Source organism: Ruminococcus sp. YE71 (genome assembly GCF_900119155.1).
GTDB lineage: Bacteria > Bacillota > Clostridia > Oscillospirales > Ruminococcaceae > YE71.
In genome coordinates this window covers 1-57311 of record NZ_FPIR01000004.1, presented here as the reverse complement: position 1 = coordinate 57311, position 57311 = coordinate 1, and the positions used below count along the sequence as shown (strand labels likewise).

General features: G+C 54.0%; 54 protein-coding genes (1 of these 54 running past the window's edge). 16 read left to right on the top strand and 38 right to left on the bottom strand.

Going from position 1 to position 57311, the window contains the following annotated elements; genetic code table 11:
• The 3 genes from BT142_RS04810 to BT142_RS04800 all read left to right on the top strand — a co-directional run.
• Window positions 1–296, top strand: the 3' portion of a protein-coding gene (locus BT142_RS04810) for a chemotaxis protein CheW (RefSeq protein WP_072417079.1). It extends 136 nt beyond the left edge of the window; 296 of the gene's 432 nt are visible here — the last part of the coding sequence; its start codon lies off the left edge, out of view; the stop codon is at window positions 294–296.
• Between the two features lie 104 nt (window positions 297–400).
• Entirely contained in the window at window positions 401–1411 is a 1011-nt protein-coding gene (locus BT142_RS04805; protein WP_347497633.1) for a FecCD family ABC transporter permease, read from the top strand.
• A complete protein-coding gene (locus tag BT142_RS04800) occupies window positions 1411–2496 on the top strand; it encodes an ABC transporter ATP-binding protein (RefSeq protein WP_072417077.1) in 1086 nt (361 codons plus the stop codon). Before BT142_RS04805 ends, BT142_RS04800 begins: the two co-directional genes overlap by 1 nt.
• A 59-nt stretch (window positions 2497–2555) precedes the next feature.
• On the opposite strand, the gene BT142_RS04795 is transcribed toward BT142_RS04800, so the two are convergent.
• Together BT142_RS04795 and BT142_RS04790 are read right to left on the bottom strand one after the other, a co-directional pair.
• Window positions 2556–3704, bottom strand: coding sequence for a DUF6688 domain-containing protein (locus BT142_RS04795; RefSeq protein WP_072417076.1), 1149 nt, complete (start codon window positions 3702–3704; stop codon window positions 2556–2558).
• Between the two features lie 9 nt (window positions 3705–3713).
• On the bottom strand, window positions 3714–4142 hold the full coding sequence (locus tag BT142_RS04790; protein ID WP_072417075.1) for a BTB/POZ domain-containing protein: 429 nt from the start codon (window positions 4140–4142) through the stop codon (window positions 3714–3716).
• A gap of 291 nt (window positions 4143–4433) precedes the next feature.
• On the opposite strand from BT142_RS04790, the gene BT142_RS04785 reads away from it, so the two are divergent.
• Window positions 4434–4697, top strand: coding sequence for an HPr family phosphocarrier protein (locus BT142_RS04785; protein WP_072417074.1), 264 nt, complete (start codon window positions 4434–4436; stop codon window positions 4695–4697).
• A gap of 291 nt (window positions 4698–4988) precedes the next feature.
• Here BT142_RS04785 and BT142_RS19980 read toward each other — a convergent pair whose 3' ends face one another.
• The 5 genes from BT142_RS19980 to nuoE all read right to left on the bottom strand — a co-directional run bounded on the left by BT142_RS19980 (window position 4989) and on the right by nuoE (window position 12673).
• Window positions 4989–6092, bottom strand: coding sequence for a DUF5131 family protein (locus tag BT142_RS19980; protein ID WP_072417073.1), 1104 nt, complete (start codon window positions 6090–6092; stop codon window positions 4989–4991).
• Window positions 6093–6096: 4 nt separating this feature from the next.
• A complete protein-coding gene (gene pepF / locus BT142_RS04775; protein WP_072417072.1) occupies window positions 6097–7896 on the bottom strand; it encodes an oligoendopeptidase F in 1800 nt (599 codons plus the stop codon).
• 607 nt (window positions 7897–8503) lie between these two features.
• Window positions 8504–10255 carry an NADH-dependent [FeFe] hydrogenase, group A6 gene (locus BT142_RS04770; protein WP_072417071.1) on the bottom strand — a complete coding sequence of 584 codons (1752 nt, stop codon included), beginning with the start codon at window positions 10253–10255 and terminating at the stop codon, window positions 8504–8506.
• 13 nt (window positions 10256–10268) lie between these two features.
• Window positions 10269–12161 (bottom strand): NADH-quinone oxidoreductase subunit NuoF, encoded by a 1893-nt coding sequence (locus tag BT142_RS04765; protein ID WP_084659330.1) that lies wholly within the window; start codon window positions 12159–12161, stop codon window positions 10269–10271.
• Entirely contained in the window at window positions 12161–12673 is a 513-nt protein-coding gene (gene nuoE, locus BT142_RS04760) for an NADH-quinone oxidoreductase subunit NuoE (RefSeq protein ID WP_072417069.1), read from the bottom strand. Before nuoE ends, BT142_RS04765 begins: the two co-directional genes overlap by 1 nt.
• Window positions 12674–13064: 391 nt before the next feature.
• Between nuoE and BT142_RS04755 the strand changes: the two genes are divergently transcribed.
• A complete protein-coding gene (locus BT142_RS04755; RefSeq protein WP_242940022.1) occupies window positions 13065–13754 on the top strand; it encodes a M23 family metallopeptidase in 690 nt (229 codons plus the stop codon).
• A 216-nt stretch (window positions 13755–13970) separates the two neighbouring features.
• On the opposite strand, the gene guaB is transcribed toward BT142_RS04755, so the two are convergent.
• The 9 genes from guaB to BT142_RS04710 all read right to left on the bottom strand — a co-directional run bounded on the left by guaB (window position 13971) and on the right by BT142_RS04710 (window position 27739).
• Window positions 13971–15446 (bottom strand): IMP dehydrogenase, encoded by a 1476-nt coding sequence (guaB, locus tag BT142_RS04750; RefSeq protein WP_175444886.1) that lies wholly within the window; start codon window positions 15444–15446, stop codon window positions 13971–13973.
• A gap of 164 nt (window positions 15447–15610) precedes the next feature.
• On the bottom strand, window positions 15611–16945 hold the full coding sequence (locus BT142_RS04745; RefSeq protein WP_072417067.1) for a C-type lectin domain-containing protein: 1335 nt from the start codon (window positions 16943–16945) through the stop codon (window positions 15611–15613).
• A gap of 1 nt (window position 16946) precedes the next feature.
• The gene (locus BT142_RS04740) at window positions 16947–19697 is read right to left on the bottom strand and encodes a GAP1-N2 domain-containing protein (protein WP_072417066.1); all 2751 of its coding nucleotides are present in this window, start codon (window positions 19695–19697) and stop codon (window positions 16947–16949) included.
• Between the two features lie 305 nt (window positions 19698–20002).
• A complete protein-coding gene (locus BT142_RS04735) occupies window positions 20003–20833 on the bottom strand; it encodes a hypothetical protein (RefSeq protein WP_072417065.1) in 831 nt (276 codons plus the stop codon).
• Window positions 20830–21726, bottom strand: a complete 897-nt coding sequence (locus BT142_RS04730; protein ID WP_072417064.1) for an ABC transporter ATP-binding protein — start codon at window positions 21724–21726, stop codon at window positions 20830–20832. The genes BT142_RS04735 and BT142_RS04730 overlap by 4 nt, the downstream gene beginning before the upstream one ends.
• Window positions 21723–22895, bottom strand: a complete 1173-nt coding sequence (locus BT142_RS04725) for a TRAFAC clade GTPase domain-containing protein (protein WP_072417063.1) — start codon at window positions 22893–22895, stop codon at window positions 21723–21725. Before BT142_RS04725 ends, BT142_RS04730 begins: the two co-directional genes overlap by 4 nt.
• 542 nt (window positions 22896–23437) lie before the next feature.
• Window positions 23438–25006 carry an Hsp70 family protein gene (locus BT142_RS04720; protein ID WP_072417062.1) on the bottom strand — a complete coding sequence of 523 codons (1569 nt, stop codon included), beginning with the start codon at window positions 25004–25006 and terminating at the stop codon, window positions 23438–23440.
• Window positions 25007–25021: 15 nt separating this feature from the next.
• A complete protein-coding gene (gene grpE / locus BT142_RS04715; protein WP_072417061.1) occupies window positions 25022–25900 on the bottom strand; it encodes a nucleotide exchange factor GrpE in 879 nt (292 codons plus the stop codon).
• A 24-nt stretch (window positions 25901–25924) separates the two neighbouring features.
• Window positions 25925–27739: a TRAFAC clade GTPase domain-containing protein gene (locus tag BT142_RS04710; protein WP_072417060.1), complete on the bottom strand. Its 1815-nt coding sequence runs from the start codon at window positions 27737–27739 to the stop codon at window positions 25925–25927.
• A 250-nt stretch (window positions 27740–27989) separates the two neighbouring features.
• Between BT142_RS04710 and argS the strand changes: the two genes are divergently transcribed.
• From argS to BT142_RS04685, 5 genes are all read left to right on the top strand, one after another.
• The gene (gene argS / locus BT142_RS04705) at window positions 27990–29744 is read left to right on the top strand and encodes an arginine--tRNA ligase (RefSeq protein ID WP_072417059.1); all 1755 of its coding nucleotides are present in this window, start codon (window positions 27990–27992) and stop codon (window positions 29742–29744) included.
• 18 nt (window positions 29745–29762) lie between these two features.
• Window positions 29763–30203 (top strand): DUF3592 domain-containing protein, encoded by a 441-nt coding sequence (locus BT142_RS04700; protein WP_072417058.1) that lies wholly within the window; start codon window positions 29763–29765, stop codon window positions 30201–30203.
• 50 nt (window positions 30204–30253) lie between these two features.
• Entirely contained in the window at window positions 30254–31465 is a 1212-nt protein-coding gene (locus tag BT142_RS04695) for a hypothetical protein (protein ID WP_072417057.1), read from the top strand.
• 96 nt (window positions 31466–31561) lie between these two features.
• On the top strand, window positions 31562–31858 hold the full coding sequence (locus tag BT142_RS04690; RefSeq protein ID WP_072417056.1) for an Asp23/Gls24 family envelope stress response protein: 297 nt from the start codon (window positions 31562–31564) through the stop codon (window positions 31856–31858).
• 22 nt (window positions 31859–31880) lie between these two features.
• A complete protein-coding gene (locus BT142_RS04685) occupies window positions 31881–33530 on the top strand; it encodes a DAK2 domain-containing protein (RefSeq protein ID WP_072417055.1) in 1650 nt (549 codons plus the stop codon).
• Window positions 33531–33585: 55 nt separating this feature from the next.
• On the opposite strand, the gene BT142_RS04680 is transcribed toward BT142_RS04685, so the two are convergent.
• The 4 genes from BT142_RS04680 to BT142_RS04665 all read right to left on the bottom strand — a co-directional run bounded on the left by BT142_RS04680 (window position 33586) and on the right by BT142_RS04665 (window position 40119).
• Window positions 33586–34989 (bottom strand): M15 family metallopeptidase, encoded by a 1404-nt coding sequence (locus BT142_RS04680; RefSeq protein ID WP_072417054.1) that lies wholly within the window; start codon window positions 34987–34989, stop codon window positions 33586–33588.
• Between the two features lie 142 nt (window positions 34990–35131).
• Window positions 35132–36478: a hypothetical protein gene (locus BT142_RS04675; RefSeq protein WP_072417053.1), complete on the bottom strand. Its 1347-nt coding sequence runs from the start codon at window positions 36476–36478 to the stop codon at window positions 35132–35134.
• A gap of 169 nt (window positions 36479–36647) precedes the next feature.
• Window positions 36648–38330, bottom strand: coding sequence for an ABC transporter ATP-binding protein (locus BT142_RS04670; protein WP_084659345.1), 1683 nt, complete (start codon window positions 38328–38330; stop codon window positions 36648–36650).
• Window positions 38331–38379: 49 nt separating this feature from the next.
• Window positions 38380–40119 (bottom strand): ABC transporter ATP-binding protein, encoded by a 1740-nt coding sequence (locus BT142_RS04665; protein ID WP_072417051.1) that lies wholly within the window; start codon window positions 40117–40119, stop codon window positions 38380–38382.
• A gap of 91 nt (window positions 40120–40210) precedes the next feature.
• On the opposite strand from BT142_RS04665, the gene BT142_RS04660 reads away from it, so the two are divergent.
• Entirely contained in the window at window positions 40211–40747 is a 537-nt protein-coding gene (locus tag BT142_RS04660; protein ID WP_072417050.1) for a phosphatase PAP2 family protein, read from the top strand.
• Window positions 40748–40767: 20 nt separating this feature from the next.
• Here the strand turns inward: BT142_RS04660 and BT142_RS04655 are convergent, their stop codons facing one another.
• From BT142_RS04655 to BT142_RS04620, 8 genes are all read right to left on the bottom strand, one after another.
• Entirely contained in the window at window positions 40768–41127 is a 360-nt protein-coding gene (locus BT142_RS04655; protein WP_242871919.1) for a hypothetical protein, read from the bottom strand.
• Between the two features lie 15 nt (window positions 41128–41142).
• Window positions 41143–41811, bottom strand: a complete 669-nt coding sequence (locus BT142_RS04650) for a CPBP family intramembrane glutamic endopeptidase (RefSeq protein WP_084659329.1) — start codon at window positions 41809–41811, stop codon at window positions 41143–41145.
• A 59-nt stretch (window positions 41812–41870) separates the two neighbouring features.
• Window positions 41871–42128 (bottom strand): DUF4321 domain-containing protein, encoded by a 258-nt coding sequence (locus BT142_RS04645; RefSeq protein ID WP_072417049.1) that lies wholly within the window; start codon window positions 42126–42128, stop codon window positions 41871–41873.
• 15 nt (window positions 42129–42143) lie between these two features.
• Window positions 42144–42671 carry a S1 RNA-binding domain-containing protein gene (locus BT142_RS04640; protein WP_072417048.1) on the bottom strand — a complete coding sequence of 176 codons (528 nt, stop codon included), beginning with the start codon at window positions 42669–42671 and terminating at the stop codon, window positions 42144–42146.
• A 65-nt stretch (window positions 42672–42736) separates the two neighbouring features.
• Entirely contained in the window at window positions 42737–43072 is a 336-nt protein-coding gene (locus BT142_RS04635; RefSeq protein ID WP_072417047.1) for an FtsB family cell division protein, read from the bottom strand.
• 124 nt (window positions 43073–43196) lie between these two features.
• Window positions 43197–43613 (bottom strand): spore cortex biosynthesis protein YabQ, encoded by a 417-nt coding sequence (gene yabQ / locus BT142_RS04630; protein ID WP_072417046.1) that lies wholly within the window; start codon window positions 43611–43613, stop codon window positions 43197–43199.
• 13 nt (window positions 43614–43626) lie between these two features.
• Entirely contained in the window at window positions 43627–43923 is a 297-nt protein-coding gene (locus BT142_RS04625) for a YabP/YqfC family sporulation protein (protein WP_072417045.1), read from the bottom strand.
• 50 nt (window positions 43924–43973) lie between these two features.
• Window positions 43974–44411 (bottom strand): SpoVA/SpoVAEb family sporulation membrane protein, encoded by a 438-nt coding sequence (locus BT142_RS04620; RefSeq protein WP_072417044.1) that lies wholly within the window; start codon window positions 44409–44411, stop codon window positions 43974–43976.
• A gap of 318 nt (window positions 44412–44729) precedes the next feature.
• Between BT142_RS04620 and rpmG the strand changes: the two genes are divergently transcribed.
• From rpmG to rplA, 5 genes are all read left to right on the top strand, one after another.
• Window positions 44730–44879 carry a 50S ribosomal protein L33 gene (gene rpmG / locus BT142_RS04615; protein WP_072417043.1) on the top strand — a complete coding sequence of 50 codons (150 nt, stop codon included), beginning with the start codon at window positions 44730–44732 and terminating at the stop codon, window positions 44877–44879.
• A gap of 19 nt (window positions 44880–44898) precedes the next feature.
• Window positions 44899–45198, top strand: a complete 300-nt coding sequence (secE, locus tag BT142_RS04610; RefSeq protein ID WP_072417042.1) for a preprotein translocase subunit SecE — start codon at window positions 44899–44901, stop codon at window positions 45196–45198.
• A gap of 54 nt (window positions 45199–45252) precedes the next feature.
• On the top strand, window positions 45253–45780 hold the full coding sequence (gene nusG, locus BT142_RS04605; RefSeq protein WP_072417041.1) for a transcription termination/antitermination protein NusG: 528 nt from the start codon (window positions 45253–45255) through the stop codon (window positions 45778–45780).
• Between the two features lie 87 nt (window positions 45781–45867).
• Entirely contained in the window at window positions 45868–46293 is a 426-nt protein-coding gene (gene rplK / locus BT142_RS04600) for a 50S ribosomal protein L11 (RefSeq protein WP_072417040.1), read from the top strand.
• 75 nt (window positions 46294–46368) lie between these two features.
• Window positions 46369–47064 carry a 50S ribosomal protein L1 gene (rplA, locus tag BT142_RS04595; RefSeq protein ID WP_072417039.1) on the top strand — a complete coding sequence of 232 codons (696 nt, stop codon included), beginning with the start codon at window positions 46369–46371 and terminating at the stop codon, window positions 47062–47064.
• Between the two features lie 73 nt (window positions 47065–47137).
• Here the strand turns inward: rplA and BT142_RS04590 are convergent, their stop codons facing one another.
• From BT142_RS04590 to BT142_RS04545, 10 genes are all read right to left on the bottom strand, one after another.
• A complete protein-coding gene (locus tag BT142_RS04590) occupies window positions 47138–47989 on the bottom strand; it encodes a GIY-YIG nuclease family protein (RefSeq protein ID WP_072417038.1) in 852 nt (283 codons plus the stop codon).
• A 148-nt stretch (window positions 47990–48137) separates the two neighbouring features.
• Window positions 48138–50591, bottom strand: a complete 2454-nt coding sequence (locus BT142_RS04585; RefSeq protein ID WP_072417037.1) for a glycoside hydrolase family 94 protein — start codon at window positions 50589–50591, stop codon at window positions 48138–48140.
• A gap of 62 nt (window positions 50592–50653) precedes the next feature.
• The gene (locus tag BT142_RS04580) at window positions 50654–51349 is read right to left on the bottom strand and encodes an LptM family lipoprotein (protein ID WP_072417036.1); all 696 of its coding nucleotides are present in this window, start codon (window positions 51347–51349) and stop codon (window positions 50654–50656) included.
• A gap of 13 nt (window positions 51350–51362) precedes the next feature.
• Window positions 51363–52223 carry a hypothetical protein gene (locus tag BT142_RS04575; protein ID WP_072417035.1) on the bottom strand — a complete coding sequence of 287 codons (861 nt, stop codon included), beginning with the start codon at window positions 52221–52223 and terminating at the stop codon, window positions 51363–51365.
• A 31-nt stretch (window positions 52224–52254) separates the two neighbouring features.
• The gene (locus tag BT142_RS04570) at window positions 52255–53163 is read right to left on the bottom strand and encodes a hypothetical protein (RefSeq protein WP_072417034.1); all 909 of its coding nucleotides are present in this window, start codon (window positions 53161–53163) and stop codon (window positions 52255–52257) included.
• Between the two features lie 10 nt (window positions 53164–53173).
• Complete coding sequence (locus BT142_RS04565; RefSeq protein ID WP_072417033.1) at window positions 53174–53821, bottom strand: hypothetical protein; 648 nt, start codon at window positions 53819–53821, stop codon at window positions 53174–53176.
• A gap of 27 nt (window positions 53822–53848) precedes the next feature.
• Window positions 53849–54853: an aldose 1-epimerase gene (locus BT142_RS04560; protein ID WP_072417032.1), complete on the bottom strand. Its 1005-nt coding sequence runs from the start codon at window positions 54851–54853 to the stop codon at window positions 53849–53851.
• Window positions 54854–54995: 142 nt separating this feature from the next.
• Window positions 54996–55412, bottom strand: a complete 417-nt coding sequence (locus BT142_RS04555; protein ID WP_072417031.1) for a hypothetical protein — start codon at window positions 55410–55412, stop codon at window positions 54996–54998.
• A gap of 88 nt (window positions 55413–55500) precedes the next feature.
• The gene (locus BT142_RS04550; RefSeq protein ID WP_072417030.1) at window positions 55501–55800 is read right to left on the bottom strand and encodes a hypothetical protein; all 300 of its coding nucleotides are present in this window, start codon (window positions 55798–55800) and stop codon (window positions 55501–55503) included.
• Between the two features lie 12 nt (window positions 55801–55812).
• Complete coding sequence (locus BT142_RS04545) at window positions 55813–57132, bottom strand: hypothetical protein (RefSeq protein ID WP_139182174.1); 1320 nt, start codon at window positions 57130–57132, stop codon at window positions 55813–55815.
• Between the last annotated feature and the right edge of the window lie 179 nt (window positions 57133–57311).

Below are 57311 nucleotides of genomic sequence, written 5' to 3'. Positions count from 1 at the left end.
TGCCCGACTGCATCATCGGTGTGATAAACCGCATGGGCGATGTCATCCCCGTCATCGACCTTCGGCTTCGGCTGGGTTTTCCCGCCCCCGAGGAGTACGGCGGCAGGAGCTGTCTTATGGTGATAAACAGCCGCAACACGGTGGCGGCGGTCAGGGTGGATGAAGCGGTGACCTCGGTGAGCCTTGAGAACAACTTCATCCCCCTCGACGACGACAGCGTCATCGAAGGCATAACCCACGGCGAAAACGGCGAGCGCATCTCGGTCATCGACGCCGACAAACTGCTGTCGATCTGAGGAGAAAAGGTATCTGTGGGCAAGCTGAGATCCGTCTGCGAAGCGGACAACGTATCTCTTATCTCTAATTTCTTATCTAAAATCAAAGGTGTGTGGTGAGTGAAGTGAAGTTCAGATATGTGGCGGGGTTTGTGATGCTGACGGCGGCGGCGGTGGCTCTTTTTCTGCTGTCGCTGACGGTGGGAAGTTCGAGCGTGACCGCAGGCGAAGCTCTGCGTCAGCTGTTCTCGCCCTCGTCGGGGCTTGCGAACACCATCGTGTATCAGGTGAGACTGCCCCGTGCGGCAGCGGCGATGCTGCTGGGCGGTGCGCTGTCGGTGTCGGGATTCTTGCTGCAAAGCTTCTTCGGGAACCCCATCGCAGGACCGTTCGTGCTGGGCGTTTCCTCGGGCGCGAAGCTGACGGTCGCACTGACCATGATAGCCGCCCTGCAAAACGGCTTCCTGCTGAACTCGGGGATGCTCGTGACGGCTGCGTTCGTGGGTTCGCTGCTCTCGATGGGAGCGGTGCTGCTGCTTTCGGGACGGGTGAAGAGCATGGCTCAGCTCATCATCGCAGGCGTTATGATCGGCTACATATGCTCTGCCGTGACCGAGCTTGCCGTGACCTTCGCAAGCGACGCCGACATCGTGAACCTGCACAACTGGTCGCAGGGCAGCTTCTCGGGCACGGACATGGGGGACGTCAAGGTGATGTCAGCCGTTGTGGCATTCGGCACGGCGGCGGCTTTCATGCTGTCTAAGCCGATGGACGCCTACCGCCTCGGCGAGGGCTACGCCGCGAGTCTCGGCGTGAACATACGGCTTTTCCGCGCCGCGCTGATACTGCTGTCCAGCGTGCTCTCGGCGTGCGTGACGGCGTTTGCGGGGCCTGTGTCCTTCGTGGGCGTTGCAGTCCCGCACCTGACAAAGAGCATCTTCGGGACGGCGAAGCCCATCATCATCATCCCTGCGGCATTCATCGGCGGCGGAGCCTTCTGTCTCGCCTGCGACCTCATCGCACGAAGCCTTTTCGCCCCCACCGAGCTGAGCGTCAGCACGGTGACGGCGGTGTTCGGCGCACCTGTGGTCATATTCATCATGCTGCGCCGCGAACGCGAGAGGAGGGCAGGCTGATGGAGCTGCTTTCCGCAAAAGGGCTCTCGGCAGGCTACGGAAAGACCGTCATTGTCGAGGGTCTGAGCTTTGAGCTCCGCGAGGGCGAGGTGCTGACCGTCATCGGGCGCAACGGTTCGGGAAAATCCACGCTGCTGAAGACCGTCACGGGTCAGCTGAGCATCATCTCGGGTGAGGTGTACATCGGCGAGCGCGGTCTCGGCAGCATGACGGCGGCGGAGACTGCGCGGATAATGTCGCTGATGCTGACCGACCGCATCACCGCTGAGCGCATGACCTGCCGCGCCATCGTCGAGTCGGGGCGCTACCCCTACACTGGCAGGCTCGGACTGCTGTCGAAGTCGGACAGCGAGGTGGTCGAGGACGCGATGCGGCTCACCGACGTGACCGATCTCGCCGACCGCGATTTCCGTTTCATAAGCGACGGTCAGCGGCAGCGCGTGATGCTCGCCCGCGCCATCGCCCAGCAGCCGAAGATAATGCTGCTCGACGAGCCGACTTCATACCTCGACATCGGCGCGAAGCTACGCCTGCTGACCCTGCTGAGACAGCTTGTGCGCGAACGCGGCATAGCCGTCATGATGACCCTGCACGAGCTGGAACTTGCCCAGCGCTTCTCCGACAGGGTGCTCTGCCTTGCGGACAAGCCGCTGCTCGGCACCCCCGAAGAGATATTCTCGGGCGGCAGGATAGCCGAGCTTTACGGTGTTCCCGAGGGCAGTTTCTGTGAGCTTTACGGCAGCGCAGAACCGCAGCGCATCGGCGGCGAACCGCAGGTGTTCGTCATCGGCGGCGGCGGAACGGGTGTGTCGGTCTACCGCAGGCTGTGGCGTGAGGGCGTGCCCTTCGCGGCAGGTGTGCTGCACGAAAACGACGCCGAACTGCCCGTGGCAAAGGCGCTCGCGGCAGAGGTCGTGACTGAACGAGCCTTCGAGCCTATCAGCGACAGCGCCTACGCGAAAGCTTCGGCACTGCTCGCCAAATGCCCCCGCGCCGTCTGTACCCTCACCACTTTCGGCACCACCAACGCCGCCAACGCCCGCCTTCTCGAACAGGCATCAGCCTTGGGAAAACTCGAAAACTGACCGCAGGCACTTTTGTCGTTTGGGTGACGAAAGTGCCTGCGGGTTTTCAAAAAGTAAAATTATCTCCCCGTATACTGCCGAGCGATGCGGCGTTCGGGCTGGGGGTCGAAGAGGTAGAGGACTGCGAGGAAGACCCATTCGAGGGGTTTCATCAGCAGGTAGGTGATGTCGGCTCGGAGAGGGGTGGTGATGAAGCGGCAGATGGGGTAGCCGTGTCGGTCGTAAAAGCCGCGGACCGCCTTGTGGAAACGGGGCGTGCGCTCTGCGATCAGATCCTCGAAGGCGTTCGCGATGCACAGCTGACGGTTGACGATTATGCGTTCGCCGCGGCGCACCCCGTACCTGGTCGGTTTCACGAGCTTGTGGTGCCCGCCTGCCGCGACGGTGCAGAGGTAGTGTCCCTCGTAGTATTCGGGCGGCGGCGGAGTCTGCTGTGAGAACGTCCAGTCGGCGGTGTCGGTGAAGGTCTTGACGAAGGCGTCCGCGCCCTGACCTGCGAGTATCTGTATGATGAAGACGACCGCCGCGATCGGTACAAGGCTTGTGAATATCACGCCAAACCGTCCGCCGTTCGACGTGAACAGTTTGCACAAAAAAGCGTTTAATCCTGTCGGTTCGCCGTTCTCGCGCATCAGCTTCACCTGCGATGCAAACTCGTCTGCGAGGGTGCGCAGGGTGATGAGCAGCCAGTTCACGGGAAGGACGTACAGCACCAGGATATTGGCCTCTTTTTCGAGGTTTTTGCTCAGCTGTATGCAGTAGAGCAGGCTCACCACGTTCGCCGATGCCGCAAGCCCGATGAGCAGAACGCTCACCAGCGGCGGCTTACGCGTGTCGTAACGGACGTTCATGAACCACACCGCCAGCACCGAAAGCAGCAGGAGCGTGTACATCCACCAGTCAAGACCGCTCGCGGTCAGGCTGTGAAAGTTCTCGTCGGAAGCGCCGCCTGTGATGATCGGTTCGTTCCATTGTTTCATCGAAACGCCGACGAACATACTGATCCACAACCCCTGACAAAGCTCTCCTAATATCGGCGTTGCGAGATAGCACAAAAACCTCGTCCTCTGTTTTTTCGGGGTCAGCGTGCCGAACGGCTTCACAAAAAAATAAAAGTTGTAGCCCGTCAGCACGATGGGCAGCGCGACGAACGCCGCGATTATCATAAAAGCAATGACCTCTCCGATACCTGCTGTTGCCACTTTCATGTTCTCCTCCTAACCCACGTCATGCACTCGGCTGCAAACCTGCCGCCTGCCGTTTCCGAGCCTGAAATAATATGACTTTTCCTTGCCGACCTCTCCGACACGGAGCCCTCCTGCAAGGACGAACACGCTGCCGTCGGCGAAATAAGCCCAGTCCGTCCCGAAGTGTTCGGTGATGCGATCCATCGCACGGGTCGTTTCCGCGTCCGCCGCGACTATTTTTGCAGCGTCGATCTCGAAGCTGCCGCCGCTGTAAACAAGCCTGTACTGCGAACCCTCTTTCACCGCGTCGAACCCTCGCTCTATCGCCGCGAAGTCCTCCGCGTGGGTGAGCATATACCACGTCATTTGCAGCTCCGTGAGATGGGTCAGGCAGAGCACCGCCGTTATCAGCAGAAGCACAGCCGAGAGTTTCAGAGCAGTCTTTTTTATCTGTGTCATTTCGGCTGTCTCCTTTCCTTTGTCCGATATGATTATAGCACAAAGAAAATCGTTTGTCAATAGGTTTTTATCGTAAAACAATATTTTTATCATGAAATACAAAAATAGCGCGAACTTTTTCACACAATGGTGATAATAAACAAAAAACACTAAAAAAAATGTTTACAATGCCAAAATATTGCCGCACTTCAAGGGATTTTGCCGCAGCCTGTTGAAATATGCAGAAAAGTGTGTTATAATATTAACAAGCTAAAGATTTAATGTGACAAAACATGAAAGGAAGGGATGCAAATGGTATCAAAAACTGTAATTGTGCTCAACGACGAGGGCCTTCACATGAGACCCGCAGGCGTTTTTTCAAAGGCGGCACAGTCGTATAAGGACTGCGAGATAACGCTGGTCTACAACGGAAAACGCACCAACGCCAAGTCCGTTATGGCTGTCATGATGGCAGGCATCGACTGCGGCGCAAGACCGACCCTCGAAGTCAGCGGCGAGAACGAACAGCAGGTCCTCGACGAACTCGCAGCAATGTTTGAAAACCGATTCAACTGAACCAAAAAGGCACTCCTGTTCTTTCGACAGAAGTGCCTTTTTTTGTTTTCTTGGGGGAAACCTTTCTGAAGAAAGGTTATCCCCAAACCCATTTCCAAAGACTTTTAATGCTTTTTGGCTTTTGGGTTATTCTTCTTTAATTTGTGTTGGTCGGGAAGTTTGGTGTTCTTCTCCTATATGGTTGCCCCTTGCCAAAAAGACGTTCGTGAGTGCGTAACACTTCATTCTGCGGAGCGGATATATATAGGATAGCAAAGAAAAAGGCGGGTTTCCCCGGTTAAGACCTGCACTCTACAGGCGTTTAACCACCCAGTCCATGAGGACGTCGGTGATGTAGGCGCACTCGCGGTCGGTGAGGGTCTTGCCCGAGGGGATGTTGTGCCATTTTTCGAGGCAGCCGCGGCAGCAGCAGGCGGTGGCGTGCTGTGCCTTGAAGATGGGGTGACCGCGCATGGGGGTCTGCCTGCCGTCCTTGGGGGGATTTTCGGGGGCGAGTTTTTTCGCCACGAAATCGGCGGCGTGGGCGCGTATCACATCGAGCCCCTTGTCGGCGATGTACTGCCTGTCCTCGTCCGAGAGGCGGAAACGGCTGCGGAAAGTTGACTTTGCGAGCCTTGCGAACAGGTCGGCGCGGGTCGGGAGCGTGTAGCGGATGCGGTCGGCGCAGCCCGTGTTCGGGGTGTAGCTGTAGCCCGATTTTTCCGCCTGCGCCATCTGAAATCGCCGTTCGATGCGGTAATCCTTGCCGTTCATGCGGAAAAGCGCACCCGTCTGCTTGAAGTAAAACGGCACTCCGCTGCGAACGCACTGACGGCGAAGCTCCTTCACCCAGTCGAAGCTGCACAGCCGCGCATTTTCGCCCGACTCGCCGCCGCAGGTCACCTGTTCGATAAGCCCGTCCGCGAGGTATTTCTCGATGTTTATCTCTTCAAGCATGGGTTCGGAGACGATGCGGCGGTGCTTTATCGGCAGCCCGATGAAGACGGGCAGTCGGAAGTCGGCGCGTTCCTGATCCTCGCAGGTACAGGAGATCGTGACGTTCTCCCAGCCGTCGCCCCAGTCGTCAGGGATGCACTCTGCAAAGCGGTCGATGCGCTTGGTGATGATGTGGAAGTGCAGGTCGCTCCGCTGCCTGATGATGTCCCAGCAGCCCTCGCGCCAGCCGTCGGCTTCGGGCAGGAAGAAATCCGAGGTCATGCAGGTGAACACGACGCCGCTCTCGGGCGTGAGCTTGAACCTGCCCTGACGGTCTTTTTTCAGCGGCAGGTCGTAGCTCCCCGTTTTTGTGATCTCCGAAGCGTCCTTGCCGATGCTGCTGTCACGCCTGTAGACGTAGCAGTTCTGACAGCCGGGGCTGAGCTTCTTGCAGCCGTGCCACGGATTCCAGACAGGCATGAGCTCACATCAGCCCGCGCATCTGACCGATAAGCTCTCCGAACAGTTTCAGCGCGTCGGCAACAGGCTTCGGGCTTGCCATATCCACGCCTGCACCTCTCAGCAGGGAGATGGGGTCAGCCGAGCAGCCGCCCTTCAGGAAGTTGTCGATGTAGTCGCGGACTGCGGGCTCGCCTTCGTTCAGGATGCGCTGTGAGAGCGCGATAGCTGCCGAGTAGCCCGTCGCGTACTGGTAAACGTAGAAATCGTAGTAGAAATGCGGTATCCTTGCCCATTCCAGGTCTATCTCGCTGTCGATGACGACGTTCTCGCCGAAGTACAGCTCGTTCAGTTCGCGGTAGAGCTTGCAGAGGCTTTCGGCAGTCAGTGCTTCGCCTGCCGCGTCCATCTCGCTTATTTTCAGCTCGAACTCCGCAAACATGGTCTGGCGGTAGAGGGTCGTGCGGAACTGTTCGAGGAAGTAGTTGATGAGGTACGCCTTTTCCTTCTTGTCGGTGGTGTTTTTCAGCAGGTACTGCATCAGAAGAGCTTCGTTGCAGGTGGAAGCGACCTCAGCCACGAAAATTTTGTAGTCGGAATAAGCCACGGGCTGGAACTTGTTGGAGTAGTAGCTGTGTATCGCGTGACCCATCTCGTGCGCCAGCGTGAACATACAGTTGAGGGTGTCCTTGTGGTTGAGCAGCACGTAGGGGTGAACTCTCGCGCCCGCCGAGTAAGCGCCGCTGGTCTTGCCCTCGTTCTCGTAAACGTCTATCCAGCGGTTCTCAAAGCCCTCTTTCAGGATGGAAACGTACTCCTCGCCCATGATCGACAGCGCTTTAAGCACGGTCTCCTTGGCTTCCTCGAAGGTTATCTTCATGTCGAAGTCGGAGACGATGGGCGTGTAGAGGTCGTACATATGCAGCTCGTCGAGCCCCATCAGCTCCTTGCGCAGAGCCGCGTAGTCGTACATATACTGCATATTGTCATGCACCGCCGAGATGAGGTTGTGGTAGACCTCGACGGGTATCTCGGTGCTGTCCAGCGCCGCTTCGAGGGCGGAGCCGTAGTGTCTCGCCTGCGAGTAGAAGTTCACCATCTTGACCTGCGCCGAAAGAGTCGCTGCGCAGGTGTTCTTGAAGCTGTCGTAGGTGTGGTAGAGCGCTTCAAAGGCGTTCTTGCGGAGTACCCTGTCGGAGGACTGCACCAGCGGGATGTAGCTGCCGTGGGTCAGCTGATGAAGCTTGCCGTCCTTGTCGGCAGCGTCGGGGAATTTGAGGTCGGCGTCGGAGAACATCGAGAAGATATTCTCGGGCGCCCTGCCCATCTCGAAGGAAAGGGCGAGGATGCGCTCCTCAGCTTCCGAGAGGATATGAGCCTTCTGGCGGCGGATGTTGTCCAGCGCCCTGCGGTAAAGTTCGAGGTCGGGGCAGGTCTTGTAGAAGCCTTCGAGGGTGTCGTCGGGGATCGCGATGAGCTCGGGCGTGTCGAAGCTCGAAGCCGAGCTTAACGCCGCGTAAGCGCTCATCAGCCTTGCGACCATCGCCTGATACTCGGCGTTTGCAGTGTTCTCGTCGCTCTTGCGCATAGAGTAGTTCACAAGACTGTCGGAAAGCACCGCGAGCTCGTCGCGCAGGCGGAAGTATTCCAGCAGAGTCTCCGCGCTCTCCCCGAGCCTACCCTTGAACGCGGTGTACCTCTCGGTCATAGACTCGAATTTCTTGAAGTCGTTCTCCCAGTCCGCGTCAGTGGGGTAGATGTCCTCAAGTTTCCATGTATCCTTTACGTCAAGCTCTTCACGCTTGGGTATTCTTTCATCAGCCATGATAGTTCTCCTTTGTTAAAGTATTCAGGCAGTTTGCCCAGACTAATTATACCACTTTTTCACCGCCGTGTCAAACATATCTCGTCGATTGCTGGGGGAGTGAGTGCGGGTCATGCTGGGGGGAAACCTTTCTGGAGAAAGGTTCTCCCCCCAGACCCCCTTTCCAAAGACTTTTAATATGTCGTTCGTTGGGCGTGATTTGGAAGATAGACTATCACCATTTCAAGAGATGTATTCTGTTATTTTCGGGAATTTTGTTATGTAGGGCGGGGGCTTGCTTCCGCCTTTTTTCTTTGCTATCCTATATTTACGCTCGCCCATATCCTCTCCGCAGAATGAAGCGTAAACCACCCTCGCCCGTCTTTTTGGCAAGGAGCAGACCATTGAAAAAGAGAACTCCACATTTCCCGATCAGCACAAAGCAAGGAAGAATCACCCAAAAGCCAAAAAGCATTAAAAGTCTTTGGAAAGGGGTTTGGGGGAGAACCTTTCTTCAGAAAGGTTTCCCCCAAGAAAAAAACAAAGCCCGAGGACGACAAAAAACGCTCCCATCCATTCGGACGGGAGCGTAAAGCTTGCGTTATGTCAAGTGCAAGTGCAATTACAATTACTTGCCTCTCTTAACGTAGGTGGTGTGGAGCAGGTGGTGTGCCTTCTCCTTACCGGGAGCCTCGAAGTACTCATCGTAGAGGACCTTCATAACAGGGCTCTCGTGAGACATTCTGATCTTGCTGTCTACGTCGTAGTCGTAGAGTGCCTTAGCTCTGAGAGCCTTGAGGTCAACGTAGTTGCGTACAGAATCAGTCTGATAAGGCTGACCGCCGCCGTTGATGCAGCCACCGGGGCAAGCCATGATCTCAACGAAGGTGTAGTCCTTTTCGCCGCTGATGATAGAGTCAACTACCTTTCTTGCGTTAGCAAGACCGGAAGCAACTGCGACCTTGATCTCCTTGCCGGCTACGGTGTAGGTAGCCTCCTTGATGCCCTTAGTGCCGCGAACTTCTACGAAGTCAACAGCCTTGGAGGAACCGTCGAGGATGCAGGCAGCTGTTCTGAGAGCAGCCTCCATAACACCGCCTGTAGCACCGAAGATAGCGCCGCCGCCTGTAGCGATCTCGAACGGATCGTCGAACTTCTCATCCTCAAGATCGGTGAACTTGATAGCGGAGTTCTTGATCATTCTTGCGAGCTCTCTGGTGGTGAGTGCTACATCTACATCGTCAAAGTCGCCGCTTCTCTGCTCTTCGCGGGTTACCTCGAACTTCTTAGCGGTGCAGGGGATTACGCTGACAACGAACAGATCCTTAGGATCGATGCCGTTCTTCTCGCAGTAGTAGCTCTTGAGAACTGCGCCGAACATCTGCTGCGGGGACTTGCAGCTGGAGAGGTGCGGCAGGAAATCGGGGTAGTAGTGCTCGCAGAACTTTACCCAACCAGGACAGCAGGAAGTGAACATAGGCATTGTGCCGCCGTTGGAGATGCGCTCGATGAGCTCATTAGCCTCTTCCATGATGGTGAGGTCAGCGGTAACGTCCATGTTGAAGACCTTAACGTCGCCGAGTCTTCTGATAGCAGCTACCATCTTGCCTTCAGCGTTGGTTCCTACGGGCATACCGAAAGCTTCGCCAACGGTTGCACGAACGGAAGGAGCGGTGAAGAATACTACCTTCTTGTTGGGATCAGCGATAGCGTCCCAAACCTTGTCTGTGTTGCTCTTCTCGGTGAGAGCGCCTACAGGACAGGCAACGATACACTGACCGCAGCCTACGCAGGGAACATCAGCAAGCTCCATGTCGAAAGCGGAACCGATGTGCTTAGCGAAACCTCTTCTGATAGGTCCGATAACGCTTACGCCCTGAACGTCCTTACAAGCGGCAACGCAGCGCATACAGTGGATACACTTGTTGTTGTCGCGGACAACGTAAGCCGAGCTGTCGTCGATGGGGAACTGTTCATCGTTCTCGCCGCTGAACTTATCCTCGTCAACGCCGTACTCACGAGCAAGTCTCTGGAGCTCGCAGATCTCGCTGCGCTCGCAGGAGAGACACTTTTTCTTGTGATTGGAGAGCAGCAGCTCAAGCGTGGTCTTGCGGGAGTGACGTACAGCAGGAGTATTTGTGAGTACTTCCATGCCTTCCTCAGCAGGGTATACGCAGGCAGCGAGCAGACCTCTTCTGCCTACAGCCTCAACAACGCAGACACGGCAAGCGCCGATGCAGTTTATATCCTTAAGATAGCAAAGAGTGGGGACCTCAACGTTTACAGCCTTAGCAGCGTCGAGCAGAGTAGCTCCCTTCGGTACCTCAACAGGTATGCCATTGACCTTAAGGTGGATCATTTCTGTAGTTTCATTAGCCATGATTGTTCCTCCCTTACTTCCTGATGATCGCGCCGAACTTACAATTGTTCATGCAGACGCCGCACTTGATGCACTTAGCGGAATCAATAACGTGGGGCTGCTTAACAGTACCGCTGATAGCACCAACGGGGCAGTTTCTTGCGCAGAGCGTGCAGCCCTTGCACTTATCGGCGATGATCTCATAGCTGAGCAGGTTCTTGCAGACACCTGCGGTGCAGTGCTTGTTCTCGATGTGGTCGATGTACTCGTCCTTGAAGTACTTGATAGTAGAAAGTACAGGGTTAGGAGCGGACTGACCGAGTGCGCAGAGCGACGAGCTCTTCATGTGGTTGGAAAGCTCTTCGATCTTGTCGAGGTCTTCCATAGTGCCGTTGCCTTCGGTGATCTTCTCAAGGTACTCGCAGAGTCTCTTGGTACCGATACGGCAGGGAGTACACTTACCGCAGCTCTCATCAACGGTGAAGTTGAGGTAGAACTTAGCAACGTCTACCATGCAGTTGTCCTCATCCATGATGATAAGTCCGCCGGAGCCCATCATAGAGCCGATAGCAGACAGGGACTCATAGTCGATAGGAGTATCGATGTGCTGGGGAGGGATGCATCCGCCGGAAGGACCACCTGTCTGAGCAGCCTTGAATGCCTTGCCGTTGGGGATGCCGCCGCCGATCTCTTCGATGATCTCACGGAGAGTAGTTCCCATCGGAACCTCAACGAGACCAACGTTAGTGATCTTACCGCCGAGAGCGAATACCTTGGTGCCCTTGGAGGTTGCGGTACCCATGGAAGCGTACCAGTCAGCACCCTTGCGGATGATCTGAGGAATGTTGGAGTAAGTCTCAACGTTGTTGAGCAGAGTAGGCTTGCCGAACAGACCCTTTACAGCAGGGAACGGAGGACGGGGTCTCGGCTCACCGCGGTTACCCTCGATAGAGGTCATAAGAGCAGTTTCCTCACCGCAAACGAATGCGCCTGCGCCGAGTCTGATCTCGATATCGAAGTCGAATCCGGTGTCAAGGATATTCTTGCCGAGGAGGCCGTACTCTCTTGCCTGCTTGAGAGCGATCTCAAGACGCTGTACAGCAACAGGATACTCAGCACGAACATAGATGAAGCCCTGGTGAGCGCCGATGGTGTGACCAGCGATGGTCATAGCCTCGATGATAGCGTGGGGGTCGCCCTCAAGGATGGAACGATCCATGAATGCACCGGGGTCGCCCTCGTCAGCGTTACAAGCAACGTACTTAACGTCTCCGGGAGCGCCCTTAGCGAACATCCACTTTCTGCCGGTGGGGAAGCCCGCACCGCCGCGTCCGCGGAGTCCGGAATCGAGCAGGCACTGAACAACGTCGTCCTCGCTCATCTCGGTAAGTACCTTAGCGAGAGCCTGATAGCCCTTGGTTGCGATGTACTCGTTGATGTTCTCGGGGTCGATAACGCCGCAGTTTCTGAGGGAGATTCTCTTCTGCTTCTTATAGAAAGCAGTCTCGGACAGAGGATTGATGGAGCCGTCCTCGTGAACAGTCTCCTTATAGAGCAGATCCTTAACGATGTTGCCGTTCTTGATGTGCTCGTCAACAACTCTTCTTACGCCCTCGGGAGTAGCCTGAGAATAGAAAGCACCCTCGGGGTATACGATCATGATAGGACCAAGTGCGCAGAGACCGAAGCAGCCCGTCTTTACAACGAGAACTTCCTTCTCAAGGCCCTGCTTCTTGAGTTCGTCCTCAAGAGCTTCTACGACCTTCTTGCTTCCCGACGAAGTACAGCCTGTACCGCCGCAAACAAGGATCTGCTTTCTGTAGCCGGTCTTCTCGGCGAGCTTAGCGCCTTCCTCGGCAACGAGTCTTCTGACCTTTACGAGATCGGAGTACTCGTCATAGATCTTATTGAGTTCTGCAATAGTCATTATTCGTTACCTCCTTTATTTTCAAGGTAGGAATCGAGTATCTTGCCCACCTGATCGGGTGTGAGCTTGCCGTAAACGTCTTCATCAACGAGCATTACGGGAGCAAGTCCGCACGCACCTACGCAGCGGCAGGAATCTATTGAGAACATTCCGTCCTGTGTGCATTCGCCCGACTTGATACCGAGACGGTTCTCAACAGCCTCAAGCACCTTGTCCGAGCCCTTAACGTAGCACGCTGTACCGAGACAGACGCTGATACGATGCTTGCCCTTCGGGGTAAGCGAGAACTGGGAGTAGAACGTAGCTACACCGTACACCTCGGAAAGGGAAATTCCCAGACCGTCGGCGATCATCTTCTGCACCTCGATAGGCAGATAGCCGTAGATGCCCTGTGCTTTCTGGAGCGTAGGCATAAGTCCGCCCGGCTGATCGCGATGCTCTGCGATCACCTTTTTCAGCTCCTGTTCCTGAGCTTCCGTTCCGTTAAACGGAATCAGGTTTTTTTCCTTCATAGCACCAACCTCCTGTTAGTTAAGTTACTTATGCTAAGTAAGACATACTTATATAGAATATAGCATATAACTAATTATACAACACAAATCTTTATAATTCAAGTGGAAAAATACATTTTTTCATTTATATCCAAATTTTTTTAAAAAAACGTCGATTTGAACAATAATTCCGCATTCACCTTGTAGATAATGCGAAAAACAGTACTATTCCCATAGGATATAACGTATCATGAAGGGCGATATAAGCGGGTTTTGGGCAGTCAATTTTTGCGAATTTTCCTGCCAGATGCTGAATATATTTCTCTTCTGTGTCCATACTATTTCCGAAAGCACTTAAACGTGTGACATGAAAGGAACGGTGACTGAAATGAGATCACTCAAGGACACAAAAATGGCAAAACTTATCGGCAGTAAGGGCGCGTACATCGCCTTATCGGCTGCGCTCGTGGCGACGGTCGGGGCAGGCGTGACAGCCTATTCCAAGGCGGTGAAGACTGCGGGGGAAAGCTACGATCTGAACATCGGTTCAGCCGAACCGCTCGATGTCAGCATCCCCGACACGCTGCCTACCGACCTGAAACAGACGGGGGTCGCGAAGGACAAGCCTTCCGACAGCAGTTCGCAGGAGGATTCGAGCTCCGAGCCGCCTCTTGAGGTCAAAACACAGCCCAACGTCATGCCCGTGAACGGCGAGATCTTACAGCCTTTTTCGGGCGGCGAGCTGGTCAAGAGCGAGACTCTCGGCATCTGGAAGACTCATGATGGCGTTGACATCGCAGCCGAGCGCGGAACTCCCGTCCGTGCCATGAACCGCGGCGAGGTGACAGCCGTCGCCGAAGACCCGCTGTGGGGCAACACGGTCATCATCGACCACGGCAGCGGACTGATGGGGTATTACTACAACCTCTCGTCGGGGGTCGCGGTCAAAGAGGGCGACAGCGTTCAGGCAGGGCAGACGATAGGCGCGGTGGGTGACAGCGCCGAGATCGAAGCTGCTATGGCGTCGCACCTGCACTTCGGGCTGAAAAAGAACGGCGAGTGGATCGACCCCGTAAACTATATCAACCCGTCCTCGAAGTAACAGAAAGGCACTTTCGGAAATACCGGAAGTGCCTTTTTTGGAATCAGCAGGACTGCGGATCACACATATAGCGGCGAGAGTCTGTCTTCCCGAATACATCTATCTGTCAACATATTAAAAGTCTTCGGAAGGTTCTCCCACGGCAATTCCGCAGACAGCAGCAAAAAATCCCGACTTGTATTGCAGGCAACACAAATCGGGATGATCATAGTCAGATCACATCTGCGCCGAGTAGTTCGGAGCTTCCTTGGTGATGTAGATGTCGTGGGGGTGCGACTCCTTGAGTCCTGCGCCTGTGATGCGCACGAACTGGGAAGTCTGGTGCAGGGTCGGGATGTCCTTAGCGCCGCAGTAGCCCATGCCTGCGCGGATACCGCCTGTCAGCTGGAAGATGGTGTCGGAAACGGCTCCCTTGTAAGGAACGCGTCCCTCAACGCCTTCGGGAACGAGCTTCTTGCTGCCTGTCTGGAAGTATCTGTCCTTGGAACCCTTCTGCATAGCTGCGATAGAGCCCATGCCGCGGTATACCTTGAAGGATCTGCCCTGATAGATCTCCATCTCTCCGGGAGCTTCCTCACAGCCTGCCAGCAGGCTTCCGAGCATTACAACGTTTGCGCCTGCCGCAAGAGCCTTCACGATGTCGCCAGAGTACTTGATGCCGCCGTCAGCGATAACGGGAACGCCGTACTTCTGAGCAACGCAGGCAACGTCATAAACAGCGGTGATCTGCGGAACGCCGATACCTGCAACGATTCTTGTGGTGCAGATGGAGCCTGGGCCGATGCCGACCTTTACACAGTCAGCGCCTGCCTGGATAAGAGCCTCGGCAGCAGCTGCTGTAGCGATATTTCCTGCGATAACGGGGATGTCGGGGAATGCAGCCTTGACCTTCTTCACGCAGTTGATGATGTTCTGCGAGTGGCCGTGAGCCGAGTCGAGCACGAGCACGTCTACCTGAGCGTCAACCAGCGCCTTCGCTCTTTCGAGAACGTCCTCGGTAACGCCGATAGCAGCGCCGCAGAGGAGTCTGCCCTTTGCGTCTCTTGCGGAGTTCGGGTACTGAACTGCCTTTTCGATGTCCTTGATGGTGATAAGACCCTTGAGCATACCGTCGTCGTCAACGATGGGCAGCTTTTCGATCTTGTGGTTCATGAGGATCTTCTGTGCGTCCTCAAGAGTGGTGCCTACGGGAGCGGTAACGAGATTGTCTCTTGTCATAACGCTCTCGATGGATATGCTGAAATCAGTGATGAATCTGAGGTCACGGTTGGTGAGGATACCGATGAGCTTGCCGTTGTCGTCAACTATCGGCACGCCCGAGATCTTGTATTTGCCCATGAGCTGGTCTGCTTCTTCAACAGACTTGTCAGCCGTGAGCGAGAAAGGATTTGCGATAACGCCGTTTTCCGAGCGCTTTACCTTGTCAACTTCTTCTGCCTGCTGTTCGATGGTCATATTCTTGTGGATGATGCCCATGCCGCCCTCACGAGCGATAGCGATCGCCATCTTCGATTCGGTAACGGTGTCCATAGCGGAGGTGATGATAGGTGTGTTGAGTGTGATACCTGCGGTCAGCTTTGTTTTAAGGTCGATCATGTTAGGGGTCACGTTTGATTCTGCCGGTATGAGCAGCACATCGTCAAAGGTAAGTCCCTGCTTTCCGAACTTTTCGTCAAAATTGGTATTCAGCATATCAAGATCCTTCCTCTCTTTTCATTTTTCGCCGTATGATTAATTGATACCTATTATATTTTAAAAATTATACTCTCTTATGGGGAAAATGTCAATTAATAAATTTTGAAGATTCTGTATATTTCCGAAAATATGAATATGCTTTCATCCAAGGTGTTTTCCACCTATTTTATGAAGATGAGGTATGCCGTCAGAGCCGCCGCCGCTATCATCGCAAACGCGAGCAGAAGCGCCCACATCGGCGGTGCTCCCGAGCCGTGTTCGCGCCTGTAGTCGGCATATGCCGATATGAACGCCGCGGAAGTCACAGCCGCCGCCAGAAGTATCAGCGGCTCGAACCATATCTTCTTCCAGTCGATGTCGAAGGTGCGGTCGCCGCATACCGAGCATTCGCGGACCGTCAGTCCCACGACCTTTATGTTCTTCACCACGCCTGTGATGCGGTATTTATGCGGATCTTTCGGGATGTGGATGACCTCAAGGGTCTCGCCGCAGTCCTTGCAGACCACCGAGATCTTTCCCTCGGTGATGCAGTTCGGCCTCTCGGTGGCGGTCCTTTCGGTGCTGCCGTGAAAGTACCGCTCGCCGCCGCAGACCGGTTCCCATTCGCAGACGAAACCGTAGCAGGCGCTCGATTCCTTCAGGTCGCTGCCCACGAAGCCGTCATTGAACTCGGCCACCCATTTGTATTTGTCGAACAGCCCCACGCTGCGGTTGATGACGGTGAAATTCGCGCCGTTCAGGTAGTTTGTGGGTTCCCCCGAGCTCCAGTCGGTGTAATCGGACGGGGTACCGTCGGGGGCGCACCATTTGCCGATCGAGCCGTCGTAGCGCGTGCCTATCCAGAACATCGACCTGCTGCTGTCGTCATCCTTGATGAGCTTGGTGACGAACTTGTTCTCTTCCTCGCTGTCTATCGAAACGAGGTGACCGCCGATGGCGTGGCAGAACAGCGCAGCGTCCGAATATGAGAGCCCGTAGCCGAATACCTTGTACTGACTGCTGCCGAAGCTCTTTGTCTTGTCGGGAATGAGCTTTTTGCCGAAGTCTGTCTTGAATTCCGAGGACTTGTTTCCCTCGTCCCATTCGCAGACGTAGATGAAGTATTCGCCCATCGTCTTGACGTCGTAATTGCTGAACGCCCTGTCTTTATCATCGTACTTTATCGTCAGGTCGTTCAGTTCGGCGTACATCGGCTCGAACTCCAGGCACACATCGCCGTTTATCCCGCTGTTGGCTATCATATTCAGTACAAGCTGATGTTCCGAAGCATCCTCTATATAAGCGATGTGTCCGCCGCGCTGTTTGCACAGCTCCAGAGCCTTGCCTTTTGGCGAAGAATCTGCGGGGACATCGCTGTATATCTTGTACCAGTGAGAACCGATACGGGTTGCAGAATCGGGGACTACCGTCAGCGCGGAAGCCGTGATATTCCCCGTGAACAGCACCGAGAGCCCGATAAGGACCGTCAGCACTGCTGTCCGCAAATACCTGTTCATCCTACCCCTTCCTTCCGAAGCGTGAGAACAGATTACCGAGCACGCTTCCGCTCTGTTTTGCTTTTTCACAGCCCGACGCAAGGTCCGAAGCCGTCCTTTGCAGTTCCTTTTCGCTGCCGCCGCAGTCCTTTATGAACCGCAAGATGTCACTGTCTTCAAAGCAGCGGATCACATCTGCCGATTTTATCTTGTTTGCGTACAGCTCCTCCCCCATTTTCACGAAGTCCACGCTGCAATCAACGTGCATTATCGCGAGTATGTGAGCCGTAAGTCTCACGCGGCAGTCTTTCGGTGCGGCTTTCATTATCTCTCTCAGCCACAGTACTGCCACGCGCTCTATTATCCCCGGATGGGGCTGTGCGTGTACATCTATGAACAGGTCGTAGCGCACATCCACTGCCGAACCCGTCGCGATGCTCCTCCGTGCGAAGGCGTGGGCTATCTCTTTCACCACGTCGTCGTATTCATCCTCGTGTATCAGCGACAGATCGAGGAATCCCACTTTGTCGGCCGGGAAGGGTATCAGGCTCTCGTCGGCAGTCTCGGCGAACTTCGTTATATAGTACATCACGAAGATGTTGTGAGCCGCGCTGTCCGCCACGAAATGGTCGCTGCCGCTGCCCTCTATGAGTTCACGCAGTATCGCCGCCGAGTCGTCGCTTATCCTGTACCAGCAGCCCTTGTTGTACAGCGTGTTGCAGAACTCGATGCAGAGGTCTGTGCCGCACACGCCGAAGGCGTCGCTGCTCTCGGCGAAGAGGAACACGCGGTAGATGCCGTTTATCTGTGTCTCGCAGTCGTCGTTCTCGGTCAGGTCGAGAAGTCTGCCGCACATCTCCCTCAGGTAGTAAGCGTAGTTCTCCGAAGTCTCCAGCATATCGTTGAACATCTCCAGCGCAGAGTCAAGGCTGTCTGCCAGATCGGAGCAGGCGGTGAAAAACTGATCGCGGAAGGGGCTTTCGGACATGAAGCCGTATATCTCCCTGAATCCGCCGAGGTCGGAACTAACGGCAAGCTCGGCAAGAGAGTACATCAGGTCGTCCGTGACCTCGCTGTCGTTTGCGGACTTGGCAAGCAGCAAGTCGTAGAGTTTCAGCGAATCGGAGAGCGAACCGAACATCTTCGCGAAGGTGCTTATCAGTGCAGCGCGTTCAGCGGTCTCGGAGAGCACTGCGCGGTACACTGCCGACAGCATGAGTGCGCAGTCGCGGCTGTAGAGGTCTTTCCCCGAAGCGGCGGCGTCGCGGCAGAGAAGTTCCGCAAGGTGCATCAGCACCCATTTTTTCGTGATGGTCTTTAGCTGTTCACTTATCACTTCGCTGTCGAGGGAGCCTATGAACGCCTGTTCAAAGCTGTCGCGGTGTTCCTCGAATATCGACTTTATGCTGTCGCTTGCGGAGAGATATTCCTCCCGCGAGAGGGTCTGTGACAGGAATGCCTCACGGATAAAGTGCAGGCAGTGTGCGTACACGAACTTTCTGTCCTCGCTGCTGCCGTCGGCGCAGCTTCTCGACAGCTCGATGATGTCGTCGAAGTATCGTGACATCTCGCCCTTGTCGAGGGAGCAGGAGTAGGCTATCCCCGTGATGGTGCGGATGGCGTCCGCGCCCATGTATTTCTTCGCAAAGTAGTGAGCGTCGGCGAGGTAAGCAAGGCTCTGCTGGCGGCGCATCTTCGCGATGAGGAAGCAGCCGCATCCCCGTGCGTAGTCGTTGCCGATGGTGCGGCAGTCGGTCTTTTCCATAATGAACCGCTTGAACTCGTCGAGCTGTTCAAAGTTGCCCGACATAGCGCTGCGGACTATCATCATGAAGGCGTTGTTATGCATATCGGCTTCGGTGAAGAAGTCGTGCTCGAAGTCGAAGAGTGCGGATTCTATCCTTTCGGCTTCAAATTCGTAGTCGTAGTTTGTGGAGCGCGGGTCGGGTTCGTCGCCGTTGACAGCTGACGAGTAGACGCCGCAGAGCATCACATCCTCAAGGCTGACCGAGCTTGAATCGGCGCTGCCGAGGAACGAGTAGGTGGAGAACGAGAACTGCTTTGCGATCTCAAGAGGGAACACGAGGGAGACTGCGGCTGCCCAGTAGATGATATTCTCCATACGGTCGCAGATCATGACCTGTCTCGAAGTCTTGTCGGGGTCGGAGCGGTCGAGGACGAACTGCACCATCGACAGCATGAGGTCTGTCCTGCGCTCGTCCTCGTTCATGAATCTGACCACGTCGTCCTGTGTTATCCTGCCGCCCGTGTGTAGGGTCTCGGGTCTGTCGAGCAGGTCGGCGGGGGTATCGGGCGCGTTCACGAAGAAGCTGCGGTCGTAGTCGGTGAATATCTCGGGGCTGCCGAAGTATTCAAAGGGGTAAGCTGTCACGTCGCCGAGGTCGGCTGCCACGGTATTGACCATGATGTTGCCGGGTCGGAAGCCCTCGATATCTCTGCCGAGGTTCTTTCCGTAGGTGAACACAGCCTTTTTCACGCCTTCGGTCTCGATGACGCGGTAGCCGAAGGAAACGGGGTGATGTTTTTTTATCGCCTCGGTCTCTTCGGCGTCGCGCTGAGTCTCGTCGCTTTCCTGCGACCACCAGAGTTCCTGATTTCTCGGTGCGGAGTAGTTGTTCGAGAGCATGGAGAGCTCGGGGCTGTTGCGGCGAAGCTCGTCCATTCCCTCGGTCACGGAGTAGTAACCGAAGCCTGTTGTACCCGTTTCGCGTCGGGCACGGCAGCAAGTGAAAATAGACTGTTCGATAGACATAGTTACCATCCTTTCTTTTCTGGGGGAGTTCTGTTGGTGTGTGGTTTTTTGTGTTTTGATTTTTTGGTTTGTGTGGGTCTTGTTGTGGTGGACGTTGTCCCACACTGCCCGCTTTTCGACTTTCTTCAGAGGTGTGTCTGCGGCTTTTGGTGAGGTAATGTTTGTCGGAGATGACTTCTCATTTTGAGGGGTCAGCTTCATTTGTTTTTGGGCTGCCGTCCCATATCCTGCCAAGCGCGTAGCCGTGCGAAGCTAAGGCGGGGCGCATTGACCCGCCTGATCTCCGGCGAGGACGAGGGGTATGCTTATATATCTATGCGTTTTCTGTTCATTATCGTTATTCCTGCGAGTACTGATATTGCTGCCATTCCTGCTGCGGCTATCACATCACCGATATTCGGCAATAACATTCCGCTTTGCAGCATCCTCACAAAACTTATCACCTTCGGCAGCCCGAAGTCCGTTCCGTACATGATCCTCATGTACCCGAACGCCGTCGGCAGTACAAGCACCGCCCCCAGCAGCGTCATCGCCGCCCTCAAAGGCTTCCCGTATGCCGCCGCGACCGCCGTACACATGACCGAAAACGCCGTCAGTTCGACCAGCTGACGCAGTATTATCCCCACGTCCTCAAGGTCCGCGATGCCGCCGCCCTTAAAGCCTGCCGTTATCCGCGACGCCGCCGTGAAGGCAGCAAGTGTCACCAGCGCGATGCCGAGCACAGCGATGATGTTCGTTACGCACATCGCCCCGAACACCTGCCGACGCTTCGCACCGCGGCTGACCGCGTTTGCCGCGCCGCCGTACCGAAGCACATCGGTGACGTTCTTCACGCAGACCACCGCCGCCACCGAAAGCAGACCCTCGGTACACAGCAGCCCCGTGATGAAGTCCTTCGTGCGCATCATCCTCAGCTGCATCACCGAGCCGAAACGCACGACCCCGAGTGTGTAGCCGCCGCCCGTGCGGAAGCTCGCAAGCGTTCCCTGCGGCAGTTCCCCCGAAAGCATCAGCTTCGAGAGCTGTCCTGCCAGCACCGCCCCGAACACCGCCATCAGAGCCGCGAATATCAGCTGCTCTGCATACCGCAGGCTGAACAAAGCCCGATAAATATACGTTTTCGTGAGCTTTTTCATGTGGCGTCCTTTCCGCTGATATACCATATGAGCATCTCTTCGCTGTCGGCGGTGTGCTGTGTGACTTCCGTGCAGCCCTCGATGAGGCTGTCGGGAACGTCCTTGTTCTTTGGCACGATAACGTCAACGTAGCTCCCCCTCGCGATACCGCAGAAGTCGGGATAGCGCTCGGCGAAAGTCTCGTCGTTCATGGCGCGGCTGCCGAGCGTGAAGCGCTTTACGGGCAGGGGGTCGCGTGCGAGGTCGGCGCAGGTGAGGGTGTGTGTCAGTCTGCCGCCGTTCAGCACGAGGAATTCGCAGCCCAGCTGTATCAGCGTGTGCAGTATATGGTCGGTAACGACTATGGTGACGCCCTCTCTTGCCAGTGCCGAGACTGTCATTTGCAGCTGTCCCGACGCTTCGGGGTCAAGCCCCTTGAAAGGTTCGTCGAGGAACACCGCGTCTGGACTTCCGACGAGTGCCCCTGCCAGCGAGAGCCGCTGTTTCATCCCGTAGGAGTAGCCGCCTGTCTTCTGCCCGAGAAAGCTGTCCGTCCCCGCAAGCGCCGAGACCCGTGACATCTCCGTGCCGCAGTCGCAGCCGCAGAGCATACACATTTCCCTCAGATAGCGCTCACCAGTCTGTTTCGGCGGCAGCTTGTCCCCCGAGAGCATCGCGCCCACGCGTTTTCTGCCTGCGGAAAGATCCTCCGAGCCGAAGAGCGTGATACTTCCGCCGTATTTCGGTTCGAGCCCGAGAAGGGTGCGTATCAGCGTTGATTTTCCTGCGCCGTTGTGACCGACCACCGCGTAGATGCCGCCCTTTTTCAGCTCGAAGCCGATATCGTCCAGCACCCGCTTTTTCCCGATGTCGAGGGTCAGCCCCGACGCCCTGAGCACGGTCTCGCCCGTCATATGATTATCTTCTTCTTATGCAGCAGCCACAGGAACGGGTCTTCCACGCGCTTTGAAACGATGTTCGGCACGCTCCTGCCCGTCTCTATGTCCGCGCCTATCGCCGAGAAACCGAAGAACTTCACCGTCTTGAACTGCTGTCTTGCCAGCATCACGAAGTTCTGGCACTCCCAGTGTGCCAGAAGACCCTCGACCTCGCTGCTCACGTTGTCGCAGTCCTCTTCCGAGAAGCCGCGCATGAAGTGGGGGCTCGGGTTGGTGATAACGCCGTCGGGGCGCAGGGTAGGGGAGTTCTCGATAAGGTCCCACTTCGAGAAGCCCACCGCCAGAGGGATGTCTATCTGACCCTTCGATTTCAGGTGGGAGTGGATGACCTCGACGGTGTTGTTCAGCACCTGTTCGTAGCTGACCGTGTTCACCGACCTGCGTCCCGAAACGCCGTTGGGGTTCTCGGAAACGAGGGTGTTGGCGACGGCAGGTATCTGTGTCGGGTCGAGCAGCAGTATTATCGCCGCCGAGTGGCTGATGTAAGGCGCGACATAGCGCATTATCGCCTCGTTCTCGAAGTTCTCGCCTGCCGCGTCGAAGAAGGTGAATGTTCTTGTTTTCAGCCTGTCGTCGGTGATGTCGCAGAGTATCGGCAGATTCGCGCCGACTATGTTTGCGTTCTCGTCGGGCTGCTTTGTTTTTGGCAGCACGATGCGCTTGCTGAACGGCGTCTCGAACCTGTCCTCGTACATCCTGCGCGATTCATCGGTGGTGAATTTTATCGAGCAGCCGAAAGCGCTCATGTACTGCCTCAGCTGTCTTATCAGCGTGCCGACATAGTAGCTCTTGCCCGAGCCGGGAACGCCGATGACCGAAATGACGATATTCTCGTCGGTCTTCGGCAGAACGCTGTGGCAGACAGGGCATATCTGCATATTGGTGTCGTCGCCGCACTTGTCGCACTTTACAAAGCCTTTTTTTGGCTTCGGGTCGGGGATGATATGCGGCTTGCGCTTCTCGGCAGGGTTCGTGATGTTGTGGTATTCCGCGTAGACGCTGTCTTCCTCAAGCGCAGCGGGACGGATGCACTTGCCCGAATTGCAGCGCCACATTATCTGCGACTTCGGGAATTTGTTGTAGCAGTATGGACAGATGACCTTGTCAAAATCGAACAGGCCCATTGTGGGATTCTCCTTGTAGTATCGCGAATGAGAGAAAAACGAAAAAGGACGTCCCTTTCGCGCTTTTCTCTCACTCTGTTTGTCTTCTTGAGTGCTGTTGAGTGCGGGTCTTACCGTGGTAGAACACCCTTCCAAAGACTTTTAATATTGTCGTCTGTTGGTTCTGGTCGGGAAGATAGACTCTCACCGTTTCATGAGAGACCGTCTGATCAATTCCTCAAATGAAGCGTAAACCACCCTTGAACGTCTTTTTGGCAAGGAGCAGACTAAGGCAACACCGCGCAACCTCCGGCTCGCGCCTTTGCACGTCATATGCTTGCATAAATTCCGTCATATTACCCAAATTCGGCTTGATGGGCGCTAATGAAAAATAGAATTACGATCTTTCCGACCTGCACAAAGTTGGGTAGAACTACCCAAAAGCCAAAAAGTATTAAAAGTTTTATGAAAGGGGTTTGGGGGATAACCCTTTTTCAAAAGGGTTTCCCCAAATATTACCCGCACTCACCCCTGAAAATACGCAGGCACAGGGGGAGCGTTTTTTACTTGGTGCTGTAAGCGTCGTTCTCGATGTTTGCGTTTACCTCGATATTGTTGGTGACGTCGATGCCCTTTACGTGGATAAGTCCGTCGTCGGAGATGGAGAGGGTAACGTCGATAGGTGCGCCCTGAGGCAGAGTGCCGTCAAGTTCGAGGACTGCCTGACCTATCTGGAGGTCGTCGTCAACATCGTAGTACTCATCGTAGTTGTTTGCCTGGAAGATGCGGATCGGGATACGGGTAGCGTTCGCTGTGTTGGTAGCGTAGGTAGCCGTTACCGAAGCGGGAAGCTGGGTATCCTTGAAGATAAGGTTGTTTATCTTCGGGGTGCCGTTGAAGAGGATGCGCACGCCGAGGCTCTTTGTGGCAACGGTCACGATGTTTATCTCGTTTTCGAGGGTGACGATGTTCTTGTAGGTGTCTATCTCCTCTTCGAGGCATACGAGAGCCTTTTCACCGCTGGAAGTGGTGCGCTCGGACTTCTCCTTCAGCTCCTCGGGGTCGGGGTTGACATACTTGTTGAACGCGAAGATAGCCGCGCCCTTGGATACCGAGTGGTTCGGCTCGTTGGAGTATATCTCAAGCTGGGGGAACTCTCTCTCGATTGCCTCGCGCACCTGCGGCATATAGGTGGAACCGCCCACCATGAGTATCTTTGTGATAGGCTCGCCGACTCTGTCGATGACAGTTCTTGTGAGGGAGATAGCTCGGTCGAGGAGTGCCGATGTAACGTCGTCGAACTCCTCGCGGGTGATCTCGATAGCGGCTCTGTATTCGCGGCTGATGGTAACTGCTACCGAAGCCTTCTGAGCCTGGGAGAGAACTATCTTGGCCTGCTCACAGCTGATGAGCAGATCCTGCTCGATGTCGGAATCGTAGCCGTCGCAGTAGCCTGTCTGATCCTCGAACTTCTGCTTTACGAGGTCGATGAGTGCGATGTCCCAGTTCTTACCGCCGAGGTCGTGGTCGCCTTCGGTGGTGAGGGTGGTGAAGTTGTTGCCCTCTATCTTCATCGCGGTGATATCGAAGGTACCGCCGCCGAGGTCGAACACGAGGATATTCTCGGGCTGTTCGGACTTGTTCATGCCGTAGTAGATAGCCGCAGCGGTAGGCTCCTCGATGATGCCGAGCACGTCAAAGCCCGCGTCGATACCTGCCTGAGCGGTAGCCTTTCTCTCGGGGTCGCCGAAGTATGCGGGCACGGTGATGACAACGCGCTTTACTTCCGAGTTGGTGTGGTTTGCGGCGTCCTCGCCGAGCTTCTTGAGTATCTCAGCCGAAACAGCGATAGGCGTGGTGGTCAGCTCGCCGTCGGCGCCGTAGTTGAAGGTAGCGTCCTTGCCGATACGGCTCTTAACGAACTGGATGGTATGGTCGGGATAGATGACAGCGGTGTTCTTTGCCGCCTGACCTACTACGGGGTCGCAGCCTGGTTCGAGCCTTACAACCGACGGTGTGGTGGTAGGTCCTTCCATGCTCGGGCAGGGGATGCACTGCATATTCTCATCAAAGTAGCTGATGCAGGAGTAGGTGGTGCCGAGGTCTATTCCGAATACATATTTTTCTGCCATTTTATTATCCTCCGTTTACTTGGATTTGTATACTGCGACCTTTGCGCGTAGCAGTATCTTGTTGTTGTAGGTGTATGTGCTGCTGCGGACGGACTCTATGACGCCGTTCATCTCGGGGTCGTCAGAGGGTATCGTCCGCACTATCTGATGCTTTAAGGGGTCCATCTTCTCGCCCTCTTCGGGACGTTCCATCTCAACGCCGCTGTTCACAAGCGAACCGCGTATCTTCTCCACGTAGTAGGAAAGGCTGCTGACCACATCCTCGTGACCCGTGGGTTCTTCGCTGGCGGCTATCTCATCGAGCAGTTCCTCCAGCTCCTTCGTCATCTCGATGCAGAGGGATATCATCTGCATGAGGAAAGGCGTGGCGAGCTTCCCGTAGAAGTCGTTCTTGTAGTTTTGCAGTTCCTTGTTGAGGTTGCCCTCGATAGTCTCATGCATGGTGACTGCGCGGTTGGTGTTTACCACCTGTGCGGTCAGCCTGTCGAGCCTTTCCCCCAGCGAATCAAGCTGTGCCTGTAAGCTCTCATTTGCGGCGAGGAGCGTATCGTTCTGTGCCGCGAGGGCTTCGTTCTTCGCTGTCAGCTCCGCGAACGCCGCGCGGTTCTCTTCGATCATGCTGTCGATGAGTTCGCGGCTGACGCTGTTCCCCGAAGTCTTTTTCAGTATCTCCTTTACCGACGGGGAAGGCGGATGATGGAGCGCAGGCCCGTTCGGGAAGGTGTCGAAGTAGCCGCCGTGACGTTCTTCCTCAGGTGCGCTGTTTTCTGTCTCTGTCTGTTCGGGGTATCCTGCGTTCTCCTCTTCGGGAGCGGTCACTTCTTCCGTCTCCGCGGGGGGAGCGATGACCTCGTCATCCGAGCAGAAATCCTGAACGTTTTTTTCTTCCGACATCTTATTACCTCCTTGTTTTGTCTGTTAATGAACGAGAGAATTCTCGATTATCTCGAAGTAATCCGACCTGTTCTGTGACAGGCGTTTTCTTGTGCTTTCGTCGATGTCATGGGGCACATCCGTACCCAGCAGCGGTGCGAGCTGGCTGTCGGAGCGTGCGGTTATCCAGTAGACTGCCGCCAGCACCTGTTCGGGCACGAATCTGACGGGTCCCTTTGGTATGCTGCCCGTAGCCGAGCAGGCGAAGAAATGCACATACTTGAAGTTCTGGTCAAGCAGCGTCACGGCGTTGGACTTGCCGTTCGCCGAAAGGAACTCGCGGCAGAGCATATCCATCGTATCGTAGCTGTCGCTGTAGACCTCGGGCTTTGCGTTCATGAGCTTTCTCGCGGCAGGCATACCGATGCGGTTCCTCAGCGAAGGAGTGTCCACCTTGTTTATGCAGATAGCCACGGGGATGGCGTATTTCTTGCCTTCGCGGGGCATATTCGGCAGCTTTTCGAGGGTCTCGCAGAACACCTCCACCAGCGTGTTGAAATCCATCTTTCCGACTCTCATGCCGCCGAGGTCGCTCTCGGAAGAGATTATCGACTGCAAGGTGTACGGGTCGATGACGAATATAACGCCCTCACTGAACGTGAAGTGTTTCAGGCTCTCCTGAGCGTTCGACTGCTCGAACACCTCACCGGGCATATCGTAGATGTGCATGAGTCTCGGCACCGAGAGCTTTTCGTGCTCGATGACGAAGTTGAAGGAAGTAACGTCGTACTCCTTGCCCGGGCGTGTCTCTGTTACCATACGCTTGCCGATGAAGCAGCTGCGTATCTCCTCGAACTCGTTCTCCATCGCCTTGTCGTTCAGCTTTATGGTGAGCCCGAGCTTTGTAGCTTCGTCGTTGAGGAAGCTGTAGAGGAACGCGGTCTTGAAGGTGGTCTTGCCCGCGTTCACGCCGCCGATGAGCGGTATGCCGAGAGGACGTGTCTCGGAGGATCTGTCCGACTTTCCGCATTTCGGGCAGGCGGCTGTGAGCTGACTGCGCTTTTTGCCGTCCGCACATTTGCCGCCTGCGGTAACGGGCAGCTTTTCAAGGCAGACGCAGGTGCGGTAGAAAATGCCGAACTTGCTCGGTCTGAGGTATCTGTGGGGAATGCCGCACTTCGGGCAGAAGTAGACGGGAAGGTCGTACTCCGCCTTGCAGAAGTCGCAGCGGTTTGTGATCTTCTTCGCCGAAAAGCTCGCTTTTTCCGCCGAGAGCACGGCAAAGAAGAATATCCTGTAGAATATGAGTATGATGACCGAAGAGACTACTATCATGACGCTCAGCACCGCCGAGACCACCATGCCGAACACAAGAAGCGAGATTATCGAGAAAACGTTCTTGATTATCGAGAAAGTCTTTCCGAAGAGGCCGCTTGAATCGGATATGTTGCTGCCGAATATCCTGAGTCTCTTCACACTGTTCGAGAATGTCTTTTTGAGGATGCTGCCGATGTCCTTGAGCATACCGCCGTTGAAATAGCTCGCCCGCGAGATGTCCTCGTAGAATTCGAACTTTCCGTCAGCCGTCCTCGGCAGGGTAAGGCGTGTGTACTGCGGCTTCGAGAACAGCGCCTTTCGGTCGTCGCTGACTTCCATCACAGCCGCGAAAAAGCTCTTGAATGCGTAGAATACGCCGATCACAGCGCCTACAAGACACATTGCCAGCAGCAATATGCCCACTATACTGATCGCCGCGACAAATACTTTCGACAGCAGTTTTACCAGCAGTTCGATGATGTATGCCACGACGCCGATGATTATCACAAGTCCGACGCATCCGCCGCCGTCTGAATTGCCCATTCTTTTCACCTCATACTTTCCGCATTTGTTTTAACTATGATTAAATTAAATGCGCTCAACAAAATTATTTTACCATATTTCAATAAAATTGTCAATATTATTTTACCATAATACAGGTTCAGCATTACCTCAGACAAGGTTCGGACTTATAACACCGATTTTGCGGAGAAATTTGAAAAACGTATTGAAAAAGCGATAATAATATGGTATAATGATAATGTTGACTATTGCAATAAACGGAGGAAAAATCATGAAAGCATTGACACAGATACTTACCGAAAAACTCTCGGCGGCGTTCGAGGCCTGCGGATACTCGGCCGACCTCGGCACAGTCGTCGTTTCCGACCGTCCCGACCTCTGCCAGTTCCAGTGCAACGGCGCGTTCTCGGGCGCTAAGCTCTACAAGAAGGCTCCGCGTGTTATCGCGCAGGAAGCTGCTGACAAGCTGACTGACGACGCCGACCTCGCAAAGATAGAGGTCGTAGGCGCAGGCTTCATAAACATAGACGTTTCTGACAAGCTGCTGCTGGGCTACGTTACCGAGATGCTCTCCGATGAAAATCTCGGCATCCCGCAGGCTGAAAAGCCCGAGACCATCGTCCTCGACTACGGCGGACCGAACGTTGCAAAGCCGCTCCACATCGGACATCTGCGTTCGGCAGTCATCGGCGAATCCCTCAAAAGGCTCGCACAGGCGACGGGCAGAAAGACCGTTTCGGACGTTCATCTGGGCGACTGGGGACTCCAGATAGGTCTTGTCATCGCGGAGCTGAGAGTGCGTCACCCCGAGTGGGAGTGCTTTAAGGAGGGCTTCGACCCTGCGAACTTCACCAGCCTGCCGCTGACCGCCGACGAGCTCAACGAGGTGTACCCCTTCGCAAGTGCAAAGAGCAAGGAGGACGAGGAGTTCAAGGCTGAGGCAAAGGCTGTCACCGCAGGTCTCCAGAAGGGCGATCCCGCGTTCATGGCACTGTGGAGAGAGATAATCAAGGTCAGCGTTGCTGACGTAAAGCGCAACTATGACACTCTGAACGTCAGCTTCGATTACTGGTACGGCGAGAGCGACGCGGAGAAGTTCGTGCCCCGTCTGCTGGAGACCCTCAACGCTCAGGGACTGCTCCACGAGAGCCAGGGCGCGATGGTCGTTGACGTTGAGGAGGAGACCGACAAGATCACCATCCCCCCCGTCATCATCAAGAAATCCGACGACTCGAACATCTACGCCACCACCGATCTCGCCACCCTCATCCAGCGTGTTGAGGACTGGAAGCCCGACAAGGTGTGGTACGTCGTTGACAGCCGTCAGAGCCTGCACTTCACGCAGGTGTTCCGCTGTGCGAAGAAGGCGGGCATCGTCCCAGAGGACTGCTCCCTCGAACATCTCGGCTTCGGCACGATGAACGGCAAGGACGGCAAGCCCTACAAGACCCGTGAGGGCGGCGTTATGCGTCTTGAAGCGCTCTACGCCCAGGTGTACGACTACGCACTCGACATCGTGGGCAAGTCCACCCACTCGGCTGAGGAGGACAAGGCGGACATCGCAAGGCGCGTGGCAGTCGCGGCTATCAAGTTCGGCGACCTCATCAACCACCGCATGAAGGACTACATCTTCGACCTCGACAAGTTCATGGCGGCTGAGGGCAAGACAGGTTCGTTCCTGCTCTACTCGGTAGCCCGCATCAATTCGATACTGAATAAGACCTTCACTCCCGCGGGCTTCGACTCCGCCGACGTTTACAGCGATTCCGAGAGGGCGCTGCTGCTGGGTCTCGCCATGAGCGGCGAAGCCTTCGGACTTGCGTTCCGCGACAGAGCGCCGAACATCGTCTGCGAGAACGCCTACAAGCTTGCCGAGCTGTTCGCGAAGTTCTACCACGAGAACCACATCGTTGACGAGCCCGACGAGAACAAGAAACGCGCATGGGTGAACCTCTGCTACGCTTCCAAGACGCTGCTTGAAAAGCACCTCGACATCCTCGGCATCGAGACGGTCGAACTGTTCTGATAAACAGGGGGACGGACGATGAGAGTTTACCATATCAGAAAACTGAATGACCCGCTGAGTCTGTTCGTGCTGGGAGTGCTGTTCATCGGAATAGGCGTTTTCTTCGGGATAATCTTATCAGGCAGGATAGCCGATATGAGAAAGCGCTGCACCGAGAGCGCGGAAGGCGTTGTCATCTCGGTCTCCGAAGGCAGGGACAGCGATGACAATGTGGAATACAGATACACCGTACAGTTTGAGGTGAACGGCAAGAAATACGAGAACGAGAAAAAGTCAAGCTCGTATGTGAACCAGGGCGAAAAAATGACCATCATGTACGACCCCGACGACCCCGAAAAAAACTATATCAAGGGGCACTACGTTGAGCCGAAAATGACAAGGATGGTCGGCGGCGTTTTCGGAGCCGCGGGCTTGATAGCCATACTTGTCGGAGCCAATAAGAAAAAGAGAGGGTACTGAACCCGAATAAATACGCAGAATGTAACTTTAGGATAATGGGGAAATAACTTATGAAGATATACAGAAGGATATTTTCGGCAATGCTGGCATCGGTGCTGACGCTGGGACTCGTGTCCTGCGGCTCAAAGACCGAAAGCACTGCCGACAGCAAGTCGGATAACAGCCCGAAGGCGGACAATGCCGACAGCACCGAAAGCACGGTCATCGACCTGAACGCAGCGCCCATCGACATCGACTATGCGACCGACGGCGCGGCAAAGGTCACGGTAGACGGCACAAAGTTCATGGTTGGGGACAAGGAGCTGTGGATAAACGGCGTCAACACCCCCTGGAACAACTGGAACGACTTCGGCTCGGATAAGTTCAGCTATGTGTTCTGGGATATGCACTTTGCGGAGCTTGAGGAAGCAGGCATCAACGCGAGCCGTGTGTGGATAAACTGCAACGACTGCGTGGGCGTTATACTGAACGAGGACGGCAGCTTCAGGGAGGTCACCGACAAGCACTGGCAGGACCTTGACGTGCTGTTCACTCTCGCGAAAAAGCATCATATCTACATCATGGCGACGCTGACTTCCTTCGACCACTTCAAGGATTCCAACAACTGCTACAAGAACTGGCGGAATATGATTACAAGCAGCGACAATATCGACAGCTTCGTGAACGGTTATGTCGTTCCCTTTGCCGAGAGATATGACAGCTGCGACTACCTCTGGAGCATCGACTTCATGAACGAGCCCGACTGGGTACACGAGAACGCCGAGAGCGGTCAGCTTTCCTGGGATGACATCTGCAACTACTTCGCGAGAGGTGCGGCGGCTGTCCACGAACACTCGGATATTCTCACGACGGTAGGTTTCGGCATCATCAAGTACAACTCCGACAACTACGAGGGCAACTACGGTGCCGACGATTACCTGAGCACCCTTTCGGGGAACGACAAGTCGTACCTCGACTTCTACTCGACCCATTACTACTACTGGGAGCACCGGTGGTTCGGATACCCCTTCGACAAGTCGCCGACAGAGTTCGGTCTCGACGGCACAAAGCCCTGCGTCATCGGCGAGGTTGCGGCAAACGACGTCTCCGAGTCGGGCGAGACCCTCGACACCAAGTACAAGGGCTGCTACGACAACGGCTGGAACGGCGTCATGGCGTGGACTTCAAACGGCGTGGACGCCTGCGGCGATATGAACGACATCAAGCCTGCGGCAGAAGCGATAGTCGGCGCTGCGAACGACAAAGTTCATCCGCTGGGCTGAGTCCGCAAGATGAAAATTTCGTGAACAGGCTTTACAAATCGGGATAATAGTAGTATAATAAAAATATATTTTCAGAAGAAAGGCGGCGTATATCCTATGATCGCTATCAGCAACCATCTGGGTAAGATAAATATTTCTAAGAGATACCTGCAAAAGCTCGTGACGAGTATCACCGAAAGCTGCTTCGGCGTTTCGGGGCTCGACAGTGTTGAGATAACCGCGGACGGAGACGCCGTGGATATCAGGCTCGGGATAAGGATCTCCGACAGCGTTAATCTGCCTGTCATATCGAACGCCGTTATCCATAAGGTCTCTTACGTGCTCACCCATGAAACGGGTATCGAAGTGAGGTCGGTCGTGATCCGCACTAACGATATTATGAGCTGGGAATAAATATTCGGGAGGAAAGTTACCTGTGAATTCTGTTATAGACGGAAAGACGTTCAGGGACGCGCTTATCAGTGCATCAAATGTTCTTTCCAACAAGAAAAAGTCCGTAGATGAGCTTAACGTGTTCCCCGTGCCCGACGGCGATACGGGAACGAATATGTCCATGACGATAGGAAATGCCGCACTGTCCTTGAAGACTCTGCCCGATGACGTTACCGTGGGTGAGGCTGCTGCCGAGACCGCTTCGGGAATGCTCAGGGGCGCAAGAGGCAACTCGGGCGTTATCCTTTCGCTGATATTCAGGGGTTTCGCAAAGGCTCTGAAGGATCAGAAGGCTATGACTGCCGAGCTCGTTGCAGAAAGCCTTGAAACTGCTGTAAAGGGCGCTTACAAGGCTGTCATGAAGCCTACAGAGGGCACTATCCTCACCGTTGCGCGTGAGGCGAGCGAAAAGGCAAGAGAGACTGCCAACTCCTCCAACGATCCGCTGATCGTGTGGGATGAGATGGTGAAGCAGGCAGAGGTCGCACTCGCGAACACCCCGAACCTTCTGCCCCAGCTTGCAAAAGCAGGCGTTGTTGACGCAGGCGGCAAGGGTCTCGTAATCGTGTTCAAGGAGATGCAGAGGATATTCGAGGGCGGCACTGTCACCGCTGCCGACCAGAAGAACTCTGCGGGCCCGACCGTCACCGTGGATTCCTTCTCGGATGTGGTCGGTATGTATGACACTGAGATACATTTCACCTACTGCACCGAAATGATAATCACCAAGTGCGAGGGCTGTGATTCCGCAGACGCGCTGAGAGCATACCTCGAAACTATCGGTGACTGCGTGCTGGTAGTTGAGGATGATGATATCATCAAGTTCCACGTCCACACCAACGACCCGGGACTTGCCATGCAGAAGGCTCTCGAATTCGGCTACATCAACCTGCCGAAGATAGAGAACATGAAGCTCCAGCACGAGACCAAGCGCAAGGACGTGGGCAACGGCTACGCCACCGCCAAGCCCGAGAAGAAGTACGGCTTCGTGGCAGTCGCGGCAGGAAGCGGCATCGAAGCCATGTTCACCGACGCAGGCGTTGACAGCATCGTCCGCGGCGGTCAGACCATGAACCCCTCCACCGAGGATATCCTCAGGGCTATCAATACCTGCCCCGCCGAGAACGTGTTCGTTCTCCCGAACAACAAGAACATCATCATGGCGGCTGAACAGGCTATGAAGCTCGTTGAGGGCAAGAAGGTCTGCGTGCTCCAGACAAGAAGCATCCCGCAGGGTATGAGCGCTATGCTGGCATTCGACCCTGACGCCGAACTCGCTGAGAACCGCGCAAACATGACAGCGGCTCTTGAGAGAGTGTCAACGGGTCAGGTGACCTTTGCCGCCCGCGACAGCGACTTTGAGGGTCACTCCATCAAGAAGGGTGAGATACTCTGTATGGAGAACGGAAAGCTCTGCTTTACCGAGAAGGACGTTACAAAGGCGGCTTACAAGCTGACCAAGCGTCTTGTCAAGAATGACACTTCGTTCGTAACGGTAATGTACGGCGCGGACGTTTCCGACGCTGCCGCAGAGGCACTCGACTCGCTGTTAAAGCGCAAGTTCTCGAACCTCGACATCGCGATGGTTCGCGGCGGTCAGCCCGTTTACTACTACATAATCTCGGCTGAATAAACAACAGACAGTATAAAGCAAGACCTGCGGGATCAGCTCCCGCAGGTCTTTTTTGTCAGTATCCGTAATTGTAGTCGTAGGTGTTGTAGTCCGCGTTGTAATCGGTGTAGCCGTTATCGTAGCCGTTGTCGTAGGTGTTGTAATCGGTATAGCTGTTGTCTGTTCCGTAGTCGTAGTTATTGTAGTCGGTGTAGCCGCCGTTGTCATAGTTGTTGTCGTCGGCGCTCTGGGTCTCCTCGGAGGAGGAGTCGGAGTACTGCTCGTACTTCTTCTTGAACAGCTCGTTATCGGGCGACAGCTCGTAGTCGGAAGTCACACCGAGGAATTCTTCAAGGCACTTGCCCGTAGCTTTTATCTTCTGCGCGTTCTCGACGCCCACGTAGCGGATGTGCCACGGCTCGTACTCGTAGCCCGTCAGTTTCTCCTTGCCCTTCGGGAAGCGGATGATGAAGCCGTACTCCGCGCAGTGCTCCTGGAGCCACTGAGATTCGGCGGTGTCGGCGAATGTGAAATCGGTGGTGTTGACGTCGATGCTGAGACCCGTCTGATGCTCCGAGTGTCCCGGGCGTGCGGAGACCTCATCGGCGCCTTCGAGTCCTCTCGCCGTAGCATAGCCGTCGAAAAGCTGATCCTGTTCGGTGTAGCTGCGGTAGCCCGAGCATATCCAGAGGGTGACGCCGTCGCTCCATGCCGCCGCCGCCATCTGATTGAATGCGGCCTCGCACTGGGGGTCGAGCCCGGGGTCGTAGGTCGAGGGCAGACCGTAGGTCTTGTTGACGATCATGATGCCGTCAACGTATGTAATGCCGCCCTGCTGGACTACCTCATGCTCACTTGCAGGGGTCGAGCCCTTGCCCTTTCCCTTGCCGCCTGCGTCGCTCATCGACTCGGGCAGATCTTTCAGCTCCTCGGCGGGTGCCGTGGGAGTGTTCGATGTGATGGTGAACGTATCACTGCGGTTCTTTTTCCTGTTGACGTGAACTATCAGCCCGATTATCAGCATCACGATGACGATAGCCGTCACAACGAGGAATATCTCGGCGTGCAGTCTGTCTCTTGCGAGCTGGTCGGCACGTTCGCGCTTTATCTTCGCGAGGCGTATCTGTTCGAGGGCGCGTTCGCGGTCGAACTCATATTCCTGCTGGTAGTCTTCCTGATACACGGGCTCCTGCACGTTGTAAACGGGCTCGGCGTATTCCTCCTGAACAGTTTCGTCCGACCATTCGGGGGTGCTGTTCCACTCGGGTTCGGCATCCTCGTTCCACTGTTGTTCGGGCTCCCGATATTCCTGCGGATCCTGATAGTCCTGCGGTTCGGGCGGGAAGTCATCCTCGTCGTCGCGGAAGGTCACGGTGTCAGCATTTTCGCGCTGATCGGCAGGTTCTGTATATCTACGCGAGTGTTCGCGCCAGTCTGTGTATCGCACAAAGTCAAAGTCATGACTGTATTCGTCTTTCATAAATAATTTCCTCAACTCTTTTCAGAAAACGTATATACATTATTATTATAGCACAATACGGTGAAAAAATCAAGTCCTCCCGTCAGACTTGTATTTTTTACCAAAAAAAGAGCCGAACTCTGCGTTCGGCTCTTAGTGTGTATCAGTCTTTTCCGGGGTTTCTGAGCTTCTTCTGTTCCTCTTCCATCAGCTTCATCAGCTCGTCGATGGTAGCGGCAGAATTCTTTCCGGTCTCTTCTCTTCTGGGTCTCTGGGGAGGTCTGCGTCTGGGCTGTGCGCCTGCGGGTCTCTGAGGCGGTCTGCGTCTCTGACCCTGAGCAGGTCTCTGCTGAGGTCTCTGAGGTCTGCGGACAGGCTCTTCGTAGCTTGTGTCCTCTGCGGAGGATACGGGAGCGGAAGCCTCGACTGCGTCGTGGGAATCCACCGCGTCGTCGATCATCTTCGATGCCTTCTCGTAGTAGGAAGGATCTACATAAGCGCCCGACTCGTCAACAGGCTCGGGCTCAGGCTCTGCAACAGGCTCAGGCTCGGGTGCGGACTTCTTGTGAGCGAACAGCTCGTGCGGGATGATGGGCGTATCGTCGTCCTCTTCCTCAGCTTCTTCAACAGGTTCGGGTTCGGGCTCTGCAACAGGCTCGGGCTCTTCAAAGAAGGGCTCTTCTTCCTGTACGGGCTCCTCGGGCTCTTCTTCGGCAGTCTCCTGACCGATGCCGAAGAACAGGTCAGCTTCCTTGGAAATGCTGTTCTCATCGGAAGCAGGCTCGGAGTAATTCTCGTCGAACTCTTCCTCGTAGTCAGCCGAAGGCTTTCCTGCGGAGGAATAAACTTCATCGCCCTCGCCGCCGTAAAGGAAGTCGTCGAGCGACATATTCGAGTTCTGCTGAGCGTCATGTAAGCGCTCCATCTCCTCGAAGTCCTCAAGGTCGTAGCCGTCGCCCGAGCGGTTAGCCATAGCGATGATGAGCAGGATGAGTATCATGAGCACGATAGGTGCCGCAAGACAAACAGCCATACCGAAAGGAGTTATCATGAATGAGATGATCTTGCCTGCGGTGAGGTAGTAGCTGGTAGCCTGACCGACGATGTCCGAGCTCTTGAGGTCGTACATCTTGTCGGGAGCTTTTTCCTGATAGATGGTGTATACAGCGTAGTCAACGGTATCGCCCTTCGAGCCGACCTCATACAGCCAGCCGACGGTAGTGCCGAAGCCTTCAACGTTCTTTGCGAGCATGGGCAGTCCGCATTTTTCGGACGAGGGCACGCCGTTAACGGCGATGACCAGCGAATCCTTGGGACAATCCTGCCCCATGTTGTCGGAATCCATTATAAAGAAGCTGTAGCCCGCGAGGGTAGCTACGCTGTCATCGTTCTTGAACACGCTTTTCAGACCGAATATCAGCAGTCCGACCAGCAGGGTGAACACAATGAAAAATATCGCTACATTTTTTGCGGCAGAGGATTTCTTCTTCCTCTTTCTGGACTTTGCCATTGTTTTTTACCATTCCTTCCTTGCCTGCCGGAGATAACGGCAGGACATAAAACGTATATTATATATTATAGCACATCTGTTTTCAAATTTCAACACCTTTTTGAAATTCTTACAAAAAATCATCATCTTTTCACAATTGACGACGTTGTGTATTTTCGGTATGTGCCGTTCATCCCTGAGCAAACTGCGAGTTGTACAGCTCGGCATAGGCGCCCTGTTTTGCCATCAGTTCGTCGTGGGTGCCCTGTTCGACGATGTGGCCGCTGTTCATGACGATAATGCAGTCCGCACTCCGCACGGTGGAAAGGCGGTGGGCGATGATGAAGCTCGTCCTGCCCTGCATCATCTTCCCGAAGGCTTCCTGTATCAGCAGTTCTGTTCGGGTGTCGATGGAGCTGGTCGCCTCGTCGAGTATGAGCATGGGCGGCAGGCTCAGCATTATCCTCGCGATGCAGAGCAGCTGTTTCTGACCTGCCGAGAGCGCACCCGTGTCGTCCGAGATGACAGTTTCGTAGCCCTGAGGCAGTCTGCGGATGAAGCTGTCACAGTGCGCCGCCTTTGCCGCGGCTTCTATCTCGCTGATGTCGGCGTCGGGCTTGCCGTATGCGATGTTTTCGCGCACCGTACCCGTCTTGAGCCATGTCTCCTGCAACACCATGCCGAATGAACGTCTCAGCGAGTTCCTCGTGACCTCGGCGGCAGGCGTCCCGCTGACGGTTATCACGCCGCTGTCGGGTTCATAGAAACGCATCAGCAGATTGATGAAGGTGGTCTTTCCGCAGCCCGTCGGACCGACGATGGCTATCCTCTGACCGCTTCTGACGTTCAGCGAGAAATCCTCGATAAGCGGCACTTTCGGGTCGTAGGAGAAGAATATATTCTCGGCGGTGAGCGCACCGTTGACCCTCTTTAGGTTGGGCGAGCGGCTGTCGTCGGTCTCCGCACGCTCGTCGATAAGCTCGAACACGCGCTTTGCGCAGGCGACCGCTCCCGTCAGCTCGGTGATAACGCCCGATATCTCGTTGAAGGGCTTGGTGTACTGGTTGGCGTAGGTCAGGAAGCAGGAAAGCTGTCCCACCGAGAAGCGTCCTGCGATGACCGACAGCGCACCGATGACGCCGACTGCCGCATACACCAGACCGTTGACAAAACGGGTGGCGGGGTTGGTCAGCGATGAGAAGAATATCGCACGGGTGCTGACCCTCTGGAGTTCCTCGTTCAGTCTGCCGAATCCCTCTTCGGCCTCGTCCTCGTGCGCGAACGCCTTGACGGTCTTCTGATTGCCCGTCATCTCCTCGACGAATGAAGTCACGTCGCCGCGGACGCTCGTCTGTTCCTGAAAGAACCTGAAGGTGTTCTTCGAGATGTAGCGTGCCACGAACAGCGAAACGGGTGTCAGCACCACGACGATGAGCGCTATCTTCACGTTGATGGTCAGCATGAAAACGAGCGTGCCGATGATGGTGACGATGCCCGTGAACAGCTGTGCGAACCCGAGGATAAGACCGTCGGATATCTGGTCAACGTCCGAGATAAGGCGGCTGATGATGTCGCCCTTCTGCCGCGAGTCTATCTTCGACAGGGGCAGACGGCTGAGGTTGTCGAACGCCGCGTCGCGCAGGTCTCTCAGCGCGGAGAAGGTGACCTTGTTGAGAAACAGCGTCATGAAATACTGTGACAGCGCAACGACCACGATGGTCACCGCGAACACGATGAGCAGCGGCACCAGCCCTTTAAAATCGACCTTGCCCTTCCCGACGATGAGGTCTATCGCCTGACCTGTCAGTATCGGCGCGTAGAGGGTCGCCGCAACGTTCAGCACTGCCAGCAGCAGCGCCGCCGCCAGCTGCATATTGTATGGTCTGAAGCTGCCGAGCAGTCTTTTGATGATGGACTTTGTGTCATTCACCGCGGCTCACCTCCTCTTCCGTGAGCTGTGAACGGCATATCTCGCGGTAAACGCGGCAGCTCTTCATGAGTTCTGCGTGAGTGCCCTGACCTGCGATGCTGCCGTCATCCAGCACGATTATCTTGTCCGCATTCCTGATGGACGAAACGCGCTGTGACACGATGAAAACGGTCATGCCGCAGGTCTTTTCCGCGATAGCCCGTCTGAGCGCCGCGTCGGTGGCGAGGTCGAGCGCCGAAGCCGAATCGTCGAGGATGAGTATCTCGGGGTCGCCCGTCAGCGCCCTTGCGATGGTCAGTCTCTGCCGCTGACCGCCCGAGAGGTTGCGGCCGTCCTGTTCTATCATATGCCTGAGCCCCTCGGGCTTTTCATGCACGAAATCCGCCGCCTGTGCCGTTTCGAGGGCGCGTTCTATCTCGCTGTCCGAAGCGTCTTTCTTGCGCCACTGCATATTCTCGCGCACCGTTCCCTTGAAAAGCACCGCCTTCTGCGGCACGATGCCGATAGCTCCGCGAAGCTGCGGGAAGGGGTATTTCTTTACGTTCACGCCGTTGACCAGCACTTCGCCGCCAGTCGCGTCGTAGAAACGCGGTATCAGGTTCACGAGGGTGGATTTTCCGCAGCCCGTACCGCCGATGATGCCGACGGTCTCGCCGCGCCCAGCCGTGAAGCTGATGCCCTCAAGAGCGCTCCGCTCCGAATCGCTGTAGCCGAAGGTGACGTCCCTGAACTCGACGGCAGGGGAGTCCTTCACCGCTTTCACGGGTTTGTTCCCTCTGTCGCTGAGGGTAGTGTGTATCGCAAACACCTCGCGTATACGCTCCGAGGAAGTCTGCGCCTTCGTCAGCGACTGTATCAGTTCGGCAAGGCGTATCAGCGACAGCAGTATCTGCGTCATGTAGTTGACCAGGGCTATGACATCGCCCTGAGTCATGCTGCCCGTGTTGACGTTCACACCGCCGAACCATATCAGCAACATGACCGCGATGTTCACGAACACGTAGGTCAGCGGCGACATCACCGCCGCCTCTCTTCCTGCTGCCAGCTGTCTGTCCTGCAATCTTCTTGTGGACTGCTTGAAACGCGCCCTTTCGTCCGACTGACGGGAGAAGGCGCGGATGACCCTTACGCCCGAGATGTTCTCGCCGACTATCATGGAGGTGCGGTCAAGACCCTTCTGTATCGCGCCGTACATGGGTACTGTTCGCTTGGTGATGACCCATATCACCGCCCATATAACGGGCGTGAACACGAGGAATATCAGGGTCAGCTTCACCGAGACGGTCAGCGCCATTATCAGCGCACCGACCACGATGAAGGGCGCACGAAGGAACAGTCTCAGCAGCATATTCACTCCCTGCTGAGCCGCGTTGATGTCAACGGTCATCCTTGTGACGAGGGTCGTGCTGCCGAGCCTGTCTATCTCGGAATGTGAGAGGGTGTTTATGTGCCTGAAAAGCGCCGACCTGAGCTCCGTACCGAAGCCCACCGCCGCCTTCGCCGCAAAGTACTGCGCCGTCAGCGAGGATGCGAGCCCCAGCACGCCCAGCATCAGCAGAAGTCCGCCCATCTTGTAGATGTAAGGCTTGTCCGCGCCGTGTATGCCTGTATCGATGATGCGTTTCATGACTATCGGCACTATGAGCTCGAATATCGCTTCGAGCAGCTTGCCGAGGGGCGCGAGCACGGCTTCAAGACGGTATTTTTTCAAATAACCGAACAGCTTCAGCATTTTTTTCTCCTTTTTGAAAAATGTCCTTGCAATTTTAAAAAAAGTGTGGTATAATAACTTTCACACTGTGAATGTTATATGGAGGTAACAAATGGAAAGCATCACAAATTTTGACTTTTCGGTACTCGACGCTTTACAGAAGATACATAGCCCGGTACTGAACGTCATCATGGCTGTGTTCACCTATCTCGGTGACGCAGGCATCCTGTGGATATTTCTCTCACTCGTGTTCCTGCGCGTAAAAAAGACGAGACAGATGGGTGCGGCAGGCGGTCTTTCGCTGGTGCTCGAAGTTTTTATAAGTGAGCTGATGATAAAACATCTGGTCAGACGGACGAGACCTTTCGTCGTACACGACTGGATAGACACCATCGTCCACAAACCGTCGAGCTACTCCTTCCCGTCGGGACACACCTGCACCTCGTTCTGCTTCTCGACCGCGGTATTCTGCTTCAACAGGAAACTCGGTCTGATATGCTACGCGGTCTCGGCAGTGATAGGTTTTTCGAGACTGTATTTCTACATCCACTACCCCACCGACGTGCTCTGCGGAGCGCTTGAGGGCGTGATACTCGGAGCGACGGCGGCGTTCATCGTAAAGAGATACGCGGCCGTCGCACCCGCATAAAGACCTTCCCGACAAGCAGGTCACTGCTTCGGAAGATCGATGATTATACCTACTTTAGCCAACGCCCTTGACACGGTACTGCTGTCAAGGGCGTATATTTCGCTCTGACCGCACTGCTTCTCGAAGGAGATGCGTTTCAGCTGAACGTAATTCTCCGAGTAGTCGGGCGAGGTGTAGACAAGCGCGAGTATGTACTCGTTCTTGACCGCGTAGTAGTTCACGGGGGTGAGCGAGAGTATCGCTTCGGGCGACTGCCGCATTTTCGCGCAGAGCTCGTCAAAGTCGCAGTCAACGTAGCTTATCTTGCGGCATTTCATGTCTCTGACGCGCTTTTTCAGCGGAGAGTCGTTCTCCGCCTTTTTTCTGAACAGACCGAACATGATAGTCTCCTTTGGTCAGCTGAACACGAACTCCCATACGTGTATGAGAAAATCGTACAGACCGTGCGCTATAATAAGGGACAGCAGTGTGCAGTGAGGTATCTTTTTGCGGCAGATGCACCATGCCGCGCCTAACAGACCCGTTAATATCATCTGCACGATATTGCCGCCGAACAGATGGAACAGCCCGAACAGCACCGACGAACCTGCGACAGCCGCCGTACTTCCGAAAATGCGCTCCAGTCTGCTGTAGAAATATCCGCGGAAGATGAACTCCTCTGTCAGTCCGATGCAGAAGATGCAGTTGATGAACTCGAATGCGAACTGCCACAGGTATTTGTAGCCGTATCCCGCGCTGACCGACTCGCCGAAGCCTGCAAGATGCGGTATCAGCGTCATCACTGCCGAGAACGCCGCACCCACCGCGGCGCCTGTGACTATCTGTCTGCCGAGCTTTTCTTTTTCGGGCAGGAACTCCCTGAAGCTCTCCTCGCGCAGTATCATTATCATGGCGGGCACGAGCATGAGCGCCCATCTCATCACGATGACCAGCGGCATACGCGCCGACACCGACAGCTTCATGGCGAAGGGCATACCGACAAAGAAAAGGGTCGCCAGTCCGCCCATCACACCGAAGAACGCCACAGCGAGCAGAAGGAGCTCGCTCGTTTTCTTTTTCTCCATTTGTTGTAATCTCCTGTCAAAAATATGAGGGCTGTGGCAGCCCTCACATTGGATATTTTTTAGCCGAGTCCCTTGCTGGTCTTTGCGTAGACGATAAGACCGATAGGAACGGTGATAAGCTGTGAGATAGTGAACCTCACAGTCAGTGAAAAGGACAGACTTATCACGTAGAGGTCGAAGGATAAACTGTCGAGCCCCAGTGTCTTGCCCCATGCGAGCCATCCGAGATACTTCACACCGTCGCAGAGATACGCCAAGAAAGCGCCAAGCACGACAGCTGCCAGCGTGAAGAATATAAATGCGATCGTCTTTTTCAAGTTAACCGACCTGCCTTATCTTCTGCGTGAAGAGCCGCGGCGCTTGTTCTCCATCACGTGCTTGAGATCGGAAAAACGCTCCTCGCTCGACGCTTTGAATTTTGCCATCATATCCTCGAAGTCCGCATTGCCGGATGTCGTCTGTTCGTAAACAGGCGGGGGATTCTTCGAGAAGTCCACAGGCTCGGGACGCTCTGTTCTGGGTGCTCTTCTTGCACCGTCGGGACGCTGACCGCCGTTTCTTCCGCCCTGCGGTCTTCTGTCGCCGTTCTGCTGTCTGTTGAAAGGTCTTCTCTCGCTTCTTTCGGGTGCAGGCTGAGCCTTCTTTATCGAAAGGCTGATCTTGCCGTCGCCCATCGAGAGTATCTTTACCTTTACTGTCTGACCCTCCTGGATGTGGTCTTTTATCTCGCTCACGTATGTATTTGCGATCTCCGAGATATGTACCATACCTGTAGTGCCCTTTTCAAGCTCGACGAATGCGCCGAACTTGGTGATGCCTGTTACTTTTCCCTCATAGATATTTCCTACTTCAAGCTGCATTGTTCTTTTCTTTACTCCGTTTCATTTTACTTCAGTGGTTTTTTACTTCATGTTTATGTATTCCGTCAGTTTACTTCCACGACGTAGAAGCGTCTTTCGTTGGGGTAAGCGTAGCCGAGTTTTTCAATGGCTATCTTCTCCATGTAAGCGCTCTCATCGTCGCTGGCGAGCAGACGGGTATACTCATCGTTGAGCATCCTTGCCTCGGTGATCTGTTCATTGATCTCCTGCTTCTGCTGTTTGTACTGTGCGATCTGTACCTGCTGAGTGATGATCGTTATCACCGAGTACACCACAAGACAGAACGCCGCAAAGCCGAATATCGGCTTGATGACAGGGGATCTTTCCTTTTTTCTCTTAGCCGCAGCCGCTGCTGCTTCGGAACGGTTCCTTTCATTCATGATTTTCACTCCAAGATTTTTTACACGATCCGCACGTTTTGTTTCCCGCTCCGTCCCGTGCGAAAACGGGCGGTACTTTTGATATATCTATACTATATTATTATAACTGTTTATTTTTTAACTTTCAAGTGCTTTCGGGCAATTTTTTTCTTGTTTGCAAATTTGTGTGAACTTTTACAAATATACCCTTCATAAAACGACACGATTTGTCTATTGCCACAATGACAGGCGAAGCCACGGTTTTTGCGGCTGCGCAGAATGCCGAAACCAGCAGCCGCCCGAGAGACGCGTGCCAGAGCGCCGCCCCGACCAGCATCCCAAGAAGCACGAACCACCTGTAATTATCGGTCTGCGAGAGGGTGAACAGGAAGAACACTGCTCCGAAAGCCAGCGAATACAGCAGGTCGCAGACGAATCCGACGGCGCGGTTCGGCAGCAGCCGTCTGACCGCTGCGAAAACGCCGTAGACCGCCCCGAGGAACACCCCCGTGACGACGGCGTTTTTCAGCACTTCGAGCTCGGCTGCCGTTCCGAGCTGCATGGGGGTCACGGGGTCACCTCAGCAGTCTGCCCAGCACGCCGAGGCGCTTTTTGGCAGACCTGTCGCCGTATACCAGCGCACGCACTTCGCCTTCGATGGTGACGCTGCCCGTATCGACGTTCATTTCGTTGACGTGCAGGTCGGCGCCGTAGACAGTCAGCTCGCCGCACTCGGTGAAAAGCCTTATCTGTCCCTCGTCGAAGCTGTCGGCATCGGTGACGCCGCTCAGGCTGAGCTTCATGCAGTCCTGCATCACGACGCTGTGCCTGCCTTTCGGACGCGGCTGGGTCTCGGGTCTCTTTTCGGGCATAAGATCAACTCCTTTGTTAGGAGTGTATGCGGCAGACCGCGGTTTCATGCTCAGCCGAGCAGCCTGTAGAGTATCCCGAAGATGACCCCTGCCGCAGTCCCGTAGAGGATGACGGGCCCCGCGATGGTGAATATCTTCGTGCCTACCCCCGTGACGAAACCCTCGGTCTTGTACTCGATTGCGGGCGCGGCAACGGCGTTGGCGAATCCAGTTATGGGAACGAGAGTGCCTGCACCGCCGTCCTTCGCGATCTTTTCGTATTTGCCGAGAGCGGTGAGCACCACCGAAGCGGCGATGAGCGTCACCGAACACCACGCCGCCGCCGATGTTTTGTCCGCACCCATGTAGCGGTACAGCTCGGTAACGGCCTGCCCGATAAGGCATATGGTGCCGCCCACCGCAAAGGCTTTCAGGGCGTTTGTCCGCCAGCGGCTGTCGCGGGACGCCTGTTCGGTCAGTTCGAGATATTCCTGCTTTGAAATGTTCATGCTCATGTCCTCCGTTTTTTAGGGTTAGTATTGTCGCAGAATGTGCTGAATATACCGAAAATGCGGAGTTTTTTGAAAAACGTGTGGTTAAAATTTACTGAAAGTTCATATTAGGGGTTGACAAAGGGCGCTGAGGTGTGGTATAATAGGTTTACCTCTTTATGAGGTATATTTTTTTGCGCCCGTTTTTGCGAAATGCGGTGCGCGGAAAATCGTAAGTTACCTCGATGGCGCAGGCATAAATGCGCCGCGGAGGGAGGCAGACCGCACCGTGCTTATGTTCTCGGCTCGGTGTAAAAATCGTCAGGAGGTGCCGACATGAGAGTAAAGATCACCCTCGCCTGCACAGAGTGCAAGCAGAGAAACTACAACACCAAGAAGAACAAGAAGAATGACCCTGACAGACTTGAGATGAAGAAATACTGCAAGTTCTGCAAGAAGCACACTCTTCACAAAGAGACTAAGTAATACGGAAGGAGCTTTTTGAATGGCAAAGAAAGCTGAATCCGCAGAAACAAAGTCTAAGAAGGACACCGCCAAGTCCGAGGGCAAGAAGGGCGCCGACAAGAAGGCAGCCGGCACCAAGGACGCTAAGAAGGGCGGAGCCAAGAAGTATTTCAAGGATCTCAGATCTGAGATCAAAAAAGTAGTATGGCCGTCAAGAGAGAAGGTAGTGAATAACACCGGCATAGTTATCGGCGTTATGCTCGTATGCGGACTTCTTCTGTTCGCTATCGACAGTTCTCTCAGCTTTGCGATAAACGCACTGCTCAACATCGGCGGTTAAAGGACACATCGCAGTTTCTGCAATGATTTTCGATATTTTGGGAGGAAAGTACAAATGGCTGACGGAGCAAAATGGTATGTGATCCACACCTATTCGGGTTATGAGAACAAGGTGAAACAGAATATTGAAAAGGTAGTAGAAAACCGCAAGCTGCATGACCTTATCCAGGAGATCAGGATACCTATGGAAAGCTATACCGAGGTAAAGGAATCCAAGAAGGTCGAGGCAGAAAGAAAGCTGTTCCCCAGCTACGTTATGGTGAAGATGGTGCTTACCGACGACTCATGGTACATCGTGCGCAACACCAGAGGCGTTACGGGATTCGTGGGAACTCCCACCGAACCCGTGCCCCTTTCGGATAAGGAGGTCGAGGCACTCGGCGTTGAGACCAGAACAGCCGCAGTTGAAGTCGATTATAAGATCGGCGACAGCGTGGTCGTTTCTACTGGCTCCTTCGAGGGCTTCACGGGTACTGTATCCGCTATCGACCTTGAGGCACAGACCGTTGAGGTAGTGGTATCCATGTTCGGCAGAGAAACACCCGTAACCCTGCCTATCACCGACGTAAAGGCGGAAGATTAAGGCTGTCCCGAAAGACGGGACGAATAAAGTGGGAGAGTTGATCGCACAGCTCGCATACCACGAAAGTTTTTTGGAGGTGCGAAAAATATGGCACAGAAAGTAGTAGGCTATATCAAGCTTCAGATCCCGGCAGGAAAGGCAACTCCTGCACCCCCTGTTGGCCCTGCACTCGGTCAGCATGGCGTTAACATCATGGCATTCACCAAGGATTTCAATGAGAGAACCAAGAATGACGCAGGTCTTATCATCCCTGTAGTTATCACTGTTTACGCAGACCGTTCTTTCACTTTCATAACCAAGACTCCGCCTGCAGCAGTTCTTATCAAGAAGGCGTGCAAGATCGAAAAGGCATCCGGCGAGCCTAACAAGAATAAGGTCGCTACTATCACCAAGGATCAGATCAAGGCGATCGCAGAGCAGAAAATGCCCGACCTCAATGCGGCTAACATCGAGTCCGCTATGAGCATGATCGCAGGCACCTGCCGCTCGATGGGCGTTGTTGTAAAGGACTAATAGGGATCACCCTAAGGTGGGAGGATCGGGCAAGGGCTCGACTTCCGTCATGACCACTTATAAGGAGGAAAATTAATGAAACACGGCAAGAAGTACGTTGACTCCCTCAAGGCAGTTGACAAGGCTAAGCTTTATGAGGCAAACGAGGCTCTCGAGCTCGCAGCTAACGGCGCAAAGGCTAAGTTTGACGAGACTATCGAGGCTCACATCCGTCTCGGCGTTGACTCCCGTCACGCAGATCAGCAGGTTAGAGGCGCAGTTGTTCTCCCCAACGGCACAGGCAAGAAGGTAAGAGTTCTTGTTTTCTGCAAGGAGGACAAGTATGAGGCAGCTAAGGCTGCAGGCGCTGAGTACTACGGCGGTATGGACTATGTTGACAAGATCGCTAAGGAAGGCTGGATGGATTTCGACGTTGTAATCGCATCCCCTGACATGATGGGCGTTGTTGGTAGACTCGGTAAGGTCCTCGGACCCCGCGGTCTTATGCCGAACCCCAAGGCTGGTACCGTTACCCCCGACGTAGCTAAGGCTGTAACCGAGGCTAAGGCAGGTAAGATCGAGTACCGTCTCGACAAGACCAACATCATCCACTGCCCCATCGGCAAGGCATCCTTCGGTGCTGCTAAGCTTGAGGAGAACTTCAACACTCTGCTTGAGGCTATCGTTAAGGCTAAGCCGGCAGCAGCTAAGGGTCAGTACCTCAAGAGCGTAGTAGTTGCTTCTACTATGGGCGTTGGTATCAAGGTAAATACTGCTAAGTATGGTGCTTGATAGCTGACTTTGTATCACTGAATTTTAAAACCCGAATCTCTGGGAGAGGTTCGGGTTTTTTGTGTTATGATAATCAGTTGTCGTTCATACCAAATTTAGTGCTTAAAAGTCGGCTTTTCCATTTGCTTTCTATTTTTATAACATCTTCTGGAATAAGTGTTTTGGGGAGAATTTGAAGTATTGAAAACTGGAAAGCGTGGTATCTTTCGGGATAATCGCAGATAAGTTCTTTCATCTTTTTGTTATGTCCGTGATGTGAGTTCACATAGCAGCACCACCTGCCGAAAAGACCATCTTCTCCATAAGCCGAACCGATATATTGCTTGCCTGTTTCGGTATCAACAATTAGATAGATAGCATTTACGGATTTCAGCGCAACGTGCCATGCTTCGTATATTTCTTTGTTATCAACTATCTCTTTCAACTGGTCATAGGAAAGTAATACTTCCTCATATCCCATAAATACTTTCTTTTCATCGGGCATTATTGAAATAATTGGTTTTTCTGTGGTTCCCTTGTGATGCCACATATGAGTTGATTTACCCCAATCAATGGTAAGTTTGCCTTCATATTCTTTCAAGAGGTCAAGTTGTGTCAAGTCAAATACTGCACCTTCACCAGTATAAAAAGTGGCTTCCTTTTCAGAACAGCCTTCTGGTATCATGTCAGGTGTATCAGGAACAGAGTCGCCTACTTTGTAAATTGTGTAAAATTTAGCCAAAGTGCCTTTGTCGCTTACAAAGACAACCCAGTAATCGTATCCCTTGCTAAAATTATTACGCTGATGACGAGTATATTCATAAATCAAATTATTATCTGCAAATTCCTTAAATACTTTGTCAGAATAAGCATGACGTATCAGCTTAACTTTCTGTGGGTCTAATCCAACTTTTCTCAGAATATCAGAAAAATATAAAATCGCCATAAAATCACACCTCTAATAATTATTTAGATTTATCAGACCTTCTGTGAATATATTATAACACGATTGCCGTAAAATGTCAACTAAAAATTCTCCCCCGTGCCGCAAAAGCACAGGGGAGAACCTTTTTTATAACGCTATATGTGAATTATCAACCAAGTGTTATCTCAACATTAACAGTAGCGCCCTTAGCAGCGGCGGGAACAACATTTCCCTCAACTGCCTTGCCGTCTACGGTCATAGCCTTTACGCCGTGGCAAACGTGGTCGGGGTTCTTTACGGTGATGTTGTAGGTAGCACCGCGGAAGAATCTCGAAGCGGTGAAGCCGTCCCACTCGTGCGGGATGGACGGATCCAGCTTCAGACCGTTGTAGTCGGGGATTACACCCAGAATGTACTGCGAGATAGCAACGAAGTTCCATGCAGCAGTACCGGTCAGCCAGCTGTTCTTAGCCTCGCCGTGACGCTTGGCGTCCTTACCTGCGATCATCTGAGCGTAAACATACGGCTCGGTGCGGTGCAGGTCGCTGATCTCCTCAAGGAATGCAGGAGCGATCTTGCTGTAGTACTCGAACGCTCTGTCGCCGTTGCCGATAGCAGCCTCAGCGCAGATGATCCATGCGTTGTTGTGGCAGAAGATACCTGCGTTCTCCTTGTAGCCACCCGGATAGGTCGAGATCTCGCCGTACTGCTTGTAGTACTTGGTGAATGCGGGCTGGTTGAGCACAAGACCGTACTTGGAGTCGAGCCACTTCTTGACGGAATCCATAGTCAGCTTGTCCTTGCCGTCTTCCTTGCCGAGACCTGCCATAACAGCGAAGCCCTGCGGCTCGATGAAGATCTTGCCCTCTTCGCACTCCTTGGAGCCGACCTTCTTGCCGAAGTCGTCGTAAGCGCGGAGGAACCACTCGCCGTCGAAACCGTACTCAAGGGTGTTCTTGTTCATCTTGTCGATCTCAGCCTGAGCCTTAGCAGCCTCGGCGTCGAGACCCTTGTACTTGCAGAGTGCAACGTACTCAGGTCCGATGAATGCCATCATAGCAGCAACCATGACGGATTCAGCTACCTTCGAGAACTTGTCAGCGCCGTACTTCGGGCTGGTGTATGTCTGGAAGCTCTCACCGGGGGTGTCGGAGTGGCAGGAGAGGTTGAGGCAGTCGTTCCAGTCAGCTCTCATAGCGAGCGGCAGACCGTGAGGACCAACGTTCTCAGCAACGTGCCAGAAGCTCTTCTCCAGGTGGTGCATCATGGGCTTAGCCTGAGCGGGATCGTTGTCATAAGGAACCATCTCGTCGAGGATTGCGTAGTCGCCTGTCTCCTTGATGTACTGAGCGGTGGAAAGGATCATCCACAGCGGGTCATCCGAGAAGTCGCCGCCGATAGCGTCGTTACCCTTCTTGGTGAGGGGCTGATACTGGTGATAGCAGCCGCCGTCGGGGAACTGAGTAGCAGCGAGGTCGAGGATCCTCTGGCGAGCTCTGTCGGGGATCTGGTGAACGAAGCCGAGCAGATCCTGGTTGGAGTCTCTGAAGCCCATACCTCTGCCGATACCGCTCTCGAAGTAGGAAGCGGAACGGGACATATTGAAGGTGACCATGCACTGATACTGGTTCCAGATGTTTACCATTCTGTTTACGCGCTCGTCGGAAGTGGTAACACTGTACTGGGACAGCAGGCTGTTCCAGTAAGCCTTGAGCTCTTCAAGAGCCTTGTCAGCCTTTTCGGGAGTACCCATCTGCTCGATCATAGCGTAAGCCTTGGACTTGTTCATGCTGCCGTCAGCGTTGAACTTCTCCTCGAACTTGTTCTCAACGTAGCCGAGCATGAATACCAGCTGCTTCTCCTCGCCTGCGCCGAGAGTGATGTCGAGGCAGTGGGAAGCGATCGGCGACCAGCCGTCAGCAACGGAATTGCGGGGCTTGCCTTCGAGAACGGTCTGCGGATTGCCGAAGCCGTTGTACAGACCCATGAAGGTCTCTCTGTCGGTATCGTAGCCTGCGAGCTTCTCATTTACGGTGTAGAATGCGAAGTGGTCGCGGCGCTCCTTGTACTCAGTCTTGTGGAAGATGGTCGAACCCTCGATCTCTACCTCACCTGTGTTGAAGTTTCTCTGGAAGTTCTCGCAGTCGTCGGAAGCGTTCCACAGACACCACTCCAGGAAGGAGAAGAGCTTGAAGGTCTTGGCTTCGCCCGAAGTGTTCTTGAGAACTACCTTCTGTACCTCGCCGTTGAAGTGCATCGGTACGAAGAAGGTAACTTCAGCCTCAAGGCCGTTCTTAGCGCCCTTGATAACTGTGTAGCCGAGACCGTGACGGCAGGTGTAGCTGTCAAGCTCGGTCTTTACAGGCGACCAGCCGGGATTCCAGACGGTCTCGCCGTCCTTGATGTAGAAATATCTGCCGCCCATATCAACGGGAACGTTGTTGTAGCGGTATCTCGTGATACGGCGCAGTCTTGCGTCCTTGAAGAAGGAGTAACCGCCTGCGGTATTGGAGATGAGCGAGAAGAACTCTTCAGTTCCGAGGTAGTTGATCCAGGGATAGGGAGTTCTGGGGTTTGTGATGACGTATTCCTTGTTCACGTCATCGAAGAAGCCGAATTTCATCTGAAAATTCCACCTTTCGTTTTTTTATATTATTTGCTTTTCCGCAATAATACTTACTTAGATCATTCTATCGTGTTCTCGATAGTGGACTCGTATGCGCTGCCGTTGGTACCGATCATCTTGACCCAGATCTTCTTGACCTGCTGATTTTGGAACTCGATGGTGAATTCCGCACCGTTAGCGTACTTCTCGAAGTACTCGTAGATGGTCTTGTCGGAGTTCTTGTCAACTACCATATCGGGAACAGTCTCGTTATTGAAGAGTGCTTCGAGCAGGTAGGTCTCAGCTCTTACGTTGAGTGCCGAAGCTGCTGCGTCTGCGACTGTCTGATTGTAGTCAGAGGGGTCAGTCTTGCTGGGGGTAACTTCGCCGTCATCGCCCCAAGGCTCAGCGTCCTCGAAGCCTTCGGGTACTTCGTAAGAAGAAGTATCGGTGCTCTCAGCCTTGCTTTCGGAAGCCTTGCTGTCGTCAGCCTTGGAGCTGTCATCAGCCTTCGAGCTGTCGTCAGCCTTGCTGCTCTCGTCTGCTGCCGAGCTATCCTCAGCTGCGGAGCTTTCCTCAGCGGAGCTTGCTTCCTCAGCCTTCGACTCTTCCTCAGAGCTCTCAGCGTCCTTGACTTCCTCGGAAGCGGTGCTGCTGGTCGTTGCCTTATCGTCCTTCTCGGACGACTTGCTGCCTGTGTCCTTCTTGCCGCAGCCTGTTACTGCTGCTGCGATAGTGACCGCCATCATTACTGCCAGAATTTTTTTCATTTTCATTATTTTGTCCTCCTTACTGCGGATAAACGGCTGTGATGCCGTCCACCGTGTATACAACTGATTCGACTCCCTCGGGACCTATCGTCACCATGTAGTGCCCCCCGGGGGTATATTCGGGAATGAGCCTGTCGAGCTCACTGCCGTCTCCTGTTTCATAGACGCCTGCCTGCAAGAGATCAATATAGATATTCGTGCAGTCATAGACGTATCTTGCGTACTGTGCGACCTGTTCCTGGGTCAGTCCGACCGTTTCTTCGCCGCCGTCAGCACGCTGGGTCTCGGAGATAAGGAAACTGTTACCGCTTATCACCACGAAGGTGCAGCAGTCGAATGCCTGATCTTCCTTGCCCTGAGGTGAGATGCTCACCGTTAATCTTATCCTGCTCCTGCCGAGCTCATCGGTATCGAACTTTTCCGAGCCGTCGTAGAAGCTGACGGTCACGGGAGAAGCGTTCTCGCCGTCTTTGAGTCCCTGCGGATAGTGTTTTTCAATGAAATCATCGGTGCAGAGTCTGAATGCATCGGTGTACTGTGCCGCGCTCATAAGCCCGAAGTAGGAGCTTATCACAGCCTTGGCGTTAGCCGTGAACCTGACCTCATCGACCTCGCCGATAGGTTCGGCACGGGAGTTGTTCTCCTGCGCAGCCGAGCTGCTTTCGTGCTTTGCCGAGCTCTGGGTATCGGGCTTTTTCTTGTCGCCGCCGCGTTCATCGGGTCTGTCGTCGGTGCTTTCGTCCGTTTCCGAGGAACTGTCGGCGTGGGACACCGATTCGAGCGCCGAGTCGAGCTGTCCGAGCATTTCATCAAAAGCGCAGCCGCTCATACTGAGCATGACCGCCGCCGCTGCCGCAGCTGTTATTAATTTCTTTTTCATGTTTCCCCGCCTTTCTTCGGCAAGACCGAGATCAATCTTTGGGGTATACAGCCTTGTAAGCTCTGCCGTCAAGAGTGTATTCAACAGTCACGGTTATATTTCCCCCGCTCACGGAAATGAGATACCTTACATTTTCCGACTTGAATATACCGGGGGCCTTTTCGTCCGCACGCTCCTGCGCAGAGGTAAGAGTCTGTTCTATAACTGGATTGTCAATGTTCTTGTATTCACCGTCCGAAAGCTGATCCTTGTAATAATCGGCAACGTTGTAGATGAGCTCAGCCGCCATATCGGCAAACTTTGTGCCGAGCATATCGAGGAGACTGCCCGCTCCCGATTCAAGGTCGATGACCTTAAAGCCGCTGCCGCTGTCCTTCACGGCAAAACGAAGGGATTTCGAGCTGTCCGCATTGACCACCTTGTAGATATACTCGCCGTTATCGACCATATCGAATTCGAGGGAGTACTTTACATCCTCATGGGACTCCCACGAATACGATGAAACGTTCATACACGCGATGAAAATATCGCTGCATAATTCGTAAGCTCCGTCTTTGTCGCCCGATCTCATGCACTCCATGAACTTTACCGCCACGGCGTGTGCGTCGGGGTCGTCATCGGGGTCTAAGATCTCTTCCTTGCTGCTTTCATCCGCAGCAGACTCATCGGACTTGCTGTCCTTCTTGTCTTTATTATCCTTAGGATCCTTCTTATCCTTGCTGTCCGACTCTTCCGAGCTGCTTTCGCTGTCCGCGGACGAGTCCTCAGCGCTCTCGCTGCTGTCCGCAGAACTGCTGTCAGACGACTGTGTCTGCGACACCGAAGCTGTGCTGTTAGCAGTGCTGCCGTTATCCGACGAACTGCTGTCATTTTTCTTTCCGCAGCCTGCCAGCATCAGCAGTGCCAGAGCAGCCGCAGCAAATCTTTTTCCGTTTTTCATTCTCTCTCCTCTATTTAACAAACAACAGCTCTGCTTTCTCTATCATCGCGCTGTTGAAATAGTATTCTATGCTTACCGCACTGTCATACTCGGCGGGTTCGACATAATTTCTCGACTCTATCGCTCGGTAAACCTCGCTGTGAGTCTTATCGGAGTCTATCACATGGCCTTTGCTGAGGTTGTCGAACGTCTCTTTCGTGACGGGTATGAGCGCCATTTCGCCCTTGTCCTCAAAGCCCACGAAATACCGCGAGTCATCGCTCGAACACAGCACGTAAGTCGAAGGGCGTGCTATGGTCGTGCTGCTGAGGTCGCTGTGGATATTCACCACGCTGTAGGTGAACGCCGCGCAGGTGAACACCGATATTATCAGTCCCACGGCACAGGCGGCGGGCTTTCGTAAGTCGGAATTGTTCTTGTTCACGCAGGCGACCGCGAACACGGCGATGTCTGCGATGACCGCCAGCAGCGTTATCACAAAGCAGATGAGGTTTATCTTGTAGAAATACTCTATCTCGGTGCGTCCGCCGAGAAAATCCGTTCCTGACGTAAGGCTTCGCCTTGCGGTGAAGCTGCCTATACAGGCGATCAATGAAACGGCGACGATAATGCCCCATCTTCCGAATATATCAAATACGGTCACTCGTCTTCTGTACATTTTTGTTTCTCATGTGTCTTTTTCTGTTTATACCGTGAAGAATCTCTGCCAGCACTCGTATGTCTTTCCGGGTGCGAGCTCGGAGTAGCCGCTGACATCGTTCGGAAGGCTGAGGTTCGGGCAGTTTATCATAGCCGTCATAGGCTCGGGGCAGAAGTAGCCGTTGCCGCCTCTGTCGTTCCACATATTCCAGAACTTGAATTCCTTTGACACCTCGTTGCAGATGCGGTTGCCGTTATCCTTGTCGGTGATGATGACGCCGTAGAAAGGCTTGCCGTCAAGCTCGTTGTCGCAGGCGGTGTACATATCGTTGGATATCTGGTGGAGAACAGGCACCATAGCACCTGTCTTGTAACGCTTGTCCTTTGTGCCGAGCGGCAGCAGCTTTTCGGTAGGCAGGCAGCGGTCGTCGAGCTCGCAGCGCTCAACTATCGGAACCGACAGGCGCAGGGTTTTCTGCTTGCCGCCGATGGTGATAGGCGCGTTGATGCAGGTGTGAGTGCAGATAGACACAGGCAGCTGCTTTTCGCTGAGATTTTCGAGACTGATAGTCTGTTTCAGACCCTCAGCCGAAAGCTCGAATGTATAGCTTATCTTGAATTTCAGGGGGAAGAAGCTGAACATCTCGTCCTTTTCGTCGTGAGTGTAGGAAGTAACGAGGACAGCCTTTTCGCCCTCGGTCTCACAGCGTTCAACGGTGTGTTCGCGCTTCTGCATCCAACCGTGGATATGGTTGTTGAATGCAGTCTCGTTGACGGGCAGATGATACTCGCCGTCGGAAGTTTTTACCAGACCCTTATCGAAGCGGTTCGGCAGGTAGAGGGTGGGGAGGCCCCATATCTCTCTTGCCTTATCTATCTCGGCGGCGGTAACGTCTTCCCTGTAGCGGAACACCTCGATACCGAGTTCTGTGTCGCGCATTCTCCAGACGCTTGCGCCGTACTTCGGCGAAATGACCGCCTCGTACTTATCCGCCTCAAGCTTTACGCAGGGGACGCCTTTCATTACGAAATCGTTTAATGCTTTTGCCATCTTTCCATTCTCCTATAATGTAGTCGAAAGTATGTTCGATGGGTTTATACAACCTCCGAACATACACCTAAAACAATTATAGCATATTATTACGAGTTGTGCAAGTGTTTTTGGTTGGCTTTTTTCACTTTTAGATGAAAATTTAGGGAAATTTAGGACAATGGGTCGTGTCAGTCTGCTGAACAGAGCGGATATGGTCTATTTTGAGCCTGTGCAGACCTGCGATACCGCCGTCGAACCAAGTGACATCGGCTGTTACGAGTGCGGGGGTGTCGATAGGGAGACCGATCTCATCAAACGTTTTCGTTAATTCGGGATGGCGCACCCACACGCTGACGAAGTACGGTTCATAATTGGAGTCGTAGCGGGTCTGACGTTCGCTGACAAAACAGTCGTTTTCCGTGCGAATAATGAAGAATCCGCAGTTTTTCTCCTGTGTGACCGTCATTTCGTCGGGGCAGGGAAGTCTGCTCAGGCTGCGGCTGCGTATCGCCGTCGTCATGATCACAGAAAACGTTATCGCAGCCATTATTACGCCTATACTAAGCCTTTTCTTCATGCGCATCACCTCCTTACATTTTATGACGCAAAAAGCACTTCGGATATTACAAAAGCCCGAAGTTTTTTCACCTTCGGGCTTTTTCGGATCATTCCGCTTTATTGCTCTTTTTGAGTTTAGCCTCGCCTATCGCGAACAGCACTATGCAGCCTGCCGCCGCACATTCGGAAACGATGCCTGCATTTTTGAGCTTCGGCACGTTCTCGTCGGCGTAGTCAAGGAACTCTTCCCTCGACATGGTGGTGTAACCCATGTCAATGGTCGCCGCCCATGAATCCTCGACCCTATCCTGTACGCCTGCAATATAGTTCGAGCCTATAAAGCAGCATACACCGAACACGATCAGCAGGATCGCCAGTATAAGAAAAAGCATTCTAAGTTTAGCCATGATGATCTCTCCTTACTTAAAGCTGTAGACGGGGATCTCTTTCGACTCGTCCTCGCCGTCAATGTATGTGCGCAGGAATATGCCGTACTCATCAATGAGCGCGTAGTATTCATCCGTCAGCATACGAATGTGGTCAAACGTAGCCGATTCCGAACCCATAGGTTCGCTGTTAGCCAGATCAAACTCGGACGTACCCGGAACAAGCGTTCTTACCCATGCGCCGTCAGACAGCTGAATATCAGTAAGACCGCCAAGATATTTTCCTAACTTACGCGATGATACCAGGCTGCCGTCATCGACTTTATAGATACCGGCTTCTGTCACTCTGAAATTGTCGTAAACAACATCCGGACTATATCTATCCCAGCTTCTTTCGCTGTCAGCAAGCTTAGACCAGCTGCCGCTGTCAAGATCGTAGCAGTAGAATTCGTTGTCAACAGTTGCGACCAGCTTGTTCTCATAGGTCAGAATGAAACTTCCCTCTTTCTGTTCGGTGTTGCCGTGAGCAGCTTCCACCTCTACCGGCGGCAGTTCAGTCACGTTTTTCAAGTCAGAATCCACGAGCAATTGCTTATCGTGGCTAATGACTGCGCACATACCGTTTTTGAACACGCCGACAGCCTGCAAACCAATCATACCGCTGTCATCGGCTAGATTGATGTTTGTCATCTTACCGTTTGCATCGTACTTTTCGATCCAGCAGTTGTTGAAGAACAGGTAGATATTGCCGTCAGCCACACACCAGTCCTTGATATAGCCCTCGGGCTTGTAGACCTCTACAGCACCCTTGTCGGGGTTGGCAGGGTCAAAGCACATCAGCTTAGTTGCGTAATAACCGTTGTATTCCGGGTGCTCAGCATCGGGGTTGGTGACTGTGAAGTACAGCTTGCCGTCATTTGCTGCCGTAATGTCCTTGCCGTTATCAGACTCGCCGCGAAGAGCAGCCTGAGATTGAACAATACGAGCACGGAACGATGAGTCATAAGCCTTTTTCAGCTCAGCATAGTAGCCGTATAACTCGGATTTTTCGATATTGCTGGGGTCAGCAAAGAGAAGCTGAGGATCGTTATAGTTGAGCGTATCAACTACCGGCTCAGCCTCAGAGCTTGATTCGTCAGCAGAAGAGGTCTCAGCTGACGAGGCAGTCTTGCCCTGCATCTCAGCATCAGCCTGTGCTGCCATGTCCTCCATTTCCTTCTGCTTGTCCTCAGAAGAAACAGAAGAGGTCTTTTCGTCGTCGTCATCGTCCTTGTCGCTGCTTCCGCAAGCCGCGAATGACAGGCAGATGCAGAGTGCAGCCGCGAAGGCTGTAAATTTCTTAAACTTTTCCATGTTATTATTCCCTTCACTTCTTATGCGGCACTCAAAAAAATATTCTTTTTTTCTAAAAAAGAATGCGGTCGCAAGATTTATCTTGCGACCGCTGTTTTTCGTATCGAGCGACCGCTGTTTTTCGTATCGAGCGACCGCTGTTTTTCGTATCGAGCGACCGCTGTTTTTCGTATCGAGCG

Excerpts from the sequence above, each read along its gene's own strand:
- BT142_RS04800 (WP_072417077.1), top strand. The coding sequence starts at position 1,411 with ATGGAGCTGCTTTCCGCAAAAGGGCTCTCGGCAGGCTACGGAAAGACC.
- BT142_RS04795 (WP_072417076.1), bottom strand. The coding sequence starts at position 3,704 with ATGAAAGTGGCAACAGCAGGTATCGGAGAGGTCATTGCTTTTATGATA.
- BT142_RS04790 (WP_072417075.1), bottom strand. The coding sequence starts at position 4,142 with ATGACACAGATAAAAAAGACTGCTCTGAAACTCTCGGCTGTGCTTCTG.
- BT142_RS04785 (WP_072417074.1), top strand. The coding sequence starts at position 4,434 with ATGGTATCAAAAACTGTAATTGTGCTCAACGACGAGGGCCTTCACATG.
- BT142_RS19980 (WP_072417073.1), bottom strand. The coding sequence starts at position 6,092 with ATGCCTGTCTGGAATCCGTGGCACGGCTGCAAGAAGCTCAGCCCCGGC.
- pepF (WP_072417072.1), bottom strand. The coding sequence starts at position 7,896 with ATGGCTGATGAAAGAATACCCAAGCGTGAAGAGCTTGACGTAAAGGAT.
- BT142_RS04770 (WP_072417071.1), bottom strand. The coding sequence starts at position 10,255 with ATGGCTAATGAAACTACAGAAATGATCCACCTTAAGGTCAATGGCATA.
- BT142_RS04765 (WP_084659330.1), bottom strand. The coding sequence starts at position 12,161 with ATGACTATTGCAGAACTCAATAAGATCTATGACGAGTACTCCGATCTC.
- nuoE (WP_072417069.1), bottom strand. The coding sequence starts at position 12,673 with ATGAAGGAAAAAAACCTGATTCCGTTTAACGGAACGGAAGCTCAGGAA.
- BT142_RS04755 (WP_242940022.1), top strand. The coding sequence starts at position 13,065 with ATGGCAAAACTTATCGGCAGTAAGGGCGCGTACATCGCCTTATCGGCT.
- guaB (WP_175444886.1), bottom strand. The coding sequence starts at position 15,446 with ATGCTGAATACCAATTTTGACGAAAAGTTCGGAAAGCAGGGACTTACC.
- BT142_RS04745 (WP_072417067.1), bottom strand. The coding sequence starts at position 16,945 with ATGAACAGGTATTTGCGGACAGCAGTGCTGACGGTCCTTATCGGGCTC.
- BT142_RS04740 (WP_072417066.1), bottom strand. The coding sequence starts at position 19,697 with ATGTCTATCGAACAGTCTATTTTCACTTGCTGCCGTGCCCGACGCGAA.
- BT142_RS04735 (WP_072417065.1), bottom strand. The coding sequence starts at position 20,833 with ATGAAAAAGCTCACGAAAACGTATATTTATCGGGCTTTGTTCAGCCTG.
- BT142_RS04730 (WP_072417064.1), bottom strand. The coding sequence starts at position 21,726 with ATGACGGGCGAGACCGTGCTCAGGGCGTCGGGGCTGACCCTCGACATC.
- BT142_RS04725 (WP_072417063.1), bottom strand. The coding sequence starts at position 22,895 with ATGGGCCTGTTCGATTTTGACAAGGTCATCTGTCCATACTGCTACAAC.
- BT142_RS04720 (WP_072417062.1), bottom strand. The coding sequence starts at position 25,006 with ATGGCAGAAAAATATGTATTCGGAATAGACCTCGGCACCACCTACTCC.
- grpE (WP_072417061.1), bottom strand. The coding sequence starts at position 25,900 with ATGTCGGAAGAAAAAAACGTTCAGGATTTCTGCTCGGATGACGAGGTC.
- BT142_RS04710 (WP_072417060.1), bottom strand. The coding sequence starts at position 27,739 with ATGGGCAATTCAGACGGCGGCGGATGCGTCGGACTTGTGATAATCATC.
- argS (WP_072417059.1), top strand. The coding sequence starts at position 27,990 with ATGAAAGCATTGACACAGATACTTACCGAAAAACTCTCGGCGGCGTTC.
- BT142_RS04700 (WP_072417058.1), top strand. The coding sequence starts at position 29,763 with ATGAGAGTTTACCATATCAGAAAACTGAATGACCCGCTGAGTCTGTTC.
- BT142_RS04695 (WP_072417057.1), top strand. The coding sequence starts at position 30,254 with ATGAAGATATACAGAAGGATATTTTCGGCAATGCTGGCATCGGTGCTG.
- BT142_RS04690 (WP_072417056.1), top strand. The coding sequence starts at position 31,562 with ATGATCGCTATCAGCAACCATCTGGGTAAGATAAATATTTCTAAGAGA.
- BT142_RS04680 (WP_072417054.1), bottom strand. The coding sequence starts at position 34,989 with ATGAAAGACGAATACAGTCATGACTTTGACTTTGTGCGATACACAGAC.
- BT142_RS04675 (WP_072417053.1), bottom strand. The coding sequence starts at position 36,478 with ATGGCAAAGTCCAGAAAGAGGAAGAAGAAATCCTCTGCCGCAAAAAAT.
- BT142_RS04670 (WP_084659345.1), bottom strand. The coding sequence starts at position 38,330 with ATGCAGCTGGCGGCGGCGCTGCTGCTGGCAGTGCTGAACGTTGCGGCG.
- BT142_RS04665 (WP_072417051.1), bottom strand. The coding sequence starts at position 40,119 with ATGCTGAAGCTGTTCGGTTATTTGAAAAAATACCGTCTTGAAGCCGTG.
- BT142_RS04660 (WP_072417050.1), top strand. The coding sequence starts at position 40,211 with ATGGAAAGCATCACAAATTTTGACTTTTCGGTACTCGACGCTTTACAG.
- BT142_RS04655 (WP_242871919.1), bottom strand. The coding sequence starts at position 41,127 with ATGTTCGGTCTGTTCAGAAAAAAGGCGGAGAACGACTCTCCGCTGAAA.
- BT142_RS04650 (WP_084659329.1), bottom strand. The coding sequence starts at position 41,811 with ATGGAGAAAAAGAAAACGAGCGAGCTCCTTCTGCTCGCTGTGGCGTTC.
- BT142_RS04640 (WP_072417048.1), bottom strand. The coding sequence starts at position 42,671 with ATGCAGCTTGAAGTAGGAAATATCTATGAGGGAAAAGTAACAGGCATC.
- BT142_RS04635 (WP_072417047.1), bottom strand. The coding sequence starts at position 43,072 with ATGAATGAAAGGAACCGTTCCGAAGCAGCAGCGGCTGCGGCTAAGAGA.
- yabQ (WP_072417046.1), bottom strand. The coding sequence starts at position 43,613 with ATGCAGCTCGGAACGGCAGCCGAGCTCGAAGTGCTGAAAAACGCCGTC.
- BT142_RS04625 (WP_072417045.1), bottom strand. The coding sequence starts at position 43,923 with ATGCCCGAAAAGAGACCCGAGACCCAGCCGCGTCCGAAAGGCAGGCAC.
- BT142_RS04620 (WP_072417044.1), bottom strand. The coding sequence starts at position 44,411 with ATGAACATTTCAAAGCAGGAATATCTCGAACTGACCGAACAGGCGTCC.
- rpmG (WP_072417043.1), top strand. The coding sequence starts at position 44,730 with ATGAGAGTAAAGATCACCCTCGCCTGCACAGAGTGCAAGCAGAGAAAC.
- secE (WP_072417042.1), top strand. The coding sequence starts at position 44,899 with ATGGCAAAGAAAGCTGAATCCGCAGAAACAAAGTCTAAGAAGGACACC.
- nusG (WP_072417041.1), top strand. The coding sequence starts at position 45,253 with ATGGCTGACGGAGCAAAATGGTATGTGATCCACACCTATTCGGGTTAT.
- rplK (WP_072417040.1), top strand. The coding sequence starts at position 45,868 with ATGGCACAGAAAGTAGTAGGCTATATCAAGCTTCAGATCCCGGCAGGA.
- rplA (WP_072417039.1), top strand. The coding sequence starts at position 46,369 with ATGAAACACGGCAAGAAGTACGTTGACTCCCTCAAGGCAGTTGACAAG.
- BT142_RS04590 (WP_072417038.1), bottom strand. The coding sequence starts at position 47,989 with ATGGCGATTTTATATTTTTCTGATATTCTGAGAAAAGTTGGATTAGAC.
- BT142_RS04585 (WP_072417037.1), bottom strand. The coding sequence starts at position 50,591 with ATGAAATTCGGCTTCTTCGATGACGTGAACAAGGAATACGTCATCACA.
- BT142_RS04580 (WP_072417036.1), bottom strand. The coding sequence starts at position 51,349 with ATGAAAATGAAAAAAATTCTGGCAGTAATGATGGCGGTCACTATCGCA.
- BT142_RS04575 (WP_072417035.1), bottom strand. The coding sequence starts at position 52,223 with ATGAAAAAGAAATTAATAACAGCTGCGGCAGCGGCGGCGGTCATGCTC.
- BT142_RS04570 (WP_072417034.1), bottom strand. The coding sequence starts at position 53,163 with ATGAAAAACGGAAAAAGATTTGCTGCGGCTGCTCTGGCACTGCTGATG.
- BT142_RS04565 (WP_072417033.1), bottom strand. The coding sequence starts at position 53,821 with ATGTACAGAAGACGAGTGACCGTATTTGATATATTCGGAAGATGGGGC.
- BT142_RS04560 (WP_072417032.1), bottom strand. The coding sequence starts at position 54,853 with ATGGCAAAAGCATTAAACGATTTCGTAATGAAAGGCGTCCCCTGCGTA.
- BT142_RS04555 (WP_072417031.1), bottom strand. The coding sequence starts at position 55,412 with ATGAAGAAAAGGCTTAGTATAGGCGTAATAATGGCTGCGATAACGTTT.
- BT142_RS04550 (WP_072417030.1), bottom strand. The coding sequence starts at position 55,800 with ATGGCTAAACTTAGAATGCTTTTTCTTATACTGGCGATCCTGCTGATC.
- BT142_RS04545 (WP_139182174.1), bottom strand. The coding sequence starts at position 57,132 with ATGGAAAAGTTTAAGAAATTTACAGCCTTCGCGGCTGCACTCTGCATC.